General features: G+C 53.4%; 41 protein-coding genes. 17 read left to right on the forward strand and 24 right to left on the reverse strand.

Features of this window, described 5'->3' with window-relative positions; all coding sequences use genetic code 11:
• Positions 1-75 precede the first annotated feature (75 nt).
• The 4 genes from murI to aphA form a co-directional block, all read right to left on the reverse strand.
• Complete coding sequence (gene murI / locus EHO01S_RS14865; RefSeq protein ID WP_024524711.1) at positions 76-939, reverse strand: glutamate racemase; 864 nt, start codon at positions 937-939, stop codon at positions 76-78.
• A complete protein-coding gene (btuB, locus tag EHO01S_RS14870) occupies positions 884-2,734 on the reverse strand; it encodes a TonB-dependent vitamin B12 receptor BtuB (protein WP_024524712.1) in 1,851 nt (616 codons plus the stop codon). The genes murI and btuB overlap by 56 nt, the downstream gene beginning before the upstream one ends.
• Before the next feature lie 330 nt (positions 2,735-3,064).
• A complete protein-coding gene (locus EHO01S_RS14875) occupies positions 3,065-3,889 on the reverse strand; it encodes a 5'-nucleotidase, lipoprotein e(P4) family (protein WP_024524713.1) in 825 nt (274 codons plus the stop codon).
• A gap of 27 nt (positions 3,890-3,916) precedes the next feature.
• Positions 3,917-4,642 carry an acid phosphatase AphA gene (gene aphA, locus EHO01S_RS14880; RefSeq protein ID WP_035370732.1) on the reverse strand — a complete coding sequence of 242 codons (726 nt, stop codon included), beginning with the start codon at positions 4,640-4,642 and terminating at the stop codon, positions 3,917-3,919.
• A 237-nt stretch (positions 4,643-4,879) separates the two neighbouring features.
• On the opposite strand from aphA, the gene EHO01S_RS14885 reads away from it, so the two are divergent.
• Positions 4,880-6,013 carry a porin gene (locus EHO01S_RS14885; RefSeq protein WP_024524715.1) on the forward strand — a complete coding sequence of 378 codons (1,134 nt, stop codon included), beginning with the start codon at positions 4,880-4,882 and terminating at the stop codon, positions 6,011-6,013.
• A 376-nt stretch (positions 6,014-6,389) separates the two neighbouring features.
• Entirely contained in the window at positions 6,390-7,490 is a 1,101-nt protein-coding gene (trmA, locus tag EHO01S_RS14890) for a tRNA (uridine(54)-C5)-methyltransferase TrmA (protein WP_024524716.1), read from the forward strand.
• Between the two features lie 50 nt (positions 7,491-7,540).
• Here trmA and EHO01S_RS14895 read toward each other — a convergent pair whose 3' ends face one another.
• Both EHO01S_RS14895 and fabR read right to left on the reverse strand, forming a co-directional pair.
• Positions 7,541-7,927, reverse strand: coding sequence for a YijD family membrane protein (locus EHO01S_RS14895; protein WP_024524717.1), 387 nt, complete (start codon positions 7,925-7,927; stop codon positions 7,541-7,543).
• 8 nt (positions 7,928-7,935) lie between these two features.
• Positions 7,936-8,613 carry an HTH-type transcriptional repressor FabR gene (gene fabR / locus EHO01S_RS14900; protein WP_024524718.1) on the reverse strand — a complete coding sequence of 226 codons (678 nt, stop codon included), beginning with the start codon at positions 8,611-8,613 and terminating at the stop codon, positions 7,936-7,938.
• Between the two features lie 250 nt (positions 8,614-8,863).
• Here fabR and sthA point away from each other — a divergent pair, with 250 nt between their 5' ends.
• Positions 8,864-10,264, forward strand: coding sequence for a Si-specific NAD(P)(+) transhydrogenase (gene sthA, locus EHO01S_RS14905; protein WP_024524719.1), 1,401 nt, complete (start codon positions 8,864-8,866; stop codon positions 10,262-10,264).
• Here sthA and oxyR read toward each other — a convergent pair.
• Positions 10,247-11,170 (reverse strand): DNA-binding transcriptional regulator OxyR, encoded by a 924-nt coding sequence (oxyR, locus tag EHO01S_RS14910; protein WP_024524720.1) that lies wholly within the window; start codon positions 11,168-11,170, stop codon positions 10,247-10,249. The genes sthA and oxyR overlap by 18 nt on opposite strands.
• Positions 11,171-11,308: 138 nt before the next feature.
• Here oxyR and EHO01S_RS14915 point away from each other — a divergent pair, with 138 nt between their 5' ends.
• Positions 11,309-12,031, forward strand: a complete 723-nt coding sequence (locus tag EHO01S_RS14915; protein ID WP_024524721.1) for a glutathione peroxidase — start codon at positions 11,309-11,311, stop codon at positions 12,029-12,031.
• Between the two features lie 87 nt (positions 12,032-12,118).
• Positions 12,119-13,567, forward strand: a complete 1,449-nt coding sequence (locus EHO01S_RS14920) for a dihydrolipoyl dehydrogenase (protein WP_024524722.1) — start codon at positions 12,119-12,121, stop codon at positions 13,565-13,567.
• 78 nt (positions 13,568-13,645) lie between these two features.
• Here EHO01S_RS14920 and argH read toward each other — a convergent pair whose 3' ends face one another.
• The 4 genes from argH to argC form a co-directional block, all read right to left on the reverse strand.
• A complete protein-coding gene (gene argH, locus EHO01S_RS14925; protein WP_024524723.1) occupies positions 13,646-15,019 on the reverse strand; it encodes an argininosuccinate lyase in 1,374 nt (457 codons plus the stop codon).
• 78 nt (positions 15,020-15,097) lie between these two features.
• A complete protein-coding gene (locus tag EHO01S_RS14930; RefSeq protein ID WP_024524724.1) occupies positions 15,098-16,312 on the reverse strand; it encodes an argininosuccinate synthase in 1,215 nt (404 codons plus the stop codon).
• Between the two features lie 44 nt (positions 16,313-16,356).
• A complete protein-coding gene (argB, locus tag EHO01S_RS14935; RefSeq protein ID WP_024524725.1) occupies positions 16,357-17,130 on the reverse strand; it encodes an acetylglutamate kinase in 774 nt (257 codons plus the stop codon).
• A gap of 30 nt (positions 17,131-17,160) precedes the next feature.
• Entirely contained in the window at positions 17,161-18,165 is a 1,005-nt protein-coding gene (gene argC / locus EHO01S_RS14940) for an N-acetyl-gamma-glutamyl-phosphate reductase (RefSeq protein WP_024524726.1), read from the reverse strand.
• Between the two features lie 219 nt (positions 18,166-18,384).
• Between argC and argE the strand changes: the two genes are divergently transcribed.
• Together argE and ppc are read left to right on the forward strand one after the other, a co-directional pair.
• Positions 18,385-19,536 carry an acetylornithine deacetylase gene (gene argE / locus EHO01S_RS17660; RefSeq protein WP_035370734.1) on the forward strand — a complete coding sequence of 384 codons (1,152 nt, stop codon included), beginning with the start codon at positions 18,385-18,387 and terminating at the stop codon, positions 19,534-19,536.
• A gap of 234 nt (positions 19,537-19,770) precedes the next feature.
• The gene (ppc, locus tag EHO01S_RS14950) at positions 19,771-22,404 is read left to right on the forward strand and encodes a phosphoenolpyruvate carboxylase (protein ID WP_024524727.1); all 2,634 of its coding nucleotides are present in this window, start codon (positions 19,771-19,773) and stop codon (positions 22,402-22,404) included.
• Positions 22,405-22,485: 81 nt separating this feature from the next.
• On the opposite strand, the gene metF is transcribed toward ppc, so the two are convergent.
• Positions 22,486-23,376, reverse strand: coding sequence for a methylenetetrahydrofolate reductase (metF, locus tag EHO01S_RS14955; protein ID WP_024524728.1), 891 nt, complete (start codon positions 23,374-23,376; stop codon positions 22,486-22,488).
• A gap of 326 nt (positions 23,377-23,702) precedes the next feature.
• On the reverse strand, positions 23,703-23,924 hold the full coding sequence (locus EHO01S_RS19180; protein WP_174375473.1) for a hypothetical protein: 222 nt from the start codon (positions 23,922-23,924) through the stop codon (positions 23,703-23,705).
• A gap of 455 nt (positions 23,925-24,379) precedes the next feature.
• Here EHO01S_RS19180 and EHO01S_RS14960 point away from each other — a divergent pair, with 455 nt between their 5' ends.
• The gene (locus EHO01S_RS14960; RefSeq protein WP_024524729.1) at positions 24,380-25,615 is read left to right on the forward strand and encodes an MFS transporter; all 1,236 of its coding nucleotides are present in this window, start codon (positions 24,380-24,382) and stop codon (positions 25,613-25,615) included.
• 43 nt (positions 25,616-25,658) lie between these two features.
• On the opposite strand, the gene dtd is transcribed toward EHO01S_RS14960, so the two are convergent.
• The 4 genes from dtd to typA form a co-directional block, all read right to left on the reverse strand.
• Entirely contained in the window at positions 25,659-26,096 is a 438-nt protein-coding gene (gene dtd / locus EHO01S_RS14965; protein ID WP_024524730.1) for a D-aminoacyl-tRNA deacylase, read from the reverse strand.
• 15 nt (positions 26,097-26,111) lie between these two features.
• The gene (locus EHO01S_RS14970) at positions 26,112-26,990 is read right to left on the reverse strand and encodes a virulence factor BrkB family protein (RefSeq protein ID WP_024524731.1); all 879 of its coding nucleotides are present in this window, start codon (positions 26,988-26,990) and stop codon (positions 26,112-26,114) included.
• 114 nt (positions 26,991-27,104) lie between these two features.
• Complete coding sequence (gene yihX, locus EHO01S_RS14975; protein ID WP_024524732.1) at positions 27,105-27,695, reverse strand: glucose-1-phosphatase; 591 nt, start codon at positions 27,693-27,695, stop codon at positions 27,105-27,107.
• A gap of 211 nt (positions 27,696-27,906) precedes the next feature.
• On the reverse strand, positions 27,907-29,727 hold the full coding sequence (gene typA, locus EHO01S_RS14980) for a ribosome-dependent GTPase TypA (protein WP_024524733.1): 1,821 nt from the start codon (positions 29,725-29,727) through the stop codon (positions 27,907-27,909).
• A 370-nt stretch (positions 29,728-30,097) separates the two neighbouring features.
• On the opposite strand from typA, the gene glnA reads away from it, so the two are divergent.
• The 5 genes from glnA (at position 30,098) to EHO01S_RS15005 (ending at position 36,375) form a co-directional block, all read left to right on the forward strand.
• Complete coding sequence (gene glnA, locus EHO01S_RS14985; protein WP_024524734.1) at positions 30,098-31,507, forward strand: glutamate--ammonia ligase; 1,410 nt, start codon at positions 30,098-30,100, stop codon at positions 31,505-31,507.
• Between the two features lie 227 nt (positions 31,508-31,734).
• Positions 31,735-32,802 carry a nitrogen regulation protein NR(II) gene (gene glnL / locus EHO01S_RS14990; protein WP_024524735.1) on the forward strand — a complete coding sequence of 356 codons (1,068 nt, stop codon included), beginning with the start codon at positions 31,735-31,737 and terminating at the stop codon, positions 32,800-32,802.
• Positions 32,803-32,832: 30 nt separating this feature from the next.
• Positions 32,833-34,257, forward strand: a complete 1,425-nt coding sequence (gene glnG / locus EHO01S_RS14995; protein ID WP_024524736.1) for a nitrogen regulation protein NR(I) — start codon at positions 32,833-32,835, stop codon at positions 34,255-34,257.
• Between the two features lie 116 nt (positions 34,258-34,373).
• A complete protein-coding gene (locus EHO01S_RS18940) occupies positions 34,374-34,496 on the forward strand; it encodes a YshB family small membrane protein (RefSeq protein WP_148707565.1) in 123 nt (40 codons plus the stop codon).
• A 220-nt stretch (positions 34,497-34,716) separates the two neighbouring features.
• Positions 34,717-36,375, forward strand: a complete 1,659-nt coding sequence (locus EHO01S_RS15005; RefSeq protein WP_024524737.1) for a putative transporter — start codon at positions 34,717-34,719, stop codon at positions 36,373-36,375.
• Positions 36,376-36,458: 83 nt separating this feature from the next.
• On the opposite strand, the gene hemN is transcribed toward EHO01S_RS15005, so the two are convergent.
• On the reverse strand, positions 36,459-37,832 hold the full coding sequence (gene hemN / locus EHO01S_RS15010; RefSeq protein WP_024524738.1) for an oxygen-independent coproporphyrinogen III oxidase: 1,374 nt from the start codon (positions 37,830-37,832) through the stop codon (positions 36,459-36,461).
• Between the two features lie 186 nt (positions 37,833-38,018).
• Positions 38,019-38,543, reverse strand: a complete 525-nt coding sequence (yihI, locus tag EHO01S_RS15015) for a Der GTPase-activating protein YihI (protein ID WP_024524739.1) — start codon at positions 38,541-38,543, stop codon at positions 38,019-38,021.
• Positions 38,544-39,151: 608 nt separating this feature from the next.
• Between yihI and yihA the strand changes: the two genes are divergently transcribed.
• Positions 39,152-39,799 (forward strand): ribosome biogenesis GTP-binding protein YihA/YsxC, encoded by a 648-nt coding sequence (gene yihA / locus EHO01S_RS15025; RefSeq protein WP_024524740.1) that lies wholly within the window; start codon positions 39,152-39,154, stop codon positions 39,797-39,799.
• Between the two features lie 222 nt (positions 39,800-40,021).
• On the opposite strand, the gene spfP is transcribed toward yihA, so the two are convergent.
• Both spfP and polA read right to left on the reverse strand, forming a co-directional pair.
• Positions 40,022-40,069, reverse strand: a complete 48-nt coding sequence (gene spfP, locus EHO01S_RS19465; protein WP_071892919.1) for a small protein SpfP — start codon at positions 40,067-40,069, stop codon at positions 40,022-40,024.
• 161 nt (positions 40,070-40,230) lie between these two features.
• Positions 40,231-43,023, reverse strand: coding sequence for a DNA polymerase I (polA, locus tag EHO01S_RS15030; RefSeq protein WP_024524741.1), 2,793 nt, complete (start codon positions 43,021-43,023; stop codon positions 40,231-40,233).
• Positions 43,024-43,471: 448 nt separating this feature from the next.
• On the opposite strand from polA, the gene yihG reads away from it, so the two are divergent.
• A complete protein-coding gene (gene yihG, locus EHO01S_RS15035) occupies positions 43,472-44,389 on the forward strand; it encodes a 1-acylglycerol-3-phosphate O-acyltransferase, YihG family (protein ID WP_024524742.1) in 918 nt (305 codons plus the stop codon).
• A 56-nt stretch (positions 44,390-44,445) separates the two neighbouring features.
• Here the strand turns inward: yihG and dsbA are convergent, their stop codons facing one another.
• From dsbA to EHO01S_RS15050, 3 genes are read right to left on the reverse strand one after another with little or no spacing between them, the layout of a single operon-like run.
• Positions 44,446-45,069, reverse strand: coding sequence for a thiol:disulfide interchange protein DsbA (gene dsbA / locus EHO01S_RS15040; protein ID WP_024524743.1), 624 nt, complete (start codon positions 45,067-45,069; stop codon positions 44,446-44,448).
• A gap of 30 nt (positions 45,070-45,099) precedes the next feature.
• Positions 45,100-46,086, reverse strand: coding sequence for a serine/threonine protein kinase (locus EHO01S_RS15045; RefSeq protein ID WP_024524744.1), 987 nt, complete (start codon positions 46,084-46,086; stop codon positions 45,100-45,102).
• A 4-nt stretch (positions 46,087-46,090) separates the two neighbouring features.
• Positions 46,091-46,360, reverse strand: coding sequence for a YihD family protein (locus EHO01S_RS15050; RefSeq protein WP_024524745.1), 270 nt, complete (start codon positions 46,358-46,360; stop codon positions 46,091-46,093).
• Between the two features lie 171 nt (positions 46,361-46,531).
• On the opposite strand from EHO01S_RS15050, the gene mobA reads away from it, so the two are divergent.
• Positions 46,532-47,116, forward strand: coding sequence for a molybdenum cofactor guanylyltransferase MobA (mobA, locus tag EHO01S_RS15055; RefSeq protein WP_024524746.1), 585 nt, complete (start codon positions 46,532-46,534; stop codon positions 47,114-47,116).
• Positions 47,117-47,118: 2 nt separating this feature from the next.
• Positions 47,119-47,640 carry a molybdopterin-guanine dinucleotide biosynthesis protein MobB gene (gene mobB / locus EHO01S_RS15060; RefSeq protein WP_035370741.1) on the forward strand — a complete coding sequence of 174 codons (522 nt, stop codon included), beginning with the start codon at positions 47,119-47,121 and terminating at the stop codon, positions 47,638-47,640.
• The last annotated feature ends 111 nt before the right edge of the window (positions 47,641-47,751 follow it).

Consider the following 47,751-nt stretch of genomic DNA (forward strand, 5'->3'; position numbering starts at 1 on the left):
CCCGGCGTGACAAGTCTTAATTTAAAAAAATCGCACAATAGGGCAACTTTTCAACAGAACGGGGTAAATCGTCGCTTATATGCACAATTCCTCTAGCGAATCGAACCCCTGCCGGCGTAGAACGGGCAATAATGCTACCGTTTGCGCATCACAACGTGTCGCATAGGCGATATTACGCTGATCTGTGCCAACCTGAGTCGCCTGATTAGCAATCAGCCAGGCGACCCGGCGCGCAATCGCAGCGCCAGAATCGACCATCCGTGTTCCCGTCGGTAAGATCTGCGCCAACTCCGCACGTAGCAGTGGGAAATGAGTGCAACCTAATACCACGGTATCCGGCGGCTCTGCCATAGTAAGCCACGGGCGCAAAATTGTACGCAGTCGTTGCCGATCAACTGCCTCACCATGCAACTTCGCCTCGGCAATTTCGACCAACTCTGCCGAGCCAAGCATCTTAATCTGACAATCTGCCGCAAAACGGGCAACGAGCTCATGCGTGTAGGCGCGTTGCACAGTCGCCCGCGTCGCCAATAAACCAACGATGCCATTGCGTGTCAACTTCGCCGCTGGCTTGATGGCAGGAACCACACCCACAACCGGAAAAGAAAAACGTTCACGTAATGCCGGTAACACGATGGTGCTCGCCGTATTACACGCCACAACCATCGCCGATAGCGTATGACGCCGTTGGATCGCGTCGACGATCAACAACACTCGCTCAGTGATGAATGCGGCCTCTTTCTCCCCATAGGGAAAACCTTGGTTATCGAACGCGTAGATATAGTGAAGATCCGGTAATAAAGCTTGGATCTCTTGATAAACAGAAAGCCCACCGACCCCAGAGTCGAACACCAGCACGGTGGGCTTGGCAGTGGCTACATCATCAGAAGGTGTAGCTACCGGAGAGATAATATTCCCGTCCTGCGGTTTGGTAGCCATAAGCGGTTTGGTAACTTTTATCCAAAAGATTACCGATTCTACCACGAACCGTCAGGTGAGATGTAACAGGATAGGAGGCTGAAATGTCCACCGTACTGTAACTCGGAAGTTTACCACCCGGTGCGGAGCTCTCATTACGGCGACCATAATATTGGTAGGCCAGATCCATCTCCAACAGCCCCATATTCCAATCCAATTGATATTTACCCTGATGGCGGGAGCGACGCGGCAATAGCTGGCCGGTCTTATCATCTCGCGGATCGATATATTGCAAGGTAATCCGGTGGCTCACGAGCCCGGTATCAAAGGTGCCGACCCACTCCACGCCCTTAATCGTCGCCGAGTCAATATTGCGATACTGCCCTTGCCGGGTATCGGGATCGCTGGAATAGGTGATCAGATTACGTACCTGGTTACGGTAGGCCGACAGTTGCCAATCCAACGGGCCACTCAGTCCACTTAACCCCAATTCCCATTGGCTAGACGCTTCTGGACGCAGATCTGGGTTACTCTTGATCTTCATCCGCTCGGCACCGAACTGTTGCCCCAAGGAGGGCGCCAAGAAACCGGTGCCATAGGAGAGGGTGGCGCGATAACCTGACGCGAACTCCCAACCTGCCGCACTCTGCCAGGTACCATGCCAGCCAAACTGCTGATCCTTGTCTGCCCGGCCAGAGGCCTCGAGTGTCACACTCCCCACTTGGCGTTGACCGCTCAGATAAAAGCCAGCATCATAACGTTGGTAATGTTGTTTCGTCGTGATGTTCGATGAGATCAGACGTTGCTGCTGCCAATCGGCCCCAGCACTCAGCATACCGCTGTCGAAACGGTAGGTATTACCCCATTGCAGGTTATACTGGCGTAAATCATCCAGTGAGCTCCCCTCACCATAGCGGCCATAGACCGGACCGTAGTTATAGTCTTTAACACGCTGGTAAGCCGCGATCAACTGCGAAGCATAGGCTCCAGAGTGATAACGCAACCCCATATCATAACTATGATTGTAAAGTTGGCGTTGGGTACCGCTGCTCGCCTTACCCTTTTCCCCCGCATCGTAATCCGAGGCATCGCTATAGCCATGACCACGTACAAAACCTGACCACGCCGGCGTAAAACGATGTTCGACGCCTCCCCATAGCACCTTATTACGAAAACCATCACGGTCACCGTCAGGTGCATAAGGGGAATCGGGCTTCACATTAAATCCTTTCGTCGATTGGAAGGCGCCAGCCAAGGAGAGTGTTGTATTCCCTAACTGCTGGCGTACCCCAGCATCATATTGCTGATAATGATTCGAACCAGTCCCGATCCCCAGCCTCGCCTCCGGCTCCGCATCCAGTGTAATGATATTAATCACACCACCGATGGCCCCAGAACCGTAAACTGCCGAACGCGGCCCACGGATATATTCGATACGCTGCACCATAGCGATAGGGATCTTGTTCAATGCGGCAACATTACTGATCCCCGGGCGCGCCAGCGGAATACCATCCAGCAGGATGAGAGCCTGCCGTGCTTCGCTACCACGCAGATAAAGAGAGGAGTTCTGACCTAACCCTCCATTTTGGGCGATGTCGACCCCCGGTAGACGGCGCATTACCTCATCAAGGCTCTTCGATTGCCAACGCGCAATATCATCGCGCGTCACCACATCCATTGGCGCCAACACCGTCGATACGGGCTGACTGAAGCGGCTCGCCGTCACGACCATGTCACTCGACTCAGCCTGCACCATGCTGGGCATAGCGACAAGTACAAACGGCAACCATGCAATAACTTGATATGTGTTATTCATTATAATAGACCCTACTTTCCATCCAAGCGTAGAGGGCTGGTGCCCTGCCACCAACCCTGAAAAAACGAGGCATTCTACCCGTCACACGCTAGTAGGGATACTCAAAAACATGCACTATCTCGCCAACGATTGGCTTTATAACAGGAAGCTAGGAAGGCAATAAGAGAATTATATGAAGCTCAATGCGATCAACATCATTTTCAACTAAAATAACGAATAATCGCTCGATTTTTTAGTGACAAAAAATGTGCTAGCACTAACGTAAAATGCAATAGCGATCGCACATAATAGGTCATTAAGGCGCCATAATCGGCGCCAAATACAGAAACTTTACTGTGCAGATGGCTGCCAAGCCGACAAGTTAGCAGCGCGGATCTTCAGCTTCCCAGCCGCGGACTGTTGCCAATAATCCTTTGCCATGCCCCCCTCCCAGTCGCCGTAGGAAGGATTAGGCAGAATGATAAACTGCGTGCCGAATTTCTGATGATTCTCCGCTACAAAGCCCTTACGCTGTGCATTAGCCTGGTGATAAGTCTCACCGGTGAAGTCATTCAGGTTATCGCCAACGAACAACACCGGGTAATAACCCATCTCACTCACTCGCTTGAAACGAGCGACCTTGTTACTACCGCTGCTATCTTTCAGCAACAATGTCTGTGCGCTGATATCAGGAAAACCCTGAGCTTTCAGATTAGCCTCAGTGCTCGCTAAGCCCTGCTGAGTACGGTTGGAGATATAGAAGACACGTCCACCATGATCGAGCACAAAGCGCGCAAAGGAAGCCGCGCCCGGTAGTGCCTTCGCCTGGCGAGCCGCTACCCACTTATCCCAATCCGCCTCGCTGAAACTACGCGACTGTTTAATCTGCCATGCCGCATAGGGCGTGTTATCCAACATCGTTTCATCGATATCGACGATCACCGCCTTCTTACTGCCCTTCGGGGCCGGATTGTTGAGAAACGCCGTTTTCGCTATATTGAATGCCTGCCAGGACAACGCCTGATACTCGCCTGACTGTTGCATCCAGTTAACGGCCAGCGTTGCCTGAGATGACAGTTGCTGTTGTGCACTCTGCTGCGAATCCTTAGGATGGGCGGCGCAACCGGCCAATACCATTACGGTGGCGGCCAGGCTCAATTTAAATAAATGTTTCATCACATCCTCTTAGCTTTAAACCGCCGATCAGTATTGGGAGTTTACAATCACTTTTTCGCCAAACACACCGTTTTTCGGCATTGGTTTATTGGTAGAGTTCAACGGACGCAGTACACGAATCCCCTCTGCCCCCGCTTTTCGCGCATCAAGAATATCGTTATCAGAATCACCATAGAAAATCGTAATGTGATGCTTCTGCATATATTCAACCTTCGCATCAGGTTTCGTTCCAGCGAAAATAACCTTATTCAGTTGATTATCGGGAATCTTGAAGTCATCTTTCAGCGTTTTCGTCAAATCCTCTTTACCATTAGAGGGCATCGGTCGACCAGTAATAAAGTAAACATGATCGCCACGTTTTAAGTGCAACGCCATCAACGCACGCCCTGAATCCTTCGGAATGGAAAAGCGATCCCAACCACTACTGCTGACCTCATCCCAAAACTTTTGATTTTTCAAGAAAGCATTACTATCCGGAGAAAATTTTTGCTTACCATAGAAAAAAGCCGGGCTAGAAAACAGCAAAGTATCATCGATATCGAATCCTACACTAATCGGTGCCTTCCCTTTCAGACTATCGGCGACCTGCTCGATAGAGATCCAATGAATCGGATATTGCTGTGTCAGTTGTGTTAACGTAGCGCCGAGATTTGGCTGACTAGCAATCTCGCTTGCAAAGAGAGTCGGAGAGCAAAAGAGGCTAGAGGTAGCAATAACCAAGGCTAACAATGATTTTTTTTTGCTTATAAACATAACAGTAATCTCTGGTGATGTTGAGTGAAGAAGACTGCGGATAAATTATTAAAACTATATCGACTCAAACCTAGCGATTAACGTGACCCCGATCTCTGTTTAAAGATATTCATGATACAAATAGACCTCATATTGTGATATGCATCACAAAAATATGCCTATTTTTTATATAATCATAAAAAAGCAACGCTGTTGCTACTGATTTTAATAACGTTTTGTAATCACTCTCAGGAATCAATGATGAATAAAATCCGCTCGCTTATGGCGTTATCTACCATAAGCTGCATGGGTATGTTGCCGCTCGTCTCACATGCCGCTGAAATTTATAATAAGGATGGCAACCGAGTTTATTTAGATGGTTCATTCAAAGTCCGTCACTATTTCTCTTCAGATAATTATATGTCTGGTGATCAATCTAAAGTTAAATTTACTCTACGTGGTGAGACTAAGATTAATACCATTATGATTGGCTATGCCCGTTGGGAGTACAACGTTAAATTAAATCAAGCAGAAAGAACTTGCCGAAATAAAAATACTAGTCGTATCGGTTATGCTGGTATCGGCTTCGGAAAATACGGAAGTTTTGATTATGGCCGAAACTACGGCATCCTTAACGATATTAATGGCTGGACCGGTGCTCCAGTACCAGTATTCGGTGGGCTATCCTATGATGGCATCGATAACTTTATGACCTATCGTACCAACAACGTTGCCACCTACCGTAACCGTAATATTTTTAATTTAGTGGATGGATTAGACTTCGCCCTACAGGTACAAGGCAAAAATGACGGGTGGAATGACCCAGAGAACCAGATCGGTCCACTGAATAACAATCCGCGTGGTGTCGCCCACCAAAATGGTAACGGGGTTGGCACTTCGTTAGTCTACCGCTTCAACAATGGCCTCAGCATCGGTAGTTCATACGCCAACTCAGCCCGAACGCTGGAGCAACGGAAAGATAACTTAGGCAAACGCGCCAGCGGATGGAACGTTGGGGCTAAATATGACAATAATAATGTATATCTGGCCGCCATCTATGGCGAAGTTAAGAATATGCACTACATCGGTAAACAGGATGGATTTGCACCTAAAGCGCGTGGTTATGAACTGTTAGCACAATACCAGTTTGACTGTGGTTTTAAACCCTCTATCGCTTACTTAAACGGGAGCGCCAAAGATCTAAAAGGTAACTCAGGCAGCAATCAAACCTATGTCAAATATCTCGACCTCGCGACGACCTATGCCTTTAACAGAAACCTAGCATTAGTCCTCGAATATAAGATCAACTTACTGGATAACAACACATTTACCCGCAACAACCACATCAGCACTAACGATATTTTTGTCACTATGTTGAACTATCGCTTCTAACTCAGGAATCTGGCTGGCAGCACGCCTCGCCAGCCTCAACCGTCCGCCATATCCTCCCGACCACATATTGCCCGTGTCGTGGTAGGACGCAACATGGAATGCTAACCGGGAGAGAATACCGCTAACATCAACTAATACAGACAAAACAACAATACCTCTCACACCCCACCATCATCCTGGCTGGCGATGAATGGAAAAGCGTATCTGGGGCTGGACATCATACGCTCATCGCCTACAATCCCAGCCTTTAGGATACCTGTCGCCATCCAAGTGCATCTCGCCCTCCGAGTGCAGCGTGTCAGCGCCGCACCATCGCGTGCGTGCATCCGCGGCGGCGTAGATCCCCTGCCTGACCCCCATGCCGATGAGAACCGATATGACACCAAGCATGCTGCCAACCGAACACTATGATGAACAGCTCCAGGAAAAGATCCACCGTTTGGCGCAGATGATGCAGCCCTTCGGCGCCCCCGCCGTCCAGGCTTTTCGCTCCCCGGCTAGTCACTACCGGATGCGTGCCGAATTCCGTATCTGGCATGAGGGTGACGATCTATACCACATCATGTTTGACGCCCAGAGTAAACGACGCATCCGCGTCGATCAGTTCCCCGCGGCTAGCGAGCTAATCAACCGACTGATGCCCTTGCTGATCGATGCCTTACGCCCTAATCCAACGTTGCGCCACAAGTTGTTCCAGATCGATTATCTCTCGACGCGTAGCAATCAAGCCGTCATCTCGCTGCTCTATCATCGCCCGCTGGATGACGCCTGGCGCCAAGCCGCACAGACGCTACGTAACCAGCTACAAGCTCAAGGGTATGATGTTCAACTGATAGGACGCGCCAGTAAAACCAAAATCTGCCTCGATCGAGATTGGGTCGATGAGGTCCTGCCGATCGCTGGACGTGACATGATCTACCGCCAGGTAGAAAACAGCTTCACCCAACCCAACGCGGCCATCAATATCCAGATGTTAGAGTGGGCGCTGGATGTAACTCAAGGAGCCCGCGGCGATTTACTGGAGTTGTATTGCGGTAATGGCAACTTTTCCCTGGCGCTAGCTCGCAACTTCCGTCGGGTCTTAGCCACAGAGATTGCCAAGCCTTCCGTTGCCGCCGCACAATACAACATTGCCGCCAACCAGATAGACAATGTCCAGATCATTCGGATGTCGGCCGAAGAGTTTACTCAGGCCATGCACGGGGTTCGCTCCTTCAACCGTCTGCAAGGTATCGATCTGCACAGCTATACATGCGACACCATCTTCGTCGATCCGCCACGTAGCGGCCTAGATGCGGAAACACTCAACTTGGTACAAGGCTATCCTCAGATCCTATACATCTCCTGCAATCCAGAGACGTTATGCACCAATCTTCAGACACTTAATCAGAGCCATCACATCACACGTTTGGCGTTGTTCGACCAATTCCCCTATACCCATCACATGGAATGTGGCGTCCTACTTGAACGCCGTTAAACGCGAAAAAATCGGGCAGCCAATAGGCTGCCCGAGTCGTTTTTACTGATTCAGAGGTGTTTATCCTCATCATCTCGTTCCTGGGCGATATGATCGCGCTGCTTCTTAATGCGTACGCCGATCCACAACACCAGCGCCACGCACAGCAGCGAGGGAAGAAAATTAGAGCCGATAGCCGGGTACTCGACACGGATTAGCGTGCTATAAAACAGCAGGCCGAGCAAAAAACAGGATGACGAGAGCATCGGCATGCCTTCCGGCATAGCGACGTTAAGGTAACGTTGATGCAAGCAATATGCAGAAAGCACCAAGGCGAGCAGTGGAAAAATAGAAAAAGGCACTACGCTGCTGAACAGCGCAGAAAATGAACCGCTAATGGATAAGCCTGCCACGGTAGACAGGATCAGCGTTCCTATATCAAGACGACGTTTACTCATCTCCTCCCCTATGACTTATGATAATGAATGCTGTCTTCGGCGCCTTCGCAGGCCTGTAGCTGCGCCAGATGTGCCTTTTCCTGCTCACGCCGATACCAGTAATACACGCCTTTCGAAATCATCCGCAACTGCAACACCAAGCGCTCTTCCAGCTGGCGTCGTTGCTCGTTATCAATATCTAACGCCTCAGCACCAGCACTAAACACAATGGTAACCATGGCCTCGGCCTGCGCCTCGGTAAAACTACGCGGCATGTGATTTTCGATTTCCAGATAATCAGCAAGTTCCGCAATAAAATGCTGAATTTCCCGTTGCACCGCTGCACGAAACGCAGCAGAGGTCCCCGAACGTTCACGTAATAAGAGACGAAACGCATTCGGATTATTGCCGATAAACTCCATGAATGTCGCAACCGAGGTACGGATCACACTCCCCCCCTTGGCGATCCGCTGACGCGCCTGACGCATCAACTGACGCAACATCAGGCCGCTCTCATCCACCATGGTCAGACCCAACTCATCCACATCGCGGAAATGTCGGTAAAATGAAGTAGGAGCTATTCCCGCCTCGCGTGACACCTCACGCAGACTTAGGCTGGCGAAACTACGCTCGGCGCTAAGCTGGTTAAATGCCGCCTCGATGAGGGAACGGCGGGTCCGTTCCTTTTGTTGTGCCCTGACGCCCATATGTTTACCCGTTACTCTCTTCATATCCGGCCTTCCGGCGGGCACGCCGTGTGTCCCACCACTGTCTCACTATATCAAACTTAGCAACACCACGCTGGATTAACCCATGCCGCTATCCCCGGCAGCGCTATTCAATAATCATCTGCTAATCATAAGTATTTTCCATATAAATAATGAGGATGATTGGGATGTATAGCATTTCATGTTAAGATGCCGTTGTGGTTTTGTATAAAAAAAGGCCTACTCTAACATGCAACAGCATTTCCGTTTTGACGCCATTGTGATTGGTTCAGGTCCCGGAGGTGAGGGCGCCGCCATGGGATTGGTTAAACAAGGGGCGCGTGTTGCCGTGATCGAACGGCAATTCAGCGTCGGTGGCGGATGTACCCACTGGGGCACCATTCCATCGAAAGCCCTGCGCCATGCCGTGAGCCGTATCATTGAGTTTAACCAAAACCCGCTTTACAGTGACAATACCCGCCTAATCAGTGCCACTTTCCCCGATATTCTCCGCCATGCCGATAGCGTCATTAACCAACAAACCCGTATGCGTCAGGGGTTTTATGAACGTAATCATTGCCAACTGTTCTACGGCCAGGCGCGTTTTATCGATGCGCATACACTGAGTGTGACCTATGCGGATGGTAGTAGCGACACTCTCACGGCGGATAACATTGTCATCGCTTGCGGCTCGCGCCCCTATCACCCGCAAGAAATCGACTTCAGCCACCCTCGCATTTACGACAGTGACTCCATCCTTAACCTCCATCACGAACCCAGTCATATCATCATCTATGGTGCCGGCGTAATCGGTTGTGAGTATGCCTCGATCTTCCGGGGCCTCAACGTCAAGGTTGATCTGATTAACACCCGCGACCGTTTACTCTCCTTCCTGGATCAGGAAATGTCAGACTCCCTCTCTTACCACTTCTGGAATAACGGCGTGGTAATCCGTCACAACGAGGAATTTGAACAAATTGAGGGACTGGATGATGGGGTGATCGTTCACCTGCGCTCCGGCAAGAAGGTGAAAGCGGACTGCCTGTTGTTCGCTAATGGTCGTACCGGCAACACCGATGGGCTACAGTTAGAGGCGGTCGGGTTATCTGCCGACAAGCGCGGTCAACTCAAGGTGAACGCCCGTTACCAGACTGAGGTGCCACATATTTACGCCGTCGGCGATGTCATCGGCTATCCCAGCCTCGCTTCTGCCGCCTATGACCAAGGTCGTATCGCCGCCCAAGTCATTACTCGTGGCCAGGCCCATACTCATCTTATCGAAGATATCCCCACCGGGATCTACACCATCCCAGAGATCAGCTCCGTCGGTAAAACGGAGCAAGAACTGACAGCGATGAAGATCCCTTATGAGGTTGGCCGTTCACAGTTCAAGCACTTGGCCCGAGCGCAAATAGCCGGGATGAATGTTGGTGGCTTAAAGATCCTGTTCCATCGTGAAACGAAGCAAATCTTAGGGATCCACTGCTTCGGTGAACGCGCCGCCGAGATTATCCACATCGGCCAGGCAATTATGGAGCAGAAAGGGGAAGGCAATACTATCGAGTATTTCGTCAATACCACCTTCAATTACCCAACGATGGCCGAAGCCTATCGCGTCGCGGCACTAAACGGGTTAAACCGCCTGTTTTAACGCCTCACGCCGCTCCATCACGCTTTGCATATGCTCGCGGATCGCCTCCGCGAGCTGTTCATAGCGCGCACGTAACGGAGAGCCAGGGCGATAGACCAGAGCGATGGTGCGTTTCGGCTCAGGCTTATAACAGGGTAGGTAACTCACCCCATCACGCTGGCGCTCGATCGGAACCGCCAAATCCGGCAAGAGTGTGATGCCACTGCCTGCGGCCACCATGTTACGCAACGTCTCCAAACTGGTTGCTCGAAAATGGGTGTCCTCATCGGCTCCTGCTTCAAAGCAGAAGCCCATTGCCTGATCACGCAGACAGTGGCCATCTTCCAGCATCAACAGATGCTCCCCCGCCAATTCCGGCATCGCGATGCGTTCTTTCCCCGCCCAGGGATGATCGCTATACACCGCCAGCGTCATCGGCTCATCGAATAACGGAATCTCGATGAAGGCTTCGGTTTCCTTAACCAACGCCAGAATGGCGCAATCCAGCTTACCGCTATCTAACTGCGCCAGCAGTTGGGCGGTCTGAGCCTCATGCAGGTACATCTCTAGTTTCGGGAAGGCCTGGTGTAACATTGGTACGATCTGCGGCAACAGATAGGGACCGACGGTCGGGATCAAGCCAATGTGCAATGGGCCGGACATCGCCTCTCCCTGCTGACTGGCCATCTCCTTTAGCACCTTCACCTCACGCAGCACAGTACGCGCCTGTTCGACCAATAGCAGACCAGCCTGAGTAAACAACACCTTACGACTGGTTCGCTCCAGCAGCATCACCCCCAGCTCATCCTCTAGCTTACGGATCTGACCGCTGAGCGTGGGCTGGCTGACATGGCATGAATCAGCCGCCCGCCGGAAGTGGCGATGCTCAGCCAACGCCACCAGATACTCCAAATCCCGAATATTCATATTTCCCTCGCAATAGATAGCAAGCACCGATGGATAAGATAGCAATGAACGATTAGAACTATCAAGAGGGAGTCTCAATAATGACAAATAAGCAACAGGCTATAACCCGGTTTTGTTTACGAGAAAAGGTTGTCATGCATGTTTGGCCGTCAAGAAGGCAAAAGCGTCCCACAGGTTACCTTTCATGCCCGTCAAGGCGATCAATGGGTCGAAATCACCAGCGATGAACTGTTCCGTGACCAGCGTGTCATCGTCTTTTCATTACCGGGGGCATTCACGCCGACCTGCTCTACCAGCCATTTACCACGCTACAACGAATTGGCGCCGACCTTCCAGCAGTATGGCATCGACCGCATTCTCTGCGTATCCATCAACGACGCCTTCATTATGGAAGCATGGAAAAACGCGCAAAAGGCTGAGCACATCACCTTCTTGCCTGACGGCGAAGGCGATTTTACTCGTGGCATGGGCATGATGGTCGAGAAATCCGTACCAAGCTTTGGCCCACGCGCTTGGCGCTACTCCATGTTGGTCTGTAACGGCGTGATAGAGAAAATGTTCATCGAGCCTAATCATCCAGATGATCCGTTACAGGTTTCCGACGCCGATACGATGCTTAACTACCTGGCACCGGAACATCGCCACCAAGCGCCAATGTCTCTATTTACTCCCCCCGACAACCCTTACTGCGCGAAAGCAAAACAGTTACTTCGTGAGCAGGGGCGCCCGGATGAAGAGATCAGCCTGACACAAGTCAGCCTACGCGCCGTCACAGGCCTTGCCACGGTTCCTCAGGCCAGTGTCTCTGGTCGGCACATTGGCGGCAGTGAGAATTTGGAGCATTACCTGCAACAGGCTTAATAACGATAGAACCATCCATGGTTCATGAAAGCCAACACATTGGCGGGGCTTGCCCCGCTTTTTTTTCTGTACATCAGGAATCACACGATGAAAAAATTATCTGTCGATGTGGCTGTCATCGGTGGTGGAACCGCGGGTCTGGGCGCCTACCGCGCAGCCAAACGCCATACCCCACATGTCGTCATGATCGAAGGCGGTCCCTTTGGCACCACCTGCGCCCGCGTGGGCTGTATGCCCTCCAAGTTACTGATCGCAGCAGCCGAGGCTGCTCATCAGATCGCCCGCGCTCCCGGATTCGGGGTTCATCCCCAAGGAGCGCCCCGTATCGCTGGCCGTGAGGTGATGGATCGCGTCAAGCGTGAACGCGATCGTTTTGTCGGCTTTGTTATGGAAGGCGTCGAGCGTATCCCCGCCGAAGATAAAATCCTTGGCTATGCCCGCTTTCTCGATGACCATACTCTACAAGTGGATGAGCATACCCGTATCCACGCCCAGCGCATCGTGATCGCCAGCGGTTCGCGTCCGATCTGGCCAGCGGCCTGGAACGCGTTGGGCGACCGCCTGATCGTCAACGACGATCTGTTCGCTTGGGACACGCTACCGCGCGCTATCGCTGTCTTTGGCCCTGGGGTCATTGGCCTCGAACTGGGACAGGCCTTGCATCGTTTAGGCGTTACGGTCAAGGTATTCGGTATCGGCGGCGCTGTCGGCCCACTAACGGACGATGTGCTACGCCACTACGCCACCACGACGTTAGGCAAAGAGTTTTATCTCGACCCTGATGCGCACATCGATATGATGCAGCGTGAAGGCGAGCAGGTTTTGATTCGCTACCGCGATCGCGACGACCAGATGCAAACCTGCCTGGTGGATTATGTATTGGCCGCCACTGGACGACGTCCTAACGTCGACAATCTCGGCTTAGAAAACACCCATCTACAACGAGATACGCGTGGCGTTCCTATCGCCGATCCCCTGACCATGCAAACCAGCGTCGCACATGTCTTCATCGCGGGCGACGCCAGCAACCAATTACCCTTGTTGCATGAAGCGAGCGACCAGGCGCGGATCGCGGGCGACAATGCGGGCCGCTACCCACAAGTCGTCCCTGGCCTACGCCGCAGCGCGATCTCGGTGGTGTTCTCCGATCCACAGATCGCTATGGTCGGCGCCACGTTTCGTGAGCTCAACGAGAGTTATGGTGCTTGCGGCTGCTTCGCCGTCGGTGAAGCCTCCTTCGAGGATCAGGGCCGTTCGCGGGTGATGCTACGTAACCAGGGGAAGCTGCACGTATACGGCGAACAAGGCAGTGGGCGCTTCCTTGGTGCCGAGATGATTGGCCCGGATGCAGAGCACATCGCCCATCTGCTCGCTTGGGCCCATCAGCAACAGATGACCATCGACCAGATGTTGGATATGCCTTTCTATCATCCGGTGATCGAAGAGGGACTGCGTACCGCGCTACGTGACCTGCAAAGCAAATTGCGCCTCGGCGACGATGAGATCGAACGTTGCCTACGTTGCCCTGGAGAATAACGCGTTAAAGGGAGACACCCCGAGCCCTAACGAACGAGAGGTTCCGAACGGCACCTCTCGTTGCGCCAGCACGGAGACTCACCCTAAACGACACTGAGCCTCGGCAATGGCTTGAGCCACCTGCTGCGGTGCCACGCCACCACGTGCGCAGCGCTTCGCCAGACACGAGTCCAGCGCCAACACCAGGTAGACATCCTCACCGATGACCGGACTAAAGGCTTGCAGGGTCGCCAGCGGCATAGCCTCCAAGGCCTTCCCCTGAGCTAAAGCGGCGACCACCACTTCGCCAACGATATGATGTGCCTCGCGAAATGGGACCCCCTTGGCTACCAAGTAATCGGCCAGCTCCGTGGCATTGGCGTAACCTTGCTGTGCCGCCTCGGCACAACGTGAACGCTGCACCTGCAAATCCGCCAACACCAAACCAGCCATATGCAAGCAATCGAGCCACGTATCCAGAGCATCAAACAGCCCTTCCTTGTCTTCCTGCATATCTTTGTTATAAGCCAAAGGTAATCCTTTCAGGGTCATCATCATACCGCTCAACGCACCCTGCACCCGACCACACTTACCCCGAATCAGCTCTAAGGCATCGGGATTCTTCTTCTGTGGCATCAGTGACGATCCCGAGGTCACCCGATCTGACAACTCGATGAAACCCGCCTCACCACTGTTAAAAAAGATCAGATCCTCGGCAAAACGCGACAGATGCACCATGCTAATGGCGGCTGTGGACAGTAACTCCAAGACATGGTCGCGGTCAGAGACGCTGTCTAGGCTATTACGCGTCGCCGCCGCGAACCCTAACCATCCCGCCAACTGATCACGGTCAATGGGATAAGCAGTACCGGCCAAGGCCCCCGATCCCAACGGACTACTATCCAGGCGGTGTAACGCATCTGCTAATCGGTTTTCATCGCGCGTCAACATCTCCACGTAGGCCAGACACCAGTGTGCAAAGGTGATCGGCTGGGCTCGCTGCAAATGGGTATAACCCGGCATCACGCTATCCTGATTCTGCTCGGCACAGTGGAGCAATGCCTGCTGTAACGTCTGCAACGCCTGGCGTAACACATCTCCCTGCGCCTTGCACCACAGCTTAAGATCGGTCGCCACTTGATCGTTACGACTGCGACCGGTATGCAGCTTCTTACCCAGATCGCCAACTTTCCCGATCAACTGCTGCTCCACCCAACTGTGAATATCTTCGGCATCGCTGCGCAACATCGCCTGCGGATCGGCACGCACCTCCTCCAGCAGGGCCTCTAACGCCTGTGCCAAGATCTGTTGCTCTTGTGCCGTCAGCACACCGACACCAACCAATGCTCGCGACCACGCTACAGAGCCAATAATATCTTGCTCAGCCAGGCGATAATCAAAACGCAGGGAGTCATTGAATTGTTTAAACCGCTGATCCGCCGCTTGGCTAAAACGCCCACCCCAAAGTGCCATCGTGCCTGCTCCGTACTGTAAATGCCTCGTTGGCGGGCCACGCATGGGCCCGCCTCTGACCTAACCTGATACCAACGATTATTTAGCGCTATTCAACGCCCGAATACGCGATGAGAGGGAGAACAAGCGGATAAAGCCACCAGCATGGCTATGATCGTAAACATCATCCTCGCCAAAGGTTGCAAAGGCTTCATTGTACAAGCTGTTGGCCGATTTCTTCTGGATCGCCGTCGCCTGTCCCTTATACAGCTTAATCACTACCTCGCCACTGACCGCCTCGGCCAATGCATCGGCCGCCGCCTGCAACGACTGGCGCAACGGCGCAAACCAACGTCCGTCATACACCACGTAAGACATCTCCTGCCCCAACTTCTCGCGCCACTGAAAGCTGTCGCGATCCAAGACTAACTGCTCCACACCGCGCAGCGCCGCCATCATGATGGTCCCCCCAGGCGTTTCATAACAGCCGCGTGACTTGATGCCGACCAGACGGTTTTCCACGATGTCGATGCGCCCCACGCCATGACGGGCACCGATCTCGTTCAACGTTTGCAGGCAAGCGAAAGGCGTCATCGCCACACCATTGACCGACACCACTTCTCCCCGCTCGACACCGACAGTGACCCGCTCCGGCTGATCGGGTGCCTCCTCTGGTGCAGTAGTCCAGACCCAGCAATCTTGGTTCGCCGCATTCCATGGGCTTTCCAACACCCCGCCCTCCGTAGAGATATGCCAAGCATTGGCGTCACGGCTGTAGATCTTCTCCAAAGTAGCAGTCGTCGGAATGTCGCGAACTTTCAGGTAATCGAGCAAGGCCTCACGCGAACGCAGATCCCACTCGCGCCACGGGGCCACCACGTGTAACTGTGGTGCCAGCGCGGTATAGGTCGTCTCGAAACGGACCTGATCGTTACCCTTGCCAGTCGCACCGTGACACAGTGCATCGGCACCCAACTCCAATGCCAACTCAACCTGTGCCTTGGCGATCAACGGGCGAGCCATTGAAGTTCCCAACAGGTAACTTCCCTCATACAACGCACCGCTCTTCAGCACCGGATAGACATAGTCCTTGATGAAAGTTTCGCGCAGATCCACTACGTAGCAAGCGGAGGCGCCAGAGCGCAACGCTTTCTGCTCGATACCCACCAGGTCCTCACGCTCCTGACCGATATCCGCGACGAAAGCGATAACTTCGCAACCGCCATAGTTTTCCTTCAACCACGGAATGATGGCGGAGGTGTCCAAGCCACCGGAATAAGCCAGAACGATCTTGCTAATGCTTTGGGTTGCCATAATTTTTTTCCTTGTGTTCAACCGAATGTGTCGTTGTGTTTGTGCTATGCATGAATCCGTGTACCGACGGCCTCACCGTTAAACAAGGCCGGTAATTTTTCAGCGCAACGCCAGCCGGCAATATCGACGGCTCGTCCCAGCGTCTGTGCGGCCTCAAGTGCGGCATTGACTTTCACCACCATGCCATCGGTAATAATGCCCTGCGCAATCAGCTGCTGTGCCTTCGCAGTGGTCATCTCAGCGATGCGTTGTCCTTTACCGTCGAGGATGCCGCTAACATCGGAGAGCAACAGCAGATCAGCCTGTAAGGTAGCCGCCAACGCCGTCGCAGCTTGATCGGCGTTGACATTCAACACCATGCCATCGGTGCTGATACCGATAGAACTGACAATAGGTAGAAAACCCGCAGCCAGTAGCTGACGCACCCAGTGCGGCGATCCCGGTTGTGCCGCCCCCACATGACCGAGTGCCTCATCTAGGCAGGTAACCCGCACCATATCGCCATCCGCCAGCGATAAGCCCAACGCAGGCAAACCGTGGGCGATGGCGCAGGCTTGCAAAGCCTTATTGGCCGTCCCCGCCAACGCACCGCTGATAATGCCAATCTGATCGGCCGGCGTGACACGCAGCCCCTTCTGTTTCACCACTGGCAGTTGCAGTCGCGCCATCAACTCATCCACCAGACAACCACCGCCATGAACGATAACGATTGGACGCGAGGAATTACGGCGATAACGCAGCAACGCCTGAAAGAGGCGCGCCATCGCCTGAGGATTGTCGAGTAATACACCGCCGAGTTTGATGATTAACGGATCCATAGCTGCCTCTGTCTCTCCGACTGGTTTGAATTAAAGGAGGGCGCAAGTCTGCTGAAAGCCAAAGCGCAGATTCATACACTGCACCGCCTGGGCTGCCGCCCCTTTTAACAGGTTGTCTTCGGCGGCAATCACGATCAGATGCTCACCCTGTAAGGCGAAGCCAATATCGCAATAGGGCGTGCCGACCACTGCCCCGATCGATGGCAACGTCTCCTGATTCAGGCGCACCAGCGGCTGTTCCCGATAAGCGTGATAGAACGCCGTGGCGATCTCCGCCGCATCGACGCCACGTTTCACACGCAGGTGGATAGTCGCTAAAATTCCACGCGGGAAATTCCCCAAATGGGGGGTGAAAATGACTGAGACCCCCAAATGCGCGGCAATCTCTGGCTGATGACGATGCGTGAACAAGCCATACGGTTGTAGGCTCACCTCACAAAAGCTATTGTTCAGACTGGCCTTACGTCCAGCACCACTTACCCCGCTGACCGCGTTGATCACCGGCCACTGTGTCGTATCGACCAGACCAGCAACCAGTAAGGGCTTCAATGCCAGTTGCGCCGCGGTGGGGTAGCACCCCGGTAGGGCAATCAGCTGTGCCGAGCGCAACGCAGGAGCCTGCCACTCCGCCAGGCCATAGACAGCTTGTGCCAACCATTCGGGATATTGATGGGTAAAACCGTAATACTGCGGGTAAAACGCCGCTTGGTTCACTCGATAGGCCCCAGACAGATCGAAGACCGTGCAGCCCGCGGCGAGAAACTGCGGCGCTAACTGGTGACTCACAGCATGATCCGTTGCCAGGAACACTACGTCCGCCAGTGCTGCCAGATACGCCACGTCATCGCTGGCGATAAGCCGTTGGTCGACCACGCCTTTCAGCCGCGGATACAGATCAGATAAGCGTTTACCACCATCAACACTTTGCGCCGACACGGTCAAACCCGCTATGGTGATGCAGGGATGACGCTGTAGGTAGACGGCCAGCTCGGCACCGGTATATCCACTGGCGCCGACGACTAACGCCTTTAATATCGTTGGGATCTTGGACATCGCTGCGATAGCCTCTCTTGGTTAACCGTGGATACCGGACGAGACACCGCTCTCTTAACGTCTCATCGTCCAGCCAGTTAGCCCCGCAGCCATACCAGCACCCGGGCTTCCCTGTCTGTTTCTTTTGAATAGACTTTATTGTATTTTTATTCAAAATAACTGCATGAATATTGATACTATCCAACGCGGAGGCTGTCAACATTGAATACGCAATTACCCTCATTTATCGAGCTATACCGCGCGCTTATCGCCACACCATCCATCAGCGCCAACGATGCGGCACTGGATCAGAGTAATGAACGGTTAATCAATCTATTGGCTGGTTGGTTATACGATCTCGGGTGTCGGGTCGAAGTGCAACCCGTTCCAGGAACACGAAAAAAATTCAATCTGCTGGCGAGTTATGGTCAAGGGCCAGATGGGCTAATGCTCGCAGGACATACGGACACGGTTCCCTTCGATGAAGGACGCTGGACACGCGATCCCTTCATCCTCTGCGAACAGGACAACAAGTTATATGGTCTCGGCACCGCCGACATGAAGGGCTTTTTCGCCTTTATTATCGATACATTGCGAGACATAGACCTGCATAAGTTGACAAAGCCTCTGTATATTCTGGCGACAGCGGACGAGGAGACCTCAATGGCCGGGGCACGCTATTTCGCGGCAAACACCGCGCTGCGCCCCGCCTGCTGCATCATCGGCGAGCCGACCTCCCTCAAACCGATCCGGGCGCATAAAGGCCACCTCTCAGAGGCTATCCGCATCACGGGTCAATCCGGCCACTCTAGTGATCCAGCGCGCGGTATCAACGCCATTGAGCTTATGCACGACACTATCGGCCACCTCTTAACCCTGCGCCACACACTGCAACAGCGTTACCATAATCCAGCGTTTAACATCCCCTATCCAACGATAAACCTGGGGCATATCCACGGCGGTGACGCCGCTAACCGCATCTGCGCCTGTTGCGAACTACATCTGGATATGCGCCCACTGCCAGGAATGACGCTTAACGACCTCAATGCATTACTGACTCAGGCGTTAGATCCTATCGCCCGTCAATGGCCTGGTCGGTTACGCATCGAATCGTTACATCCACCGATCCCCGGGTACGAGTGTCCGCGCCATGCCCCGTTAGTACAAACAATAGAGAAACTGCTGGGTGAGCGTGCCGAAGTGGTCAACTATTGTACCGAAGCACCGTTTCTACAGGAGATCTGTCCGACCCTCGTGCTCGGTCCAGGCTCTATCGAGCAGGCGCATCAACCGGATGAGTACCTGGCGACCGATTTTATTTTGCCAACCCGAACATTGTTGACCCAATTGATTCACCATTTTTGTCGGCCCTAAATGGGCCGTTAACTGCGTGTGCAACCGATGACGCAGCAACATTTGCAATGCAACTGTTATCAAATAGACCCATTCAGGTCATGCTGTAATTAAATTTCAGTTAACATCGCTAAATGACGCATTTGGGCAAGAATTTGTGTCAATTGACGCAGAAGACGGAACGTGGCTTTATAAAGAGACACTCTACAATTTCCGGGTGAAAGAAATTTACGTCTTGGGAGGGGCAGTGGTTCTATGAATGAGCAATATTCAGCAATGCGTGGCAATGTCAGTATGTTGGGCAAACTGCTGGGCGATACCATCAAAGACGCGCTAGGCGAACAAATCCTAGATCGCGTCGAAACCATCCGCAGGCTGTCCAAGTCGTCACGCGCTGGCAATGAAGCCAGTCGTCAGGCGTTGCTGAACACACTGCAAAACCTGTCCAACGATGAGCTACTACCGGTGGCTCGTGCCTTCAGCCAGTTCCTTAATCTGGCTAACGTGGCGGAGCAATACCATCGTATCTCTCCGCATGGCGAGGCCGCTAGCAACCCCGATGCCCTCTCTCAGTTATTCACCCGGTTGAAGAAGAAAAACCTGGATGAGAACCAGATCCGTCAGGCCGTCGACAACCTCTCTATTGAGCTGGTATTGACCGCACATCCGACCGAGATCACCCGCCGCACCTTGATCCATAAACTGGTCGAGGTCAACACCTGCCTCAGCCAACTTGACCACGACGATCTGGCCGATTACGAACGTCATCAAATCATGCGTCGCCTACGCCAACTGGTTGCGCAGTCCTGGCACACCGACGAGATTCGGAAGAACCGTCCGACCCCGATCGATGAAGCGAAGTGGGGCTATGCTGTCGTCGAAAATAGTCTGTGGGAAGGGGTACCCGCCTTCCTTCGCGAATTCAACGAGCAGTTAGAAAAAGCGCTCGGTTACCAATTGCCAGTCGAGGCCGTACCGGTACGCTTTACCGCCTGGATGGGCGGCGACCGTGACGGTAACCCCAACGTCACCGCCGAGGTGACGCGCCGCGCCCTGTTGCTCAGCCGCTGGAAAGCCACCGAACTCTTCCTACGTGACGTTCAAGTGCTGGTATCAGAGCTATCCATGACAGTCTGTACTCCAGAGTTACGAGTTCTGGCTGGCGAGGAGGCTCAAGAGCCTTACCGCGAGGTATTGAAACGCCTGCGCCGCCAGTTAGTCGATACCCAAACCTATCTCGATGCCCGTCTACGCGGCGAACGCCCGCCTCGTCCGCATGACCTGCTGGTTAATAACGATCAGCTATGGCAACCACTACATACCTGCTACCGCTCACTCATCGCCTGCGGGATGGGGATCATCGCCAATGGACAGCTGCTGGACACCCTGCGCCGAGTGCATTGCTTCGGTGTCCCACTGGTGCGTATCGATATCCGCCAAGAGAGTACGCGTCACACCGAGGCTATCGCCGAACTGACACGTTACCTGGGGCTGGGCGACTATGAAACTTGGTCAGAGGCAGACAAGCAAGCGTTCTTGCTGCGTGAGCTAAACGCCAAACGCCCACTGGTTCCGCGCCACTGGACGCCATCACCGGAGACTAAAGAGGTCTTCGATACCTGCCAGGTGATCGCCGAGGCACCAGCCGGGGCCATCGCAGCCTACGTCATCTCCATGGCACGTACACCTTCGGATGTTTTGGCGGTACACCTACTGCTGAAAGAAGCCGGCTGCCCCTTCAACCTCCCAGTGGCACCGCTATTTGAAACCCTCGATGATCTAAACAATGCCGAGGCGGTAATGAGCCAATTGCTCAGCATCGACTGGTATCGCGGTTTCATCCAGGGCAAGCAGATGGTGATGATCGGTTATTCCGACTCCGCCAAAGATGCCGGGGTGATGGCGGCATCCTGGGCTCAATACCGCGCACAAGAAGCACTGGTTCGTGTCTGCGACCAGGCGGGGATCGCCCTAACCCTGTTCCATGGCCGTGGCGGCTCTATCGGCCGCGGCGGTGCGCCAGCGCATGATGCCCTGCTCTCTCAGCCTCCGGGTAGCCTGAAAGGTGGCCTGCGCGTCACCGAGCAGGGAGAGATGATCCGCTTTAAGCTCGGTTTGCCCGAGATCGCCGTCAGCAGCCTGACCCTATATACCAGCGCCATTCTGGAGGCCAATCTGCTACCACCACCAGCCCCGAAACAGGCCTGGCGCGACATTATGGACGAGCTTTCTCAAACCTCCTGTGCGCTCTACCGTCGCTATGTGCGCGAGAATCCCGACTTCGTCCCCTATTTCCGCTCGGCGACACCAGAGCTGGAACTGGGCAAGTTACCCTTGGGCTCCCGCCCAGCCAAACGCCGTCCCACCGGGGGCGTCGAAAGCCTGCGCGCCATTCCCTGGATCTTCGCCTGGACACAGAATCGCCTGATGCTACCGGCCTGGCTGGGTGCCGGCGCCGCGCTGACGGAGGCGATGGAGCACGGAAAACGCGACACGCTAGAAAGCATGTACCGCGACTGGCCTTTCTTCACTACCCGTATCGACATGCTGGAGATGGTGTTCGCCAAATCTGATCTGTGGCTGGCGGAGTACTATGACCAACGGCTGGTCGACCCGGCATTGTGGCCGCTGGGCACCGATCTCCGTCAACAGGTACAACGCGACATCCAAGCAGTGCTGGCCATTGCCAACACCGACCATCTGATGGCTGATCTGCCTTGGGCCGCCGAGTCCATCGCCCTACGTAACGTCTATACCGATCCACTCAACGTCTTGCAAGCCGAGCTACTGCATCGCTCACGCCAACAGGAGACGCCAGACGCTAACGTTGAACAAGCGCTGATGGTCACCATCGCTGGGGTTGCCGCCGGGATGCGTAACACCGGCTAGTATAGGCCGAAGATCACGGCACGAAAAAGCCCGCTTAGGCGGGCTTTTTGCTAACAACACGTCGTACGATTCTGCTATCCCTCAGGCTTGCGGTCGTACACCCAGAGTATGGCAGATGGCATAGCTCAACTCCGCACGGTTTAAGGTGTAGAAATGGAAATCCTTTACCCCCTCGCGGCACAACAGCTTGACCATATCCATGGCGATATTGGCCCCGACCAGCTTGCGCGTCTCCGCATCATCATCCAATCCATCGAACATCGCCCTCATCCATTGCGGCACACGCACATTGGTCAGTGCAGCGAAACGCTGAAGCTGCCCAAAGTTTGAGACTGGCAGGATCCCCGGCACGATCTCGGCCTCGATCCCCGCCGCCGCGCAGCGATCGCGAAAGCGCAGGTAACTTTCCACATCGAAGAAAAACTGAGTGATCGCCCGGTTAGCCCCCGCATCAATCTTACGCTTAAGATTTAAGAGGTCGGCCTGAGCGCTCTTCGCCTCTGGATGCACCTCGGGATACGCGGCGACGGAGATATCGAAATCCGCCACGTCGCGTAACAACGCGACCAGATCACTGGCGTACATCTCAGGGCGCCCCGCCCCCGCAGCCAGATCGCCACGCAGCGCCACGATGTGGCGGATACCGCTTTGCCAATAGTCACGGGCGATGGTGCGCAACGCCTCGCGGCTGGCATCGACGCAAGTCAGATGGGGAGCAGCCTCTAAGCCGGTACGCTCCTTGATGCCCTTAATCACCGAGTGAGTACGATCGCGTTCACCGGAATTTGCGCCATAGGTCACCGAGATAAACGCGGGCTTCAGGGTGCTGAGTCGATCGATGGATTGCCAGAGTGTCTGTTCCATCTCCGCCGTACGGGGGGGGAAAAACTCAAAGGAAACCTGGATCCTACCCTGCAACTCGGCCAGGCTCTGGTTTAGCGCATCATGCTGGCTTGCGTGAAAAAAACTCATCCCGATCATCCTTATGCTCTATGCCCTGTGCGCTCCACCGCACGCCCCGAACTAAACATCTATACGTTTAGACGTCTAAATAGAAGTTGCCGTAAGTCGATGGATTCGTCAACCGCAAAATGCATTTTACTGATGAAGAAATGACAAGGAGGGATGAGAGATATTCAAGCAGACCCCGCCAATCGCGCTCTCGCAGGATGTGAGAACGGCGGGTATTCATCAACAATCGCTGCGAGGCCAACGGTGCAACGTCTTTACACTCTCAACCAACAGCCACGCCAAGGCGGGTGAATCGCCGAGTTGTGGCACCATGACACGAATACCGATCACCTCTTTTGCAACGTCGAGCCTGCGGCTCCGTCAGCACAGGAAGAAAGGTGCGATAAAATGCCGCGTCCATCGCTGCTAAGTGCGAGCACCTGCGAGGCCTGGTTAGCATCCTGTTGTCTCTCTAACTCCAGCAGACTATTCACTAAGAAACCGACAGCCGAGGAGAGCGATGCAGGACTAAACTGGCCAAACTGTTGGAGAAAATTCGCCGTAGCCACGAAGGGGACATCATGCTCGACGACTAATACCGGGAATGCCGCGATCTGCCGCTGGGTATAACAGACTAACGCGTGTCTGGAGTGTTACGTATCTTCACCCTGACTATGGTCCGTCAGCGTGGAGCGGTCGACGATGTCACTCTCCAGACGTTTCTCACCGCCACCTCCTCGACATTATTTTATGCCTGGCACAAAAGGTGATGAGCAACTATACCAATCATGTGGCTCACACGCCGCTGGATGCTCGCCTGCAATCCGTTGTCTGGCAAAAACGAACGACCTGACACGCCGCCCATCGGGTTTACCCGCGCTAGGTGTCTATGCACTGACTTTCTAACGCACAAACGGCTGTTGCCAAGCTCGCTCACTGACGGCAGAATAACCAGCCCTGCCAGCCGCTATTTCACAGGCGATCCCGCTAGGGCTGACTGCTTTTCCTTTTAGCGACCAAGACTATGCAACAAAACCGTTCTTCCCCTATGCGTCGCCTCGGCCGACGCGCGTTACTCTTTCCACTCTGTCTGGTGTTATACGAGTTCGCAACTTATATCGGAAACGATATGATCCAACCTGGCATGCTCTCGGTGGTGCAAACGTTTGGCGTCGACGACAGTTGGGTTCCCACGTCCATGACGGCCTACCTCGCCGGTGGCATGTTTTTACAATGGCTGCTTGGCCCACTCTCCGACCGTATTGGTCGGCGCCCGGTAATGCTGACAGGTGCTCTCTACTTCGCGGTCACCTGTCTGGCCATCCTGCTCACCCGCAGTATCGAACAATTTACTCTGCTGCGTTTTCTGCAAGGAATCAGCCTGTGTTTCATCGGCGCCGTCGGTTACGCCGCGATCCAAGAGTCCTTCGAAGAGGCGGTGTGCATAAAAATCACCGCCCTGATGGCCAACGTCGCGCTGATCGCACCGTTACTCGGTCCGTTAGCTGGCGCTGCTTGGGTACATATCCTGCCCTGGGAAAGCATGTTTATCCTGTTCGCCGTCCTGGCGTTGATCGCCTTTATCGGGCTGTATAAAGCGATGCCGGAAACCGCCACCCGCCGAGGTGAAAAGCTGTCGTTGTCCGCCCTCGGTCATGACTACGCGTTGGTACTGAAAAATAGTCGCTTCCTCTGTGGTGCCCTGGCGTGTGGCTTCGCTAGCCTACCGTTACTGACCTGGATAGCCCAATCACCGGTCATTATCATCAGCGGTGAAGGATTAAGCAGTTATGACTATGGCCTACTACAGGTGCCGATCTTCGGCATGCTGATTTTAGGTAACTTTACCCTGGCACGCCTGAGCGGACGCCGCCCAGTACGCCGCCTGATCCAGATCGGCGCCTGGCCACTGGTCGGCGGGCTGGGCATCGCCGCCATCGCCACCCTCTATAGCACCCATGCCTATCTGTGGATGACGATGGGACTGAGCCTATACGCGTTCGGAATTGGCCTGGCCAACGCGGGGCTGTATCGCCTCACACTCTTCTCCAGCGAGATGAGTAAAGGAACGGTCTCCGCGGCCATGGGCATGATCAGTATGTTGATCTACACACTGGGTATTGAGGTGGGAAAACACGCCTGGCTGCTAAACGGTAACGGTGCCTTTAATCTGTTCAATCTACTCAGCGGCCTACTGTGGTTGTGGTTAGTAGCACGAATGCTGCGCGACAAGCAGGTCGGCATACAGACTGATCAATAACCCACCTCGGCGGCGCACAAAACGGCACCGCCGGGGTAAATGGCTAGACTTGTAACCAGAAGGTGACCGGCCCGTCGTTAAGCAGCTCCACCTGCATGTCGGCGGCGAAGCGCCCGGTCTCCGTCGCCACACCACTGGCACGGCAGCAGGCCGTAAAATAGTCGTATAACCGCTCAGCCTCATCCGGTGCCGCACCGCGGGAAAAACTGGGACGCATTCCCTTTTGCGTGTCGGCCGCCAAAGTAAACTGGGAGACGACCAAGACACTGCCGCCGGCCTGCTGCACGTTGAGATTCATCTTATCGTTCTCATCACTGAAGATGCGATACCCCAACACCTTATCAGACAGACGCTTCGCCTTGTGTTGATCGTCATCTTTCTCCACACCCAACAATACCAGCAACCCCGCACCGATCTCGCCGATAATCTGCTGATCCACCGTCACGCTAGCCCGAGTCACTCGCTGAATTAACGCAATCATTGTTCCTACGACTCCTTACTCATGATGGGATTTTAACGCCTGCTGCAACCCACTCGCTTGCTGGCGATGGGTACGGAAATCGCCGATAGCCACGGTGATCTCCGCACCGAGTAAGACGATACACCAACTCCAATATACCCAGACGAACAACATCGGGATCACCGCCAACACGCCATAAATCAACTGATATGATGGAAAGGTAGTGATATATAACGCAAAAGCTTTCTTCCCTAGCTCAAATAGACCACCGGCCACCAACGCGCCGATCAGCGCGTCGCGCTGCGGTACCCGTTGTGTTGGAACGATGCAATACAACAGCCAAAAACTAACGCATGACAACAGCAAGGGGAACAAACGCAACAGCTGATCCACCAGAGAATAGACTCGGCTATCGGCTAACCAACGCAATGACAATAAATAGGTACTGATGCCCATACTGGCACCGACGAGCAGCGGTCCGAGGGTGAGGATCATCCAATAGACCGCAAACGAATAGATGATGGCGCGCTTACGTTCACTGCGCCAAATATGGTTTAATGCCCCGTCCACCGATGAGATCAGCAGCAGGGCGGTGACGATCAGACCGATGATCCCCAGAGCGGTCATCTTGCTCGAATTCGCAACAAACTGCTCCAGATAAGATTGCACCACATCGCCCGCCGCCGGCACAAAGTTGGTAAAAATAAAATGCTTAAGCTGGTCGGAAACACTAGCGAACATCGGAAAAGCAGTGAATAGGGAGAAAACCACCGTCACCAACGGCACCAGTGAGAGTAGCGAGACATAGGCCAACGACCCCGCCACCATGGTCATACGATCCTCATCTACCCGCCGCCACAATATCCGGGCAAAGCAGAACCCACCTTTCATGCGTTTTAAGGAAAAGGGCGTCATAGCCACTCCTATCAGTCATACCCGTTTTACACGGGTCAATCCTTCCTGCCGCCGCAACGGAAAAAAGTCATCATACCGAAAAACCGATGTGCCTCTTCCAAAGATACGCCGCGGCTAGCCAGCAAAGTAGGCCGGAATGACCTGCCGATCGTCCACCTGAATCGCACGGATACCCAGCGCTTGCGCCGCCGCGATATTATCGTGATTATCATCGAAGAATACCGTCTGCGCAGCCGCTACCCGCTCCTGAGCGAGAACATAGCGGTAAATTTCAGCCTCTGGCTTACGCATACCCAAGTCCTGCGACAAATACAACCGATCACAGGCAGCCGCTACCTGCGGATAATGTTTGGGCCAGAAATGCGTATGCAGTCGATTCGTGTTAGAGAGTACAACCACCCGCTCTCCCTGAGCTCGCAACTGCTGCATGATAGCGATCACCTCTGGACGAAGCGCGACAAAGATCGCCTGCCAGCCCAGCGTGAACTGCGCAAAACTGAGCGAGATGCCCATCTCCGCGCACAGGCGTCGGGCAAAAGTTTCATCGTCGATCTCGCCCCGTTCATGCTGGTGAAAAGTCTCCCCCATCGAAAAACGCTTGCTCAGGGTTGCCAGCGGCGCCCCGCTGTAACGACTCCAGACCCCCAGTACCCGTTGGAAGTCGATATCGACAATCACGTTACCCAAATCAAAGATATACAACATGTGCAGCTCCCGATTTCAGCTTATTGGCGTGAGAGTCTCCACTGTAAACGGAAAAGCGGTGAGCGAACAGACGAGGAGGGAGAAAAGCAGATGGTAGCGCCAGGAAAGGGCCCCCTCTCCGACCTAGTACCGAGCGACGCTGATTGCACGCCACCATAAAAAAGGGACACCAACACGGTGCCCCTTTTTCTCAAACCATCAGGCGAGACGATTAGTCACGCGGACCGCGGTTAGCACGACGGCGATCGTTCTCGGTCAGGTGACGTTTACGCAGACGCACGGAGTGCGGCGTTACTTCAACCAGTTCGTCATCATCGATGAATTCCAGTGCCTGCTCCAGGGTCATTTTCACCGGCGGTGACAGGGTAGTCGCTTCATCGGTACCAGAGGCACGCATGTTGGTCAGCTTCTTACCGGTCAGACAGTTAACGGTCAAATCATTTGAGCGGCTATGAATACCGATAATCTGGCCTTCATATACTTCCGCGCCATGACCGAGGAACAGTTTACCGCGATCCTGCAAGCTATACAGCGCATAGGCAACGGCTTTACCTTGACCGTTGGAGATCAGAACGCCGTTCTGACGCTGGCCGATTTCACCGGGACGCACATCGTCGTAATGACTGAAGGTGGAATACAGCAGACCGGTACCGGAAGTCATGGTCATGAAATCGGTACGGAAGCCGATCAGGCCACGACTCGGGATGATGTAATCCAGGCGTACACGGCCCTTACCATCTGGAGACATATCACGGATTTCACCTTTACGGATACCCAGAGCCTCCATCACAGAGCCCTGATGCTGCTCTTCGATATCCAGCGTAACCTGCTCAAACGGCTCCTGCATGCGGCCATCGATCTCGCGATAGATAACCTTCGGACGGGATACGGCCAATTCATAGCCTTCGCGACGCATGTTCTCGATCAGTACGGACAAATGCAGTTCGCCACGACCAGAAACGCGGAATGCATCGGGGTCCGGCGTCTCTTCCACACGCAGCGCCACGTTATGCACTAACTCCTTCTGCAAACGCTCCAGGATCTGACGGGAGGTTACAAACTTCCCTTCTTTACCACAGAACGGCGAGGTGTTAACGCAGAAGTACATACTCACCGTCGGTTCATCGACAGTCAGCGCCGGCAACGCTTCAACATTGTTCGGATCGCACAGGGTATCAGAGATGTTCAGATCACCTAGACCAGTAACCGCAACGATGTCGCCCGCTTCAGCCACATCGGTCTCAATGCGCTGCAAACCCAGATGCCCCAGAACCTGGCCGATCTTACCGTTACGACGCTTACCTTCGCTGTCGATAATAGTGATCTGCTGGTTCGGTTTCACCTTACCGCGTTTGATGCGACCGATGCCGATAACCCCAACGTAGTTGTTGTAGTCCAACTGGGAGATCTGCATCTGGAACGGCCCGTCTAGATCGACGTCCGGCGCAGCTACATGCTCGACGATAGCCTCAAACAACGGAGTCATATCCTCGGCCATATCGGCGTGATCCAGACCAGCGATCCCTTGCAGGGCGGAAGCGTAGACGATCGGGAAGTCCAACTGCTCGTCAGTAGCACCCAAGTTAACGAACAGATCGAAGACCTGATCGACGACCCAGTCCGGACGCGCGCCCGGACGGTCAACCTTGTTGATGACCACGATCGGCTTCAACCCGTTGGCGAACGCCTTCTGGGTAACGAAGCGAGTCTGCGGCATCGGGCCATCCATTGCGTCGACCAGCAGCAGAACCGAGTCAACCATTGACATCACACGCTCTACCTCGCCGCCGAAGTCGGCGTGCCCCGGGGTATCTACGATGTTGATGCGATAGCCATTCCAATTAATGGCGGTGTTTTTAGCGAGGATGGTAATCCCACGCTCTTTCTCCAAATCGTTGGAGTCCATTACGCGCTCAGTCGCGTCGTTACGTTCACCCAGAGTCCCGGATTGTTGCAACAGTTTGTCGACCAGGGTGGTTTTCCCATGGTCAACGTGCGCAATAATGGCGATGTTACGCAGATTTTCGATCACAGCTTTGCCTCAGGCATTAGAAATAGCGCGCTATTGTACACGTATTAAGCGAGGGACTAAACAGGATCACAAGCTTCTCGCAGAAACAATGCTGCGAATGGCGGTTTGTGATCCTATTCACGATGCTAAATGGCGCGGGAATAAACAGCTTGCACCAAGATTGTGCGCTTGCTGAAGTGTTTTGCACCGTTATGGAGCGCAATGTTCCATCGGTAGCGCCTGACACAACGTCAGAGTGAGGTAATTATGCGCCATCCGGGCAAATTGTAAAGTTGGCACGTTTCTAGCTAATACTATGTCACGATGGCGAAAACCACTTTCTATCATCCGTGATCCGTTGCACGGCGACCAAAGAAACCGGGAGTAGAGTATGTCCGCTGAACATATCTTAGCGATGCTGAATGAGCACGAAGTTAAATTTGTCGATCTGCGCTTTACCGACACCAAGGGTAAAGAGCAGCACGTCACGATTCCGGCTCATCAGGTAAACGCCGACTTCTTCGAAGAAGGTAAAATGTTTGACGGCTCCTCTATTGGCGGCTGGAAAGGCATCAATGAATCCGACATGGTGTTGATGCCGGACGCAACCACGGCGGTACTCGATCCGTTCTACGAAGAACCAACCCTGATTATCCGCTGCGACATCCTGGAACCGGGTACCATGCAAGGATATGATCGCGATCCGCGCTCGATCTCCAAGCGTGCCGAAGATTTCCTACGTGCCTCAGGCATCGCCGATACTGTACTGTTCGGGCCGGAACCGGAATTCTTCCTGTTCGACGATATCCGCTTCGGCAGCAGCATCCGCGGCAGCCATGTTGCCATCGATGACATCGAAGGCGCCTGGAACTCCGCCACCCAATATGAAGGCGGCAACAAGGGCCACCGTCCGGCGGTCAAGGGCGGCTACTTCCCAGTTCCGCCGGTTGACTCCTCACAGGACATCCGCTCCACCATGTGTCTGACCATGGAAGAGATGGGCTTGGTAGTCGAGGCGCACCACCATGAAGTTGCCACTGCTGGACAGAACGAAGTGGCAACCCGCTTCAATACCATGACCAAGAAGGCCGACGAAATCCAGATCTACAAGTATGTGGTGCATAACGTCGCCCACGCCTTCGGTAAGACTGCGACTTTCATGCCGAAACCGATGTTCGGTGATAATGGTTCCGGTATGCATTGCCATATGTCCCTGGCCAAGAACGGCAGTAACCTGTTTGCTGGCGACAAATACGGCGGTCTGTCCGAGACAGCGCTGTACTACATCGGTGGGGTGATCAAACACGCTAAGGCCATCAACGCTCTGGCCAATCCGACCACTAACTCCTACAAACGCTTGGTACCGGGTTATGAGGCTCCGGTCATGCTGGCCTACTCGGCGCGTAACCGCTCAGCCTCCATCCGTATCCCGGTCGTCGCCTCACCAAAAGCCCGTCGCATCGAGGTACGCTTCCCGGATCCGGCCGCTAACCCCTACCTGTGCTTCGCCGCTCTATTAATGGCCGGTCTCGACGGCATCATCAACAAGATCCATCCGGGCGATGCCATGGATAAAAACCTGTACGATTTACCGCCGGAAGAAGCCAAAGAGATCCCCACCGTAGCCGGTTCGCTAGATGAGGCCCTGGCGGCCCTGGATAGCGACCGCGAGTTCCTGACCCGTGGTGGTGTCTTCACCGATGACGCCATCGATGCCTACATTGCATTACGCCAGGAAGAAATGGATCGCGTACGCATGACGCCGCACCCGGTTGAGTTTGAACTGTACTACAGCGTATAAGCGACGAGCGCGCCGTTGCCTGGCACTGCACCGGGCATCGGTCAGACAAGCTACACAGTACATCTCTGTTTTTGTTGCCGTGGAAACTTTCAGCCCATCTTCGGATGGGTTTTTTTCGCCATGCATCACAGGCAGACGAGGAAAAAATAGCTCGACTCCCCTTCAGCGACAAAAGCATGTTACAGTGCAAAAATCATATTGCACCAAAATAGTGCAGGAGTACGCCCATGGCCGACCCGATCACCGCGCCACAGCGCGAGCAGCCCGATGCAGGGCAATTGCTGAATGCCTTGATGACCTGCGTGTTAGTGTTGGATGACGAGTTGGTCATCCGCTACGCCAACCCGGCAGCACAGCAGTTGCTGGCGCAAAGCCCGCGTAAATTGTTCGGTACACCGCTACCGGATCTATTGAGCTACCTGTCGTTAGACATCAGCATGATGCAAGCCAGTCTCCACAGCGGACAAGGATTTACCGACAACGAGGTCATGCTAGTGGTCGACAGCCAGCCCCATGTCATGGCATTGACGGCCCAACCGCTACAAGAAGGTTTGATGATGCTCGAATTGGCTACCTTGGATAGCCAACGCCGCTTGAGCCAGGAGCAGTTACAGCATGCCCAGCAAGTCGCGGCCCGTGATCTGGTGCGCGGGCTCGCCCATGAAATAAAAAACCCGCTCGGCGGCCTACGTGGCGCGGCCCAGTTGCTGGCGCGGGCTTTGCCTGACCCGGCGCTGACCGAATATACCCAGGTGATCATCGAGCAGGCCGACCGCCTACGTAATCTGGTCGATCGCCTCTTGGGGCCACAACGCCCAGGGCAACGCGTCACAGAGAATATCCATCAGGTGGTCGAACGGGTCTGCCAGTTAGTCTCCCTAGAATGTCCCGCGAGTGTAACTCTGCTGCGCGACTATGATCCCAGTCTGCCGGAGCTTAACCACGACGCAGAGCAGATAGAACAAGTACTATTGAACATCACCCGTAATGCCTTACAGGCACTGGGAGAAAACGGCGGCACCATTACCCTGCGAACGCGCACGGCGCTCCAGATCCCCCTGCATGGCGAGCGCTATCGTCTAGCGGCACGCATTGATATTGAGGACGACGGGCCGGGGATCCCCGCCCAGCTACAAGATACGCTGTTTTACCCGATGGTCAGCGGCCGTAGTGGGGGAACCGGACTTGGCCTGTCTATTGCACGTAACCTGATCGATCAACATCAAGGCAAGATTGAATTTAACAGTTGGCCAGGCCATACCGAATTTTCGGTATTTTTGCCGATTCGCAAATAGCCTCCGCCCCTAACGCAACAGGTGGTCACTATGACAACGCAACCAGGTCTCGTTTGGATCGTCGACGATGACAGTGCCATCCGCTGGGTATTAGAGCGCGCGCTGACTGGCGCCGGTCTCTGCTGTACCACATTCGACAACGGTCAAGCAGTACTGACGGCGCTTAGCAGCCAAACGCCAGACGTTCTCCTCTCCGACATTCGAATGCCCGGAATGGATGGGCTGGCGCTGCTCCAACAGATCAAACAGCGCCATCCGCTGCTACCGGTCATCATTATGACCGCCCACTCCGATCTCGACGCGGCGGTCAGCGCCTATCAGCAGGGCGCCTTCGATTATCTCCCTAAGCCCTTTGATATCGATGAAGCCGTCGCCTTAGTCGAACGGGCGATTAGCCACTATCAAGAACAGCAACAGCCCTCGCGTCAAACGCCGGCAGGCGATCCCAGCACCGACATCATCGGAGAGGCTGCCGCGATGCAGGATGTGTTCCGCATCATCGGCCGACTGTCACGCTCCTCTATCAGCGTATTGATCAACGGTGAATCGGGGACCGGTAAAGAGTTAGTCGCTCACGCCCTACATCGCCATAGTCCTCGCGCCCAAGCGCCGTTTATCGCCTTGAATATGGCGGCTATTCCACGCGATCTGATCGAGTCTGAGCTATTCGGCCACGAAAAAGGGGCTTTCACCGGAGCCAACCAGATTCGTCAGGGACGCTTCGAGCAAGCGGATGGCGGCACCCTGTTTCTCGATGAGATCGGCGACATGCCGTTGGATGTCCAGACTCGCCTACTGCGCGTATTAGCCGATGGCCAGTTTTACCGCATTGGCGGCTATGCGCCAGTCAAGGTCGACGTACGCATCATCGCCGCGACCCACCAGCATCTGGAAGTACGGGTTCAGGAGGGGAAGTTCCGCGAAGATCTGTTTCACCGCCTTAACGTCATTCGCATTCACCTGCCACCGCTACGCGAGCGGCGTGAGGATATTCCCCGTCTGGCGCGTCACTTCCTTAAAGTCGCCGCGCGCGAGTTAGGGGTTGAGGCCAAGGTATTAAGCCCGGAGGCCGAGGCGGCATTAACTCGCCAGCCCTGGCCGGGAAACGTACGTCAATTAGAAAATACCTGCCGTTGGCTAACGGTGATGGCTGCCGGCCAAGAGGTTCTCGTCCAAGATCTACCTAACGAACGCCTTACCGAACCGAATGACAATGTATCCAGTGCAACGCATCCTCCCGCAAGCTGGCCATTGCTACTGCGCCAGTGGGCGCAGCAAGCCTTGCAGAATGGACAACAGGATCTCCTGGCCGAGACGCTACCTGAATTGGAGCGCACCCTACTGACCTGTGCCCTGCAACATACCCAAGGACACAAGCAGGAGGCAGCGAGGTTGTTAGGCTGGGGACGAAATACCCTGACTCGCAAACTGAAAGAATTAGGTATGGACGAATAAATAACGTGCTGACCCGCGGTTAAAAACGCCACGCACCGCACAAAAAAACGCCAAACACGATCTTTACACGTCCGGCGCGACGCGTATGATCGACTGCATTTTCAGGGGGAATGATGATGATAGACTCACTGTACACCATGCTGTCTCACGGCGTCGAGCTAAGCTCCGTCGGCGGTTCCTCTTCACACGCCGCCGTCGCCGCCGTCTTGTGCGCCGCGCTGTTTCACCTACTGGGTTAACCGATACCATCACACGCGCTGGCGGATGCGCCGCAGAGGCCGCGTCAGCACGAATATCTGCTAGGATAGCCAATACATGCCATAGGGTTATGTGTCAGGTGACACATAACCCTATGCGATGTTCTGTGAGAATAGAGCAGGTAATTTTTCCTTGCTTCCTCATACGGTTATACAATCGTATCTATTTATAGCGGATCTTCTTACTATCAAGGATGTGTCCATGAGTGATATCGCTCTAACGGTCAGTATGCTATCGCTGGTCGCCGTGCTTGGGTTATGGATCGGCAACTGGCGGATTTATGGTGTCGGCCTCGGGATCGGCGGGGTGTTGTTCGGTGGCATCATCGTCGGCCATTTTGCGCAAAGTTATCAATTAATCCTCAACAACGACATGTTGCATTTCATCCAGGAGTTTGGCCTGATCCTGTTTGTCTACAGCATTGGCATCCAGGTCGGACCGGGATTCTTCTCATCACTACGCGTCTCGGGTCTGCGTCTCAACGCCTTCGCCGTCTTAATGGTGGCGATTAGCGGCTTGATCACCGCAGCCATCTATAAACTGTTCGATGTCCCCCTGCCCATCATCCTTGGAATCTTCTCTGGCGCGGTCACCAATACCCCCGCCCTGGGTGCAGGACAACAGATCCTGACGGATTTAGGATCGGCGTCCGAGCAGATCAATCTGATGGGGATGGGGTATGCCATGGCCTACCCCTTCGGAATTTGTGGGATCCTGTTAGTTATGTGGTTGGTGCGCTTACTATTCCGCATCAACGTCGACGCCGAAGCGCGCGACTTCGATTCGCGTAATGGCCATCATCATGAGATGCTACAAACCATGAATATCATGGTCCGTAACCCAAACTTGGATGGTTTGTCGATTCAAGAAGTACCGATCCTCAATAGTGATACCATTGTCTGTTCACGTCTCAAGCGTGGCGATCTACTCATGGTACCGTTGCCGACTACCGAGATAGCTATCGGCGATCTACTCCATCTGGTGGGACAGAAATCGGAGCTGGAAAACGCCCGACTGGTGATCGGCGAGCAGGTCGATACATCGTTGTCAACGCGCGGCACCGAGCTACAAGTCAGTCGCGTCGTCGTGACTAACGAGAAAGTCTTAGGCAAGAAGATCCGCGACCTTAACCTAAAGCAAAAATACGATGTGGTAATTTCACGCCTCAACCGCGCAGGCGTCGAATTAGTGGCCAGCAACAACGCCACCCTTCAGTTTGGCGATATCCTGAATCTGGTCGGGCGCCCTCAATCGATCGATGCCGTCGCGGCCATCGTCGGTAACGCGCAACAAAAACTGCAACAGGTACAAATGCTACCGGTTTTTATTGGCGTTGGGCTGGGAGTATTGTTGGGCTCGATTCCGTTATTTATTCCCGGATTTCCCGCAGCACTCAAACTAGGGCTGGCCGGAGGACCGTTAGTCGTCGCCCTAATTCTTGGTCGTATTGGCAGTATCGGTAAGCTGTACTGGTTTATGCCGCCCAGTGCCAACCTGGCGCTACGCGAACTGGGGATCGTTCTTTTTCTGGCGGTAGTCGGACTAAAATCAGGGGGAAACTTCATCGATACACTGCTCAACGGCGAGGGGGTCACCTGGATTGGCTATGGTATCCTGATCACCGCTATTCCGCTGATCACGGCCGCTATCATGGCGCGCCTACTGATCAAGATGAACTACCTGACACTTTGCGGTATGTTGGCTGGCGCTATGACCGATCCCCCAGCCCTGGCTTTCGCCAATGGTCTGCATGCCACCAGCGGGGCAGCGGCGCTCTCCTATGCCACGGTCTATCCCTTGGCGATGTTCCTGCGCATCATGTCTCCCCAGTTGCTGGCGTTGTTGTTCTGGAGCGTCTAATAACGCCTATCCTGTGGCGGCGAACCATAAACCAAACAGCCCCGCATTGCGGGGCTGTTTGGTATCCGGCGGTGATACGACGCTTAAATCACGCGAGAAAACTGCTGCATACGTGCCTGACGGCGCAAGTAAACATCAAAACACATGCAGATATTACGGATTAATAGCCGCCCTCGCGGCGTCACTGTGATAGCCTGCTCCCCTAACACCACCAGCCCATCCTGAACCAACGGGCGCAACAGCACCAAATCCTCAACGAAGTAGTCCACGAAGCGAATACCGTAACGCTGCTCAATGGCGGCGTAATCGAGGCGGAAATTGCAAATCAGCCCCTTGATCACGTCGCGTCGGATACAGTCATCTTGGCTCATGGCCAACCCACGCCACAATGCGCTGCCTCGTGCCTCAACCGCGGCGTAATACTCCTTCAATACCTTCAGATTCTGCGAATAACTATCGCCGATCATACTAATCGCCGACACGCCCAACCCCAGCAAATCGCTATCCCCCTGGGTGGTATAGCCTTGGAAGTTGCGGTGCAACTTACCGGCACGCTGCGCTACCGCCAGTTCATCATCCTGATGGGCAAAGTGATCCATCCCGATAAACTGGTAACCCACCCCCGTCAAAGTGGCGATGCTCTGTTGCAGGATTGCCAGCTTATGATCGGCGCTGGGCAGATCGGCATCCTTAATTTTACGCTGGGCGGCAAAGAGCTTCGGCATATGCGCGTAGTTGAAGATACTTAAACGATCGGGATTCAGCTCGATCACCTTTTGCAGTGTAAAGGCGAAACTTTCCGGCGTCTGACGTGGTAGACCATAAATCAGATCGATGTTGGTCGAGGTAAAACCGATCTCCCGCGCGTGACGCAACAGAGCAAAGATAAACGCCTCATCCTGCTCGCGATTCACCAGCTGTTGTACAGTCTTGTTAAAGTCCTGTACCCCCATGCTGAGACGATTAAACCCTTCATGACGTAGATGATCGAGGACGTCCAGCTCTATCTCACGTGGGTCGATCTCAATGGAGATCTCGGCTTGCGGCGCAAAATTAAAGTGTGTACGCAACAGGGTCATCAGACGGCTAATCTGCGCCTTGTCGAGATAGGTCGGTGTTCCACCGCCCCAATGCAACTGGCTGACGGTACGTCCGGCAAACAACGGTGCGCGCGCGGCAATTTCTAACGCCAGTTTATCCAGGTACTCGTCCGCTTTATGCGTCTGGCGAGTGACGATCTTATTGCAGCCACAGAAATAACATAGCTTGTGACAAAAAGGGATATGGACGTAGAGGGAGAGCGCGCGCTCGGGATAACGATCCACCGCGCGCAGGAAAGCCGCTTCATCAAAGCCTTCATTAAACTCCAGTGCGGTGGGGTATGAGGTATAGCGTGGCCCGGAATAGTTATATTTTTGGATCAGGGCCAGATCCCAGACGATAGTCTGTTCCGACATGGGTGCTCACTCCTTATTCTGTTTTCTCCTGCCGGCACGCAGTGGAGAAGCCGGAGGCCGACCGTAACGCATGGCGGCTCGTTGCCAGCGCGTTTTGCGCTGCGACAGCCGCCATAGTTTAGCCAATAACCACAGGAGATAACATGTAAGCAGCGAGGCTATGACCAGAATCAACGCCATTCGGCATCAGATCGCATCTTTTGGGCTACCGCGACGCAGCAGCTGCATGATGTCCTCAGACTCCTCTTCCTCTTCATCATCTTCCAGTTCAATGCCTAACTCTTCCATCAGGGCATCAATGCGATCCAGCATCTCATCCACGTAACGCTGCTCCTCGCTGTTCAGTGTCGCGCCCTCTTCCAAACGCTCCAGCAAGGCATCCAGACGTGGATCGTTTTCCAAACGTGCCAGCTCCTCTTCCGGCGTCAACACGGTCTTCACCTCTGGTTGAACCACAGCCTGCACTCGACTTTTCGCCACGCTAGGCTCGACCAGCAACGCAACGGGCTTCTTGCTACCGATACGTGGATCGCGTTCGGTGCGCATACCGCCTTTGCTACCCTGAGCGTTATGCTCATTATTCCGTGCCCCCGGCTTATGGCCGCGGCGCTTCTTCTGGCGTTTACGCTCACGTCCCTCCAGATCTAACTCCTGGCGGGTCTTACGTACTTTTTTGCCTTTAACGGCCTTGGATTTATTCACCGGACTCATAACTTATACTCTTGGTCAGAGATGTCGAAAACTGCGGCGAAATCTATCAGAAAGGCCGCAAAGAAAAAAGGCGACAGCCTAAACTGTCGCCTTAATTCTATACCTTCTGCAGAAGGATATTGACCCTCATCGTCCCTAACGGCAAACAACGTCCCGGTTTATCCCTTTGCCTGGTACATCCTTACTCTCTTCCCTGTGACCGACGTCCTGTCTGCCAAGCCCTATCCTAATGACTGCATCCTACATCGCCGCGCGTTATCCTTACGCGATCGGTATCGCCATCCTGGCGCCGAATTCCCTATCACGGCATCCCTAACCTGTAATTACTCTATCTCATTGGCGGCAAACGACAATATGATCAGCCCGGACTTTATGGATGATATAAATCACACAATCAATGTAATTGATTGAATATTAATAATTAAACAATCAACACCTTACAGCAAGAAGCGACTTTTTCGGCTAACGCTATGGCCGATCGCTTACATTACGCTGCGCCTGCCGCTTACAGCGGCCTGACCAAACAGGAAACGGATTTACGCGCCCTTGTGCGCCTTTACGGTTATAATTCACGCCATTATTCCGCCAGCAACAGGGAGACGACCAGCTTGGCCCGTCAAACTTATAACTACCATGTGACGCATTTCGTCACCAGTGCCCCGGATATTCGCCACCTACCCGCGGATATCGGTATCGAAGTCGCGTTTGCCGGGCGTTCCAACGCCGGGAAATCCAGCGCATTGAATACCCTCACTAATCAGAAGAGCCTGGCACGTACCAGTAAGACACCAGGACGCACCCAACTCATCAACCTGTTCGAGGTCGATGATGGCGTACGACTGGTCGATCTACCGGGATACGGTTACGCCGAAGTACCGGAAGAGATGAAACGCAAATGGCAACGCGCGTTGGGTGAATACCTACAACAGCGTCAATGTCTGAAGGGATTAGTGGTGTTGATGGATATCCGTCACCCGCTAAAGGATCTCGATCAGCAGATGATCGCTTGGGCGGTCGAGGCCGGACTACCGGTGCTATTGTTGCTCACCAAAGCGGATAAATTAGCCTCCGGTGCCCGTAAGGCGCAGTTGAATCTGGTGCGCGAAGCCGTCTTGCCATTTATGGGGGATATTCAAGTCGAAGCCTTCTCCTCGTTGAAAAGATTCGGCGTCGATAAACTTCGTGACAAGCTGGATACCTGGTTCAGCGAAATCGCACCACAACAGGACGAAGACACCGACAGTCGCGGTGAATAGTCCGTCAGAATAACGCTATCTAAACCCAGCCGCGCAAGCGGCTTTTTTTGTAATTTTTCTACGTAATAATGCCGAGCAGGCGCGGCAAGGACGTATCAAACGCGATACACAGGAACAAAGACGAACAAGGATTACCAACGTCCCAACGAATAGGCCAGGCGAGTAGGTAAGACATGAGACAAAAAAAACGCCCCAGTCATTTATGACTGGGGCGGCTAATAATCAGCCAAATCCGATTACGTGAAGTAAAAGGTCTGAAAGATAGAACATCTTACCTCTGTACCCTACGTCAGTAACTGTACAACATTTTAGAGGGCACGCAAACTTTTTTGTTGTTTAGTTACAAAATAGCCACCATTAACGCCGCTATTTTGCGCATTAACTACGTTTTTATGTAGGTAAATTACATAAAAGGATTAAATCGCCACCATTCAATGCGCTTGATCCCAATTATCACCACAACCGATATCAACCTTCAGGGGCACGGCCAACGCCAAACTGCTCTCCATCAACGTGCGGACATGACTAACGACCTCGTTGACTCGCGCCTCCGGCACCTCAAAGACCAGTTCATCGTGTACCTGCATAATCATGCGTACCTGCGGCTGTGACTGCTGTAACCAAGCATCGACGGCGATCATCGCCCGCTTAATGATATCCGCCGCCGTCCCCTGCATCGGCGCATTGATCGCCGCACGCTCCGCGGCCTTACGACGCATCGCGTTACGTGCGTTGATCTCTGGGAGATAGAGTCGACGACCATCTAGCGTCTCTACGTACCCCTGCTCGGCCGCCTGTTGGCGCGTCCGCTCCATGTAGGCCAGCACGCCAGGATAACGTTCGAAATAGAGATCCATATAACGCTGAGCCTCATTACGGCCAATATTCAACTGACGAGCTAGACCGAAAGCGCTCATACCATAGATCAGACCGAAATTAATTGCCTTAGCACTACGTCGTTGATCGGCCGTCACCGCCTCCAATGGTAGGCCGAAAACTTCGGCCGCTGTCGCTCGGTGGATATCTTTCCCAGCCGCGAAAGCCTCTAATAATCCGCGATCGCCGGACAGGTGCGCCATGATGCGTAACTCGATCTGGGAGTAGTCCGCCGCCACGATCTTACTGCCAGCTGGCGCGATAAACGCTTGGCGAATGCGCCGTCCCTCATCGCTGCGTACCGGAATATTTTGTAGGTTGGGATCGCTAGAAGAGAGCCGCCCCGTCGCGGTCACAGCCTGATGATAAGAGGTGTGTACCCGTCCGGTCAGGGGGTTCACCATCTGAGGTAACTTATCGGTATAAGTGCTCTTCAGCTTAGCGAGTGTACGGTAATCCAAGATCACCTTTGGTAACTCATATCCCTGATCTGCCAGCTCAACCAACACTTCTTCGTTGGTCGATGGAGCGCCACCCGGCGTCTTCTTTAGAACCGGCAGCTGTTGCTTGTCGAATAAAATACTCTGGAGCTGCTTGGGCGAAGAGAGATTGAAGGGTTCCCCCGCCAATGCATGGGCTTGTTGCTCCAATGCAACGAGGCGCACCGCCAGCTCCTGGGAGTGCTGGCCCAAAATAGAACTATCAATCAGTACCCCGCTGCGCTCCATACGTGATAGCACAGGAACCAGCGGCATATCGATATCACAGAAGACATGGCGAGGCCCCGACTCTGCATCCAGTGTCGACCAGAGGCATTGATGTAGCTGCAAAGTAACGTCAGCATCCTCAGCCGCATACTCGGCCGCCTGCGCTAAGGGTATTTGGTTAAAGGTCAGTTGACCTTTCCCTTTCCCCGCCACTTCTTCGAAGGTGATGGTCTTATGATCTAGATGGCGAGCAGCCAAGCTATCCATATCATGACGTCCGACCACACTATTCAATACATACGACTCCAGCATGGTATCAAACGCCACGCCGCGCAGGGTAATGCCATGACGCGCCATGACACCAATATCGTATTTCAGGTTCTGGCCAATTTTGGCGATCTTTTCGTCTTCTAATAGAGGTTGTAAACGGGTCAACACCAACGCTCGATCGAGCTGCATCGGGGCATCCAGGTAGTCATGAGCCAACGGGATGTAGTAAGCCTGCCCCGGAACATCGGCACACGAGATCCCCACCAGATTAGCCGATAAGACATCTAACGAGTCAGTCTCTGTATCAAAAGCAAAGCTGCCGGCCTGTTCTAGTCGAGCGATTAACGCCTCCAGGGCGGCTTCGTCGAGAATCGTTTGATATCCCTCGCGTGAGAGGGTCGACGTCGTAGCCGGTGCCGGCGTGATGGGGACTTCGCTGGAGGTTTTCGCCTGCTTGCTCTTACCACCTACGGAAGAGGTGAGCCAGGAGCCATCCAGCGCATCGTTCAACCAGCGTTTAAACTCATAGCGTTGAAACAGAGTATGCAGCGTGGCGCTATCTAGCGGCTTGAGCGCTAAGTCATCGCAATCCACATTCAACTCGACATCGGTCTTGATGGTCGCCAATAGATAGGAGAGATCGGCCTTCTCTTTGTTCAGTAGCAGCTTCGCTCCCATGGTTTTCGCGCCACGAAAACTTAGGGTTGCCACACGATCGATATCTTCATAGATCGCCTGTAATCCACCAATCCCCTGCAACAACGCCTGTGCTGTCTTCTCACCGACACCGGGAACGCCAGGAATGTTATCTGATGCATCGCCCATCAACGCCAAGAAATCAATAATTAAGGCAGGGGGAACCCCATACTTCTCGCACACTTCCTGCGGCCCCAGGATGGTATTGGTCATGGTATTAATCAGGGTAATATTCGGTGTCACCAGCTGCGCCATGTCTTTATCGCCAGTACTGATCAACACATGACGCCCTGCCTGTTCGGCCCGGCGTGCCAACGTACCGATCACATCGTCGGCCTCAACGCCTGGCACCACCAATAACGGCAATCCCATCGCCTGTACCATTTGATGCAATGGTGCGATCTGCTCGCGCAGATCGTCCGGCATCGGTGGACGATGTGATTTATATTCGGCGAATAACTCATCACGGAAAGTCTTACCCTTAGCATCGAATACAACAGCAATATGGCTCGGCTGGTACTGCATGATCAAACTACGCAGCATATTCAGCACACCGTACATTGCCCCGGTAGGCTCGCCAGCGCCATTAGTTAGCGGCGGAAACGCATGATAGGCACGGTAGAGGTATGAGGATCCATCAACCAGGATCAGGGGATTTTCAGCTATCTGGGCCATAATCTATCTTTATCGTGGTGGTCATCAGAACATAAGCATGCCACAGCTAGGCAGCGCTGACGAATGATCAGCACGCTTTTATCTCTCCGATCAAGGCGTGATCCGCCCCGATCTATCTGTGGATAACTTTGTGTATAAATTCATGTTTTTTTAGTTCACCGAGAGGAACCAGGCAACAACAATAATAAATAAATTATAAATATCAATATGTTGCAATTTAATTTTAACAAACAAATCGCATAAAACAATCATCGAGCAACTGTGTATAGCTTTATTATCATCAGATAGCGAACGACAGGACGAACAAACGATTATTCGTGTATGAACGCTTTTTCAGACACGATGTCATTTTCACCCCCATCGTGTCATGAGGACAAAATCTGCCGATAACCGCTTCCTTCTGTTAAAATCGCTGCCCTTATTCCATAAACTGCGGTGTGTCCCCCTGATGCCTAGGTTGATTACTTCGATGTTGTCTCCATTTATCTTTATACTTACAACATTATTGACCGTCATAGTCACCGCCGCCTGCTCTATCCCCATCACCTTGTTAGGCTTAGTAAAACTACTCTTACCGTTCCCTCACGTAGGGCGCATTATTTCTCGTTATTCCGACAGGTTAATGTGGTGCTGGTGCCAAGGATTGGCAGGATTAATGAGCCTGAATCCCAAGCTTCGTTGGCACGTTCGTGGCTTGGAGGGGCTTAGTAAAGGGAACTGGTATTTACTAATTAGCAATCACCAGAGTTGGACAGATATTGTAGTGCTTTGTGTATTACTCCGTAATCATATCCCAATGAATAAGTATTTCCTCAAGCAGCAACTGGCTTGGGTACCTTTTATCGGCTTAGCCTGCTGGGCATTGGATATGCCGTTTATGCGCCGCTATTCACGCAGCTATTTGCTCAAACATCCAGAGCGGCGCGGCAAGGATATCGAGACGACTCGACGCTCATGCGAAAAGTTCCGCCTACATCCCACCACCATCGTCAACTTCGTCGAGGGATCGCGTTGCACCGCAGAGAAACGTGAGCAGCAACGCTCTCCATACCGAAATCTGTTGCAGCCCAAGGCGGCTGGCATCGCCTTTACCCTCAGTGCATTGGGATCACAGTTCGATCGCGTGCTGAATGTAACTCTGCTCTATCCACACAATGCTTGTCGACCATTTTGGGATCTCCTATGTGGACGTATGCAAAGTATCGTCGTCGATATTGAAACGATTCCGATCAGTGATGAGATACGTGGAGATTATTTCAATGACAAGGGCTTTAAGCGCCACTTTCAGCATTGGTTGAATACCCTTTGGCAACGCAAAGACCGGCTTATTAGCCAACTACTGCAAAAATATCAGCACAAATCATAAGTAAAAACGTCGGATCGGGAGCCTATCCGACGTTGGGCCTTACGAACCATGCATGCTTAAGGCTGCGTCACCAGGAATTGCACCACATTGGCAAACTGCGTAACATAATTCGCCATTGAGCTAGTATCCAATCCTTCGCTCCTGACCATATATTTGCCGTTAACAAATACTGCCGGCACACCACGCAGTTGGAAATCTTGTGCCGCCTTCTCTTGCTGTACCACCAACGATTTCACCACAAAGCTGTCTAAGGCGGCGTCATACTCTGCCGCGTTGATCCCCGCCTTAATGAAAACATTGCGAATATCCGCCGCGGTCTTAATCGTTTGGCTCTTCTGCACCGCATCAAACATCGGTTGGGTAATCTTATCCTCAACCCCCAGAGCCATTGCCACCGCCCATGCCTGAGTTAGTTGTTTACCCAATGGACCCAAAAACTCAACATGATATTTAGTCAGCTTAACACCTTGCGGTAATTTGCTCTCAATCGTTTGAGGAATATGGTAAACCTCTGCAAATTCATAGCAGTGCGGACAATAAAAAGAGAAAAACTCCACCACCTTCGGCGCACCATTTACTGGCTTATCCAGGGTGATATATTGCTCGCCATTGGTAAAGGAAGCAGCCGATACGCCAAATGCCATTATCATGCCCAGTAGGGCCAGCCACATTTTCTTCATACTCTCATCTCCATCCTCAGGGATTGGTTATCAGTACATCGGGGTCAATTTCAGCGGGGCGGCCTGCAACAGACCAATCTGCTGGTGGAAGGTTTGGATCTGACTTTGCCAAAACTGACGATCCGTCATCCAAGGAAAACTGCGAGGAAAAGCTGGATCTTGCCAACGGCGACATACCCATGCTAGATAGTGAATCATTCGCATGGCGCGTAATGGTTCGATCAGTGCTAGCTCGCGTACGTCAAAATCACAGAACTCGGTGTAGGCCTCCAATACGCTATCCAACTGTAGTCGCTTCTCGACCTCATCACCGTTAAGCAACATCCACAGATCCTGGATCGCCGGGCCATTACGAGCGTCATCCAGATCGACAAACAACGGCCCATCCCGCCACAGAATATTTCCGGGATGGCAATCACCATGCAGACGTAACAACGGCAGATCATCCCGCCATAGCGCCACCAACACGCCGATCAACGTATCCAATGTCGTGAGTAGATTATCACGCAGATCATCAGGAACCAGAGACGCAAGCGCCAATTCAGCACGAGGCTGGTAGACATACTCATCCAGCCCAATGGTGGGGCGCTCACTGAAACGCTGGCGGCGACCGATTTGGTGAATACGTCCCAGATAACGTCCGACCCACTCCAACTGTTCGAGATTGTCTACCTCATACTGGCGCCCACCGAGACTGGGGAAGACAGCAAAGGTATAACCCTGATAGTGATGTAGTGTCTCGCCCTGTAAGCAAAGTGGTGCAGCTAACGGAATCTCTGCCTGCACCAACTCCGCCGCGAAGGCGTGCTCCTCTGCAATCTGGGCCTCGCTCCAACGCTCTGGGCGATAAAACTTCACCACATAGCGACGCCGCTCCTCGTCCATCAACTGATAAACGCGGTTTTCATAGCTATTCAGTTCGCTAAGCCCAGAATCGACACGGATCCCACACAGTGCTAAGCCATCCAGTATCAAGTCGGGGGTAAGCGTCTGGAAATTAAAGGCCAACGTCGTCATGAGATTAATCTTTAATCACACCACGGGCACGCAATAGCGCTGTTTTAAAATCTTCCTCATAGTCTTTCTGTAATCCTGGGATCATCGCGCTCTTCTCGCTGCCACGCATCTTGAGATGATAAATAAGTATATCGTCGGTCAGGTCAGCTAAAGTCCCCTCATAACCCGCTTCATCGGCCAGTTTCTGAAGAAACTGGATCAAATTCAGATCCGGCTCCTGCTGCCAGGCCGGATGGATCAACTCAATCAGTTCGTTAACGCGATGACATTTCATAGAGTACCTTCTCTTTTTATCTTTACTGAACCGCTAAAACTAGCAATCCTAATTTAACAAAGATAGCCGTTTACCGTATAACACTCACTATTTACAAACTATTACATCGATGACTACGTGGATTACCATGAACGGGTGATCGGTAACCATAACCCAAGGAACTCTCTCATTATGCAGGATATTGAAGGTGTTATTCTGGCTGGTGGGCGCGCGACCCGCATGCAAGGTAGGGATAAAGGGCTTGTCACCTTAAACGGTCTGCCGCTATATCAATGGGTACTCCAGCGTCTAGCACCACAGGTATCCCGCGTAATCATTAGCGCGAACCGTAATCAGGCGATTTACCAGCAAAGTGGCTGCGCGGTCATCAGCGATAAGTTACCTAATTTTCCCGGTCCGCTGGCCGGTGTCGCCGCAGCATTGGCGCAATGCCAGAGCGAATGGCTGATCACCGTTCCTTGCGATGCCCCGTTCATTCCCCGCGATTTGGTCACCACCCTGTGGCAAGGGAAAGGAGATGCTCACGTAGCCTACATCGACGATGGCGTACATTGCCATCCAACATTAGCACTCTGGCATCGCGATCTCATACCAACCTTATACCAGTTCTTACAACAGGGCGATCGAAAGGTGATGCTATTCATGGCCCAGGTAAACGCTCAAGCCGTCTACGATCCGAGAGTCGAGCATTTTCTCAATATCAACAGCCTGCCAGAATGTCAGCAGGCTCAGCAACAGGAGCCGAAATCATCGTGAATATGCCTCCCTTACTGGGTATTGCCGCCTACAGTGGTACCGGAAAAACCACACTACTTAAAAAACTCATTCCCTGCCTAACTGACCGAGGGATCCGTATCGCACTGATCAAACATACACACCATAATATGGACGTTGATACTCCAGGCAAAGACAGCTATGAATTGCGTAAAGCTGGGGCCGAGCAAACCCTAGTGGCTAGTGATCGGCGCTGGGCTCTAATGACTGAAACGCCAGAACAACAGCCGCTCAATCTCCGCTTTCTCGCCTCGCGTATTGATGCCACTCGTTGCGATCTTATCCTGGTAGAGGGATTTAAGCATGAATCTATTGCCAAGATTGCACTTTATCGGCAGATAGTAGGGAAACCCTTTGCAGATCTGATCGATGACTACGTCATCGCCTTGGCCAGCGATCATCCCCATCCATGCAATGTACCGCAGCTCAATATCAATCAAATTGAGGAAATTGCCGATTTCGTGCAATGTTGGTTGCAGGAGCAGTCACACAGCAAAGGGAAGTAAATCAACGGCTGAGGGGCAATCAGCCCCCGGCTACAGATAATAGGAAATATAGTCGGTGTTAAACGCAAAAAAGCCGCTCGATGAGCGGCTTTTTTGCTTTATTTAATGCTT

Origin of the sequence: Edwardsiella hoshinae NBRC 105699 = ATCC 33379 (genome assembly GCF_000474215.1) — a bacterium.
Taxonomy (GTDB): domain Bacteria; phylum Pseudomonadota; class Gammaproteobacteria; order Enterobacterales; family Enterobacteriaceae; genus Edwardsiella; species Edwardsiella hoshinae.

Bases quoted from the DNA above. Each gene is read 5' to 3' on its own strand.
- sthA (WP_024524719.1), top strand. From the start codon at position 8,864: ATGCAACAGCATTTCCGTTTTGACGCCATTGTGATTGGTTCAGGTCCC.
- dsbA (WP_024524743.1), bottom strand. From the start codon at position 45,069: ATGAAGAAAATGTGGCTGGCCCTACTGGGCATGATAATGGCATTTGGC.
- oxyR (WP_024524720.1), bottom strand. From the start codon at position 11,170: ATGAATATTCGGGATTTGGAGTATCTGGTGGCGTTGGCTGAGCATCGC.
- EHO01S_RS14885 (WP_024524715.1), top strand. From the start codon at position 4,880: ATGATGAATAAAATCCGCTCGCTTATGGCGTTATCTACCATAAGCTGC.
- EHO01S_RS14895 (WP_024524717.1), bottom strand. From the start codon at position 7,927: ATGAGTAAACGTCGTCTTGATATAGGAACGCTGATCCTGTCTACCGTG.
- EHO01S_RS14915 (WP_024524721.1), top strand. From the start codon at position 11,309: ATGTTTGGCCGTCAAGAAGGCAAAAGCGTCCCACAGGTTACCTTTCAT.
- mobA (WP_024524746.1), top strand. From the start codon at position 46,532: ATGCAGGATATTGAAGGTGTTATTCTGGCTGGTGGGCGCGCGACCCGC.
- murI (WP_024524711.1), bottom strand. From the start codon at position 939: ATGGCTACCAAACCGCAGGACGGGAATATTATCTCTCCGGTAGCTACA.
- EHO01S_RS15045 (WP_024524744.1), bottom strand. From the start codon at position 46,086: ATGACGACGTTGGCCTTTAATTTCCAGACGCTTACCCCCGACTTGATA.
- EHO01S_RS14920 (WP_024524722.1), top strand. From the start codon at position 12,119: ATGAAAAAATTATCTGTCGATGTGGCTGTCATCGGTGGTGGAACCGCG.
- ppc (WP_024524727.1), top strand. From the start codon at position 19,771: ATGAATGAGCAATATTCAGCAATGCGTGGCAATGTCAGTATGTTGGGC.
- mobB (WP_035370741.1), top strand. From the start codon at position 47,119: ATGCCTCCCTTACTGGGTATTGCCGCCTACAGTGGTACCGGAAAAACC.
- trmA (WP_024524716.1), top strand. From the start codon at position 6,390: ATGACACCAAGCATGCTGCCAACCGAACACTATGATGAACAGCTCCAG.
- EHO01S_RS14930 (WP_024524724.1), bottom strand. From the start codon at position 16,312: ATGGCAACCCAAAGCATTAGCAAGATCGTTCTGGCTTATTCCGGTGGC.
- EHO01S_RS14960 (WP_024524729.1), top strand. From the start codon at position 24,380: ATGCAACAAAACCGTTCTTCCCCTATGCGTCGCCTCGGCCGACGCGCG.
- hemN (WP_024524738.1), bottom strand. From the start codon at position 37,832: ATGTCGGAACAGACTATCGTCTGGGATCTGGCCCTGATCCAAAAATAT.
- EHO01S_RS14875 (WP_024524713.1), bottom strand. From the start codon at position 3,889: ATGAAACATTTATTTAAATTGAGCCTGGCCGCCACCGTAATGGTATTG.
- EHO01S_RS15050 (WP_024524745.1), bottom strand. From the start codon at position 46,360: ATGAAATGTCATCGCGTTAACGAACTGATTGAGTTGATCCATCCGGCC.
- EHO01S_RS15005 (WP_024524737.1), top strand. From the start codon at position 34,717: ATGAGTGATATCGCTCTAACGGTCAGTATGCTATCGCTGGTCGCCGTG.
- glnG (WP_024524736.1), top strand. From the start codon at position 32,833: ATGACAACGCAACCAGGTCTCGTTTGGATCGTCGACGATGACAGTGCC.
- polA (WP_024524741.1), bottom strand. From the start codon at position 43,023: ATGGCCCAGATAGCTGAAAATCCCCTGATCCTGGTTGATGGATCCTCA.
- metF (WP_024524728.1), bottom strand. From the start codon at position 23,376: ATGAGTTTTTTTCACGCAAGCCAGCATGATGCGCTAAACCAGAGCCTG.
- dtd (WP_024524730.1), bottom strand. From the start codon at position 26,096: ATGATTGCGTTAATTCAGCGAGTGACTCGGGCTAGCGTGACGGTGGAT.
- aphA (WP_035370732.1), bottom strand. From the start codon at position 4,642: ATGTTTATAAGCAAAAAAAAATCATTGTTAGCCTTGGTTATTGCTACC.
- argH (WP_024524723.1), bottom strand. From the start codon at position 15,019: ATGGCACTTTGGGGTGGGCGTTTTAGCCAAGCGGCGGATCAGCGGTTT.
- glnA (WP_024524734.1), top strand. From the start codon at position 30,098: ATGTCCGCTGAACATATCTTAGCGATGCTGAATGAGCACGAAGTTAAA.
- yihG (WP_024524742.1), top strand. From the start codon at position 43,472: ATGCCTAGGTTGATTACTTCGATGTTGTCTCCATTTATCTTTATACTT.
- EHO01S_RS18940 (WP_148707565.1), top strand. From the start codon at position 34,374: ATGATAGACTCACTGTACACCATGCTGTCTCACGGCGTCGAGCTAAGC.
- fabR (WP_024524718.1), bottom strand. From the start codon at position 8,613: ATGGGCGTCAGGGCACAACAAAAGGAACGGACCCGCCGTTCCCTCATC.
- btuB (WP_024524712.1), bottom strand. From the start codon at position 2,734: ATGAATAACACATATCAAGTTATTGCATGGTTGCCGTTTGTACTTGTC.
- argB (WP_024524725.1), bottom strand. From the start codon at position 17,130: ATGGATCCGTTAATCATCAAACTCGGCGGTGTATTACTCGACAATCCT.
- glnL (WP_024524735.1), top strand. From the start codon at position 31,735: ATGGCCGACCCGATCACCGCGCCACAGCGCGAGCAGCCCGATGCAGGG.
- EHO01S_RS14970 (WP_024524731.1), bottom strand. From the start codon at position 26,990: ATGACGCCCTTTTCCTTAAAACGCATGAAAGGTGGGTTCTGCTTTGCC.
- yihI (WP_024524739.1), bottom strand. From the start codon at position 38,543: ATGAGTCCGGTGAATAAATCCAAGGCCGTTAAAGGCAAAAAAGTACGT.
- yihX (WP_024524732.1), bottom strand. From the start codon at position 27,695: ATGTTGTATATCTTTGATTTGGGTAACGTGATTGTCGATATCGACTTC.